At 56.1% G+C, this 56,462-nt stretch carries 54 protein-coding genes (2 of these 54 running past the window's edge); 35 read left to right on the top strand and 19 right to left on the bottom strand.

Annotated elements, in window-relative coordinates:
* Nucleotides 1-195: the 3' portion of a DUF4291 family protein gene (locus B145_RS29170; protein ID WP_211209900.1), read on the top strand. 204 nt of this gene lie to the left of the window's left edge; 195 of the gene's 399 nt are visible here — the last part of the coding sequence; the start codon falls outside the window, past its left edge; it ends in the stop codon at nt 193-195.
* Here the strand turns inward: B145_RS29170 and B145_RS0122245 are convergent.
* Complete coding sequence (locus tag B145_RS0122245) at nt 192-887, bottom strand: substrate-binding periplasmic protein (protein ID WP_026259388.1); 696 nt, start codon at nt 885-887, stop codon at nt 192-194. The genes B145_RS29170 and B145_RS0122245 overlap by 4 nt on opposite strands.
* A 142-nt stretch (nt 888-1,029) precedes the next feature.
* Entirely contained in the window at nt 1,030-3,240 is a 2,211-nt protein-coding gene (locus B145_RS0122240; protein WP_018610355.1) for a UvrD-helicase domain-containing protein, read from the bottom strand.
* Nucleotides 3,241-3,435: 195 nt separating this feature from the next.
* On the opposite strand from B145_RS0122240, the gene B145_RS0122235 reads away from it, so the two are divergent.
* The 5 genes from B145_RS0122235 (at nt 3,436) to cydX (ending at nt 7,141) form a co-directional block, all read left to right on the top strand.
* Nucleotides 3,436-3,819 (top strand): DUF2946 family protein, encoded by a 384-nt coding sequence (locus B145_RS0122235; RefSeq protein WP_018610353.1) that lies wholly within the window; start codon nt 3,436-3,438, stop codon nt 3,817-3,819.
* A gap of 207 nt (nt 3,820-4,026) precedes the next feature.
* Nucleotides 4,027-4,269, top strand: coding sequence for a cytochrome oxidase putative small subunit CydP (gene cydP, locus B145_RS0122230; protein WP_018610351.1), 243 nt, complete (start codon nt 4,027-4,029; stop codon nt 4,267-4,269).
* A 6-nt stretch (nt 4,270-4,275) separates the two neighbouring features.
* Nucleotides 4,276-5,883 (top strand): cytochrome ubiquinol oxidase subunit I, encoded by a 1,608-nt coding sequence (locus tag B145_RS0122225; RefSeq protein WP_018610349.1) that lies wholly within the window; start codon nt 4,276-4,278, stop codon nt 5,881-5,883.
* A gap of 1 nt (nt 5,884) precedes the next feature.
* Complete coding sequence (cydB, locus tag B145_RS0122220) at nt 5,885-7,021, top strand: cytochrome d ubiquinol oxidase subunit II (RefSeq protein ID WP_018610348.1); 1,137 nt, start codon at nt 5,885-5,887, stop codon at nt 7,019-7,021.
* An 18-nt stretch (nt 7,022-7,039) separates the two neighbouring features.
* On the top strand, nt 7,040-7,141 hold the full coding sequence (gene cydX / locus B145_RS28355; RefSeq protein WP_018610346.1) for a cytochrome bd-I oxidase subunit CydX: 102 nt from the start codon (nt 7,040-7,042) through the stop codon (nt 7,139-7,141).
* A gap of 81 nt (nt 7,142-7,222) precedes the next feature.
* Here cydX and B145_RS0122210 read toward each other — a convergent pair whose 3' ends face one another.
* Genes B145_RS0122210 through B145_RS0122195 form a run of 4 tightly spaced genes read right to left on the bottom strand, consistent with a single transcriptional unit; the run spans nt 7,223 to nt 8,397 of the window.
* A complete protein-coding gene (locus B145_RS0122210) occupies nt 7,223-7,468 on the bottom strand; it encodes a hypothetical protein (RefSeq protein WP_018610344.1) in 246 nt (81 codons plus the stop codon).
* A 55-nt stretch (nt 7,469-7,523) separates the two neighbouring features.
* A complete protein-coding gene (locus B145_RS26720) occupies nt 7,524-7,778 on the bottom strand; it encodes a hypothetical protein (protein WP_018610343.1) in 255 nt (84 codons plus the stop codon).
* Nucleotides 7,779-7,833: 55 nt separating this feature from the next.
* Nucleotides 7,834-8,088 (bottom strand): hypothetical protein, encoded by a 255-nt coding sequence (locus tag B145_RS0122200; protein ID WP_018610341.1) that lies wholly within the window; start codon nt 8,086-8,088, stop codon nt 7,834-7,836.
* Between the two features lie 54 nt (nt 8,089-8,142).
* Complete coding sequence (locus B145_RS0122195) at nt 8,143-8,397, bottom strand: hypothetical protein (protein WP_018610339.1); 255 nt, start codon at nt 8,395-8,397, stop codon at nt 8,143-8,145.
* A 167-nt stretch (nt 8,398-8,564) separates the two neighbouring features.
* On the opposite strand from B145_RS0122195, the gene B145_RS0122185 reads away from it, so the two are divergent.
* The gene (locus B145_RS0122185; RefSeq protein ID WP_018610336.1) at nt 8,565-9,167 is read left to right on the top strand and encodes a hypothetical protein; all 603 of its coding nucleotides are present in this window, start codon (nt 8,565-8,567) and stop codon (nt 9,165-9,167) included.
* A 17-nt stretch (nt 9,168-9,184) separates the two neighbouring features.
* Here B145_RS0122185 and B145_RS0122180 read toward each other — a convergent pair whose 3' ends face one another.
* A complete protein-coding gene (locus tag B145_RS0122180) occupies nt 9,185-10,552 on the bottom strand; it encodes a hypothetical protein (protein ID WP_018610333.1) in 1,368 nt (455 codons plus the stop codon).
* A gap of 63 nt (nt 10,553-10,615) precedes the next feature.
* Nucleotides 10,616-11,848, bottom strand: a complete 1,233-nt coding sequence (locus B145_RS0122175; protein WP_018610331.1) for a DUF1444 family protein — start codon at nt 11,846-11,848, stop codon at nt 10,616-10,618.
* 182 nt (nt 11,849-12,030) lie between these two features.
* Between B145_RS0122175 and B145_RS0122170 the strand changes: the two genes are divergently transcribed.
* Both B145_RS0122170 and map read left to right on the top strand, forming a co-directional pair.
* Complete coding sequence (locus B145_RS0122170; protein ID WP_018610329.1) at nt 12,031-12,270, top strand: ParD-like family protein; 240 nt, start codon at nt 12,031-12,033, stop codon at nt 12,268-12,270.
* On the top strand, nt 12,267-13,073 hold the full coding sequence (map, locus tag B145_RS0122165; RefSeq protein ID WP_018610327.1) for a type I methionyl aminopeptidase: 807 nt from the start codon (nt 12,267-12,269) through the stop codon (nt 13,071-13,073). The genes B145_RS0122170 and map overlap by 4 nt, the downstream gene beginning before the upstream one ends.
* A gap of 56 nt (nt 13,074-13,129) precedes the next feature.
* Here the strand turns inward: map and B145_RS0122160 are convergent, their stop codons facing one another.
* Complete coding sequence (locus B145_RS0122160; protein WP_026259387.1) at nt 13,130-14,053, bottom strand: DMT family transporter; 924 nt, start codon at nt 14,051-14,053, stop codon at nt 13,130-13,132.
* Between the two features lie 222 nt (nt 14,054-14,275).
* On the opposite strand from B145_RS0122160, the gene B145_RS0122155 reads away from it, so the two are divergent.
* The gene (locus tag B145_RS0122155) at nt 14,276-14,584 is read left to right on the top strand and encodes a hypothetical protein (protein ID WP_018610324.1); all 309 of its coding nucleotides are present in this window, start codon (nt 14,276-14,278) and stop codon (nt 14,582-14,584) included.
* Between the two features lie 193 nt (nt 14,585-14,777).
* Here B145_RS0122155 and B145_RS29715 read toward each other — a convergent pair whose 3' ends face one another.
* Complete coding sequence (locus B145_RS29715; protein WP_083917854.1) at nt 14,778-15,062, bottom strand: NUDIX domain-containing protein; 285 nt, start codon at nt 15,060-15,062, stop codon at nt 14,778-14,780.
* Between the two features lie 304 nt (nt 15,063-15,366).
* Between B145_RS29715 and B145_RS27890 the strand changes: the two genes are divergently transcribed.
* From B145_RS27890 to B145_RS0122130, 4 genes are all read left to right on the top strand, one after another.
* Complete coding sequence (locus B145_RS27890) at nt 15,367-18,261, top strand: PAS domain-containing hybrid sensor histidine kinase/response regulator (RefSeq protein WP_018610322.1); 2,895 nt, start codon at nt 15,367-15,369, stop codon at nt 18,259-18,261.
* A gap of 181 nt (nt 18,262-18,442) precedes the next feature.
* The gene (gene leuS, locus B145_RS0122140; RefSeq protein ID WP_026259386.1) at nt 18,443-21,070 is read left to right on the top strand and encodes a leucine--tRNA ligase; all 2,628 of its coding nucleotides are present in this window, start codon (nt 18,443-18,445) and stop codon (nt 21,068-21,070) included.
* 752 nt (nt 21,071-21,822) lie between these two features.
* Complete coding sequence (locus B145_RS27885; RefSeq protein WP_157288584.1) at nt 21,823-22,950, top strand: M35 family metallo-endopeptidase; 1,128 nt, start codon at nt 21,823-21,825, stop codon at nt 22,948-22,950.
* A 97-nt stretch (nt 22,951-23,047) separates the two neighbouring features.
* Complete coding sequence (locus B145_RS0122130; RefSeq protein WP_018610317.1) at nt 23,048-23,392, top strand: hypothetical protein; 345 nt, start codon at nt 23,048-23,050, stop codon at nt 23,390-23,392.
* Between the two features lie 279 nt (nt 23,393-23,671).
* On the opposite strand, the gene B145_RS0122125 is transcribed toward B145_RS0122130, so the two are convergent.
* Nucleotides 23,672-24,520: a carcinine hydrolase/isopenicillin-N N-acyltransferase family protein gene (locus tag B145_RS0122125; RefSeq protein WP_018610316.1), complete on the bottom strand. Its 849-nt coding sequence runs from the start codon at nt 24,518-24,520 to the stop codon at nt 23,672-23,674.
* Between the two features lie 418 nt (nt 24,521-24,938).
* Between B145_RS0122125 and B145_RS0122120 the strand changes: the two genes are divergently transcribed.
* From B145_RS0122120 to B145_RS0122110, 3 genes are all read left to right on the top strand, one after another.
* A complete protein-coding gene (locus tag B145_RS0122120) occupies nt 24,939-25,580 on the top strand; it encodes an RpiB/LacA/LacB family sugar-phosphate isomerase (protein WP_018610314.1) in 642 nt (213 codons plus the stop codon).
* Between the two features lie 448 nt (nt 25,581-26,028).
* Nucleotides 26,029-26,907 carry a type 2 periplasmic-binding domain-containing protein gene (locus tag B145_RS0122115; RefSeq protein ID WP_018610313.1) on the top strand — a complete coding sequence of 293 codons (879 nt, stop codon included), beginning with the start codon at nt 26,029-26,031 and terminating at the stop codon, nt 26,905-26,907.
* 274 nt (nt 26,908-27,181) lie between these two features.
* Complete coding sequence (locus B145_RS0122110; RefSeq protein WP_157288583.1) at nt 27,182-27,649, top strand: hypothetical protein; 468 nt, start codon at nt 27,182-27,184, stop codon at nt 27,647-27,649.
* Between the two features lie 101 nt (nt 27,650-27,750).
* On the opposite strand, the gene htpG is transcribed toward B145_RS0122110, so the two are convergent.
* Nucleotides 27,751-29,670, bottom strand: a complete 1,920-nt coding sequence (gene htpG / locus B145_RS0122105) for a molecular chaperone HtpG (RefSeq protein WP_018610311.1) — start codon at nt 29,668-29,670, stop codon at nt 27,751-27,753.
* A gap of 118 nt (nt 29,671-29,788) precedes the next feature.
* Here htpG and B145_RS28345 point away from each other — a divergent pair, with 118 nt between their 5' ends.
* The gene (locus B145_RS28345) at nt 29,789-31,606 is read left to right on the top strand and encodes a sensor histidine kinase (protein ID WP_169558566.1); all 1,818 of its coding nucleotides are present in this window, start codon (nt 29,789-29,791) and stop codon (nt 31,604-31,606) included.
* On the opposite strand, the gene greB is transcribed toward B145_RS28345, so the two are convergent.
* Together greB and B145_RS0122090 are read right to left on the bottom strand one after the other, a co-directional pair.
* Complete coding sequence (greB, locus tag B145_RS0122095) at nt 31,584-32,132, bottom strand: transcription elongation factor GreB (protein ID WP_018610309.1); 549 nt, start codon at nt 32,130-32,132, stop codon at nt 31,584-31,586. The two genes, B145_RS28345 and greB, sit on opposite strands and share 23 nt — an antisense overlap.
* Before the next feature lie 197 nt (nt 32,133-32,329).
* Nucleotides 32,330-32,575 carry a DUF3567 family protein gene (locus B145_RS0122090; protein WP_018610307.1) on the bottom strand — a complete coding sequence of 82 codons (246 nt, stop codon included), beginning with the start codon at nt 32,573-32,575 and terminating at the stop codon, nt 32,330-32,332.
* A 248-nt stretch (nt 32,576-32,823) separates the two neighbouring features.
* Between B145_RS0122090 and B145_RS0122085 the strand changes: the two genes are divergently transcribed.
* The 6 genes from B145_RS0122085 (at nt 32,824) to B145_RS0122060 (ending at nt 37,877) form a co-directional block, all read left to right on the top strand.
* Nucleotides 32,824-33,036: a YdcH family protein gene (locus tag B145_RS0122085; protein ID WP_018610305.1), complete on the top strand. Its 213-nt coding sequence runs from the start codon at nt 32,824-32,826 to the stop codon at nt 33,034-33,036.
* Between the two features lie 342 nt (nt 33,037-33,378).
* Complete coding sequence (locus B145_RS0122080; protein ID WP_018610303.1) at nt 33,379-34,980, top strand: hypothetical protein; 1,602 nt, start codon at nt 33,379-33,381, stop codon at nt 34,978-34,980.
* Between the two features lie 96 nt (nt 34,981-35,076).
* Nucleotides 35,077-35,919: an HDOD domain-containing protein gene (locus B145_RS26700; RefSeq protein ID WP_018610301.1), complete on the top strand. Its 843-nt coding sequence runs from the start codon at nt 35,077-35,079 to the stop codon at nt 35,917-35,919.
* A gap of 46 nt (nt 35,920-35,965) precedes the next feature.
* The gene (locus tag B145_RS0122070; protein ID WP_026259385.1) at nt 35,966-36,403 is read left to right on the top strand and encodes a DUF1841 family protein; all 438 of its coding nucleotides are present in this window, start codon (nt 35,966-35,968) and stop codon (nt 36,401-36,403) included.
* 96 nt (nt 36,404-36,499) lie between these two features.
* Nucleotides 36,500-36,895 (top strand): NfeD family protein, encoded by a 396-nt coding sequence (locus tag B145_RS27880; protein ID WP_018610298.1) that lies wholly within the window; start codon nt 36,500-36,502, stop codon nt 36,893-36,895.
* A gap of 55 nt (nt 36,896-36,950) precedes the next feature.
* Nucleotides 36,951-37,877, top strand: coding sequence for an SPFH domain-containing protein (locus tag B145_RS0122060; protein WP_018610297.1), 927 nt, complete (start codon nt 36,951-36,953; stop codon nt 37,875-37,877).
* A gap of 46 nt (nt 37,878-37,923) precedes the next feature.
* Here the strand turns inward: B145_RS0122060 and dut are convergent, their stop codons facing one another.
* The gene (dut, locus tag B145_RS0122055) at nt 37,924-38,373 is read right to left on the bottom strand and encodes a dUTP diphosphatase (protein ID WP_018610296.1); all 450 of its coding nucleotides are present in this window, start codon (nt 38,371-38,373) and stop codon (nt 37,924-37,926) included.
* A 472-nt stretch (nt 38,374-38,845) separates the two neighbouring features.
* Between dut and B145_RS0122045 the strand changes: the two genes are divergently transcribed.
* The 3 genes from B145_RS0122045 to holA all read left to right on the top strand — a co-directional run bounded on the left by B145_RS0122045 (nt 38,846) and on the right by holA (nt 41,310).
* Nucleotides 38,846-39,673 carry a MerR family transcriptional regulator gene (locus B145_RS0122045; protein ID WP_018610292.1) on the top strand — a complete coding sequence of 276 codons (828 nt, stop codon included), beginning with the start codon at nt 38,846-38,848 and terminating at the stop codon, nt 39,671-39,673.
* A 99-nt stretch (nt 39,674-39,772) separates the two neighbouring features.
* A complete protein-coding gene (locus B145_RS0122040) occupies nt 39,773-40,282 on the top strand; it encodes an LPS-assembly lipoprotein LptE (protein ID WP_018610290.1) in 510 nt (169 codons plus the stop codon).
* Nucleotides 40,283-40,296: 14 nt separating this feature from the next.
* Nucleotides 40,297-41,310, top strand: coding sequence for a DNA polymerase III subunit delta (holA, locus tag B145_RS0122035; RefSeq protein ID WP_018610288.1), 1,014 nt, complete (start codon nt 40,297-40,299; stop codon nt 41,308-41,310).
* A gap of 14 nt (nt 41,311-41,324) precedes the next feature.
* On the opposite strand, the gene B145_RS0122030 is transcribed toward holA, so the two are convergent.
* Nucleotides 41,325-42,179, bottom strand: coding sequence for an EamA family transporter (locus B145_RS0122030; RefSeq protein WP_018610286.1), 855 nt, complete (start codon nt 42,177-42,179; stop codon nt 41,325-41,327).
* Between the two features lie 109 nt (nt 42,180-42,288).
* On the opposite strand from B145_RS0122030, the gene B145_RS26690 reads away from it, so the two are divergent.
* Complete coding sequence (locus B145_RS26690) at nt 42,289-42,816, top strand: MarR family winged helix-turn-helix transcriptional regulator (protein WP_018610284.1); 528 nt, start codon at nt 42,289-42,291, stop codon at nt 42,814-42,816.
* Nucleotides 42,817-42,904: 88 nt separating this feature from the next.
* Here B145_RS26690 and B145_RS0122020 read toward each other — a convergent pair whose 3' ends face one another.
* Nucleotides 42,905-43,666: a substrate-binding periplasmic protein gene (locus B145_RS0122020; protein WP_026259383.1), complete on the bottom strand. Its 762-nt coding sequence runs from the start codon at nt 43,664-43,666 to the stop codon at nt 42,905-42,907.
* A gap of 262 nt (nt 43,667-43,928) precedes the next feature.
* On the opposite strand from B145_RS0122020, the gene B145_RS0122015 reads away from it, so the two are divergent.
* Both B145_RS0122015 and B145_RS0122010 read left to right on the top strand, forming a co-directional pair.
* Nucleotides 43,929-44,981, top strand: coding sequence for an extracellular solute-binding protein (locus tag B145_RS0122015; protein WP_018610280.1), 1,053 nt, complete (start codon nt 43,929-43,931; stop codon nt 44,979-44,981).
* Between the two features lie 119 nt (nt 44,982-45,100).
* Entirely contained in the window at nt 45,101-45,934 is an 834-nt protein-coding gene (locus B145_RS0122010) for a GH12 family glycosyl hydrolase domain-containing protein (protein ID WP_018610279.1), read from the top strand.
* Nucleotides 45,935-46,065: 131 nt separating this feature from the next.
* On the opposite strand, the gene B145_RS27875 is transcribed toward B145_RS0122010, so the two are convergent.
* Both B145_RS27875 and B145_RS0122000 read right to left on the bottom strand, forming a co-directional pair.
* Nucleotides 46,066-46,908, bottom strand: a complete 843-nt coding sequence (locus B145_RS27875) for a GGDEF domain-containing protein (RefSeq protein ID WP_018610278.1) — start codon at nt 46,906-46,908, stop codon at nt 46,066-46,068.
* Between the two features lie 84 nt (nt 46,909-46,992).
* Nucleotides 46,993-48,024, bottom strand: coding sequence for a LacI family DNA-binding transcriptional regulator (locus B145_RS0122000; protein WP_018610276.1), 1,032 nt, complete (start codon nt 48,022-48,024; stop codon nt 46,993-46,995).
* Nucleotides 48,025-48,494: 470 nt separating this feature from the next.
* On the opposite strand from B145_RS0122000, the gene B145_RS0121995 reads away from it, so the two are divergent.
* The 5 genes from B145_RS0121995 to B145_RS0121975 all read left to right on the top strand — a co-directional run.
* Nucleotides 48,495-49,757, top strand: a complete 1,263-nt coding sequence (locus B145_RS0121995; RefSeq protein WP_018610274.1) for an ABC transporter substrate-binding protein — start codon at nt 48,495-48,497, stop codon at nt 49,755-49,757.
* Between the two features lie 91 nt (nt 49,758-49,848).
* Nucleotides 49,849-51,315, top strand: coding sequence for a xylulokinase (gene xylB / locus B145_RS0121990; protein ID WP_018610272.1), 1,467 nt, complete (start codon nt 49,849-49,851; stop codon nt 51,313-51,315).
* 41 nt (nt 51,316-51,356) lie between these two features.
* A complete protein-coding gene (gene xylA, locus B145_RS0121985; RefSeq protein WP_018610270.1) occupies nt 51,357-52,670 on the top strand; it encodes a xylose isomerase in 1,314 nt (437 codons plus the stop codon).
* A gap of 258 nt (nt 52,671-52,928) precedes the next feature.
* Complete coding sequence (locus B145_RS0121980; RefSeq protein WP_026259380.1) at nt 52,929-55,310, top strand: glycoside hydrolase family 3 N-terminal domain-containing protein; 2,382 nt, start codon at nt 52,929-52,931, stop codon at nt 55,308-55,310.
* Between the two features lie 58 nt (nt 55,311-55,368).
* A protein-coding gene (locus B145_RS0121975) for an endo-1,4-beta-xylanase (protein ID WP_018610266.1) crosses the window boundary here: on the top strand, nt 55,369-56,462 show its 5' portion. 7 nt of this gene lie beyond the right edge of the window; only the first 1,094 of its 1,101 coding nucleotides appear in the window; its start codon is at nt 55,369-55,371; its stop codon lies beyond the right edge, outside the window.

Here is a 56,462-nt window from a genome sequence, read left to right as displayed (position 1 = left end):
CAGCTGCTGCGCGAGTATGGTACAGAGCAGATCATCAGCATCGAAGATCTTAGCGATTTTGTCCATACTCAACGCCGACATATATCAGCGGATAAGCTCGCCGCACTGCTCACACCACAAGAGCGCATCTACCAACCCGCAGATGCCAGCACCGCGAATGCGGCAGGGGTCGAACGCCCTCCCGACTCCATCTAATATGCCTTTAGAATCTTATCCATCACCCCTTCAGACTTCATTGCTTTCAGAGCTTCACCCAGCTTCTTGATATCGGCATCCGGCACGGCCAGATTGCAAGCCAAGTAGAGCGGCGCCTCTTTAAATGTAAACAGGAGCTTGACTGCAACCCCTGCCTTTTTAGCCTGACCGGGAATGGTCTGAGCACTCCCGCCCCACAACTCCATGCGTCCCGCAGCAAGTTTGCGGGCGTTCTGCTCGTCGTTGTTCCCTTCTTCTACCTGAATGCCTTGTTCCTTCAGATAGATAGCAGTGGCATCCCCCCGGTAGCCCCCCACCTTGTATTGCTTGATTTCATCCAGGGATTTCGCATTGATCGGACTATCTGCCTTTGCAAATATGGCCCAGCTATTCACCGCAATCGGCCCCACCCACTTGAAGACCTTTTCCCGCGCGTCTGTACGTGAAGTGGAATACACGCAAGTATCCTTATCCACCGTGGCGGTCTGATAAGCGCGTTCCCAAGGCATCAAGCTGATTTTCAGCGGCAGATCGGCACGCTTGAACATTTCCCGCACGATCTCTGTCGATATACCAGAAATCGTTTTGCCCCCATCGCCACTAAAATTGTAAGGGGGGAATTCCTCCGTGGTAAGGTTGAGCGCCACAGCAGGCAGGCTGACAAGCCCCACAAGCAATAAGAAAAATTTCATACCCACCTCCTTGAGACATGACAAAATCAAGCAATCATGTTCGATCATAGATGGGGTCAATCAAGTGGCAAGGCCAACCAGACCAAAAGGCGTATCAGGCAATATCATGTTCCTTGTTGCATAGCGTACCGGCAAGAACAATCTACACCGGCTCCAGCTTGGCAACACTCATAGCAAGCCATTTCATGCCCGCTGAGCCGAAGTTGATTTGCAGCTTGGCATCGCTGCCACTGCCTTCGGCAGAAACGATGATGCCTTCGCCAAAGCGGGCATGGCGCACCGATTGGCCGATGCGCCATCCCCCCAGGTCACGCTGGGTCTGGTGCGGGTAGCTGCTGGCAGGCGCGATGGCGTGAGCTGGGGCATAGCTACTGGCACGTGCAGCCCCCTGGTTGCCGCGTGGGGTGAGCCATTTGAGCAATGCCTCTGGGATTTCGTCGATGAAGCGACTCTTGAAAGAGTAGCGCGTCTGGCCGTGAAGCATACGGCTTTGGGCGAAGCTGATATTCAGGCGCTTGCGGGCGCGGGTGATGGCGACGTACATGAGGCGGCGCTCTTCCTCCAGCCCATCATCAATGCTTATAGCATTCTCATGAGGAAAGAGCCCCTCTTCCAGCCCGGTGAGGCAGACCACATCAAACTCAAGGCCTTTGGCGGCGTGCACGGTCATCAGTTGCACGGCATCCTGCCCAGCATCGGCCTGATAGTCACCCGCCTCAAGCGAGGCGTGGGCAAGAAAATCGGCCAGCACAGTTTCGGAAACAACCACCTCGCCCGTGCCTGCATCGATTTGGGCTGCAGCGTTGTTTTCAGCCGCAAAGTTGGTGCCAGCGCTGATGAGTTCCTTGAGGTTGTCGAGCCGGTCCTGCCCGTCCTTTTCGCTCTCATAATGCTTGAGCAAGCCACTGGCATGCAGCACATGTTCGATGACTTCAGGCAGGGGCAGACCATTGGTGGATTGGCGCATGCTCTCAATGAGCCGGACGAAGCTGCCGATACTCTGCGCGGGCTTGCCCGCCAGATGCGGTACCGTGGCATACAGGCTGGTGTTGTAGAGCCGGGCGGCGTCTTGCAGGGCTTCTACCGAGCGCTGACCAATACCTCGGGTGGGAAAATTAACCACGCGGGTAAAGGCCGTATCGTCATCCGAATTGGCGATCAGGCGCAGATAGGCCAGCGCATGCTTGATTTCCTGACGTTCAAAAAAACGCAAACCACCATAGACACGGTAAGGTATGCCATTTGAGAAGAGTTGATGCTCCAGCAGGCGCGATTGCGCATTGCTGCGGTAGAGCAAGGCAATGTCGCTACGCGAGGTGCCGTCACGCACTAAAGCCTTGATCTCCTCGACAACCCAACGGGCTTCGTCCATATCGGTAACGGCTTCGAACACGCGGATCGGTTCGCCACTGCCTGCCTCAGTCCACAGATTCTTGCCCAGGCGCTTGGTGTTATTGGCAATCAGCGCATTAGCCGCGTCAAGAATATTGCCATGGGAGCGGTAGTTTTGCTCAAGACGAATGACATTGGCAACACGAAATTCGCGCTCAAAATCCCGCATATTACCCACCTCTGCCCCCCGGAAGGCGTAGATGCTTTGGTCATCATCCCCCACGGCAAACACGGCAGCCTGATCCGGGGTGCCATAGCCCGCTAGGAGCTTGAGCCACCGGTATTGAAGGCGGTTGGTATCCTGGAACTCATCGACCAACACATGACGGAAGCGCGATTGATAGTGGTGGCGAATTGGTTCGTTGCGTTCGAGCAGTTCGTAACAGCGCAACAGCAGTTCGGCAAAATCGACCACGCCTTCGCGCTGGCATTGGGCGTCGTATTCGGTGTATAGCTCCTGCTTTTTGCGGGTAAAGGCATCCCAGGCCTCCACCGCCTGCGGGCGCAAACCGGCTTCCTTGTTGGCGTTGATGAAGTGTTGCAATTCACGCGCCGGGTACTTTTCGTCATCCACATTCAAAGCTTTGAGCAGGCGCTTGATGGCGGCAAGCTGATCTGCAGTATCCAAAATCTGGAAGAGCTGCGGCAAGCCTGCTTCACGATAATGGGCGCGAAGCATGCGGTTGCACAGACCGTGAAAGGTACCGACCCACATGCCCCGGGTGTTGATGGGGAGCATGGAGGAAAGCCGTGTGAGCATCTCCTTGGCGGCCTTGTTGGTGAAGGTTACCCCCAGGATGCCGTGCTGCCCGACCACGCCATTCTGGATCAACCATGCGATGCGCGTGGTGAGCACCCGTGTCTTGCCCGAGCCAGCACCTGCCAAAATCAGCGCAGGCTGCGGCGGCAAAGTAACAGCAGCGAGTTGTTCGGGGTTGAGGTTTTCGAGCAGCTTGGACATGGCAGGCAGGGCGCTTCAAACAGTAACCGGGCATTTTACTCCGATTTCCATTACCACCTGGACCTAGATCGCTGCTAACACAAATCACCGGGAAAATCTTGATGCACTGCAAACACACAATGCGTGCAAGGTCTTTTTATTCAAGTTATGATATAGATCATTCCTCCAAATTGATTTTTGTCAGTAGCCATTTAGATGCGCTTCAAGCACAGCCTTGGATTACTGCGGATCGTCCTGTGTGCTGCGCTGCTCTCGGCGCTGGCGCCAGCGGCGGCCCAAGCATTTGCGACCTTGCGCAACCAACAGGTGGTGGAGCTGTGCACCTCTTTTGGCTTCAAGAAGGTGGTGTTGCCACAACCGGTGGAAGAAGGCCAGGATAACGCCTCGCACCACGACGGCCCCTTCTGCGGCTTCTGCCTAGGCAGCCATGCACCGGACGTGCTGACCGCCCTGCGTGTCTCGAACACCTTCCCGACCCCCTTGGCGCATGTGGGCAGCATGGTGGAGGCACAGCACTTCATCTCGCAGTTCGTCTGGCCCGCTGCGCAACCGCGCGCCCCACCCCTGGCTACAGCGTAAGACCCCCTTAGCCTCATCCCTTTTGGATTCTCCAAAGGGCATGGAGCGCAACACATAATCACACGCAGGCATACAGTCTTGGCGACTGGCGCGTTTTGAACGCATCGCATGCCAAGAAGGTATTCGCCCACCTGGCCCATTGGCATACAGCTTACGGCGGCCACGCTGCAAGCATCCGGCAGCCAGGTTTTGCGAAGGAAAAATAGCATGCAACCATCCAGCCCAAGTCTGCCTTTGCCCCAGCAAGGCAAACGCCGCCCGAATCTGAAGCGCGAGATTGTGCTGGTTCTGCTGCTCAAACTGGCGCTGATCATGATCATCAAGCAGGTATTTTTCAGCCATCCGCTCAGCAAGGCTGATGCGGCCGCGCACCTGCAGGCGATGATCGATGCGCCTGTTGCTGCGGCAAGCCAACCGAATTCTTCCATTACCTCATCGAACAGGGAGTAGTTACCCATGATTGAAGATTCTGTAGTACATCTGTCGCGGCTGCAGTTTGCAGCCACGGCGTTCTATCACTTTTTATTCGTGCCACTCACGCTTGGCATGTCCTTCCTGCTGGCCATCATGGAAACGGTCTATGTGATGACCGGCAAACAGGTCTATCGGGACATGACAAAGTTCTGGGGCAAGCTCTTTGGCATCAACTTCGCCCTAGGTGTCACCACCGGGCTGACCATGGAATTCCAGTTCGGCACCAACTGGGCATACTACTCGCATTATGTAGGCGACATTTTCGGCGCACCGCTCGCCATTGAAGGGTTGGTCGCCTTTTTCCTGGAATCCACCATGGTTGGGCTGTTCTTCTTTGGCTGGGATCGCCTGAGCAAAGTGGGCCATTTGGCCGTCACCTACCTCACCGCCATCGGTTCGAACCTCTCTGCGGTGTTGATCCTGATTGCCAACGGTTGGATGCAGAACCCGATCGGCGCTGAATTCAACCCGGTGACGATGCGCATGGAGATGACCAGCTTCTTCGATCTCGTATTCAACCCGGTGGCGCAAGCCAAGTTTGTGCACACCATCAGCGCGGGTTATGTGACGGGCTCAGCCTTCGTGCTCGGCATCAGTGCGTGGTATCTGCTCAAGGGGCGCGACGTGGAATTTGCCCGCCGCTCTTTCCGTATTGCAGCGGCATTTGGTTTGGCCTCTGCACTGTCGGTCATAGTGCTGGGGGACGAATCCGGCTACACCGCTGCAGAAACCCAGGAAACCAAGATGGCAGCCATGGAAGCCATGTGGAAGACTGAACCTGCTCCGGCCAGCCTGACCGTTTTCGGCTTCCCTGACGAGAAGAACCGCACCACCCACATGGAGATCAAGATCCCCTATGTACTGGGACTGATCGGCACCCGCAGCACCGACAAGGTGATCCCCGGCATTGATGAATTGGAAAAGCGTATTGCGCATCGCATCGATACCGGCGTCATCGCCGTGAAAAAGCTTGAAGAGCTGCGCCGCGATCCGCACAACGCAAATCTGCTGGCCGAATTCAACAAGGTCAAGGCTGATCTGGGCTACGGTTTGCTGCTCAAGCGCTACAGCGCCGACGTAAGTCAGGCCACCCCTGAAATGAAGGCCAAGGCCGTGGATGACGCAATTCCTGCCGTAGCGCCACTATTCTGGGGCTTCCGCGTGATGGTGGGCCTATCCATCTGTTTCCTCGCTCTGTTTGTGTTGAGTTTCTACTTTGCTGCACGCAATAGCTTCATCCACCGCAAGTGGCTGCTCAAGTGGGCCGTATGGGGCATTCCGCTGCCCTGGATTGCTTGTGAGATGGGGTGGTTTGTGGCCGAATATGGTCGCCAACCCTGGACCATCCACGGCGTGCTGCCGACCGCGATGTCCACCTCCACGTTATCCGCAGGCAGCCTGTGGTTCTCGCTCTCCGGCTTCGTGCTGTTCTACACGATCCTGCTGATCGCGGAGCTGTTCCTGATGTTCAAATACGCCCGCCTCGGCCCGTCGTCCTTGGGCACCGGCAACTATCACGATGAACACAACGCAGGCAGCACCGCGCCTCTGAAGTCCCCTGCCGCCCCTGTGTCTGCCAAGGAGATCTGAGATGATTGATTACGAAGTCCTGAAAGTGATCTGGTGGCTGCTCGTTGGCGTGCTGCTGCTAGGCTTCGCCGTCATGGACGGCCATGACATGGGCGTAGGCACCCTGCTCCCCTTCGTAGGCCGCAACGACGACGAACGCCGCGTGGTGATCAACACCGTCGGCCCCCACTGGGACGGCAACCAGGTGTGGTTCATCACCGCAGGCGGGGCAATCTTCGCCGCTTGGCCGCTGGTGTATGCCGCAGCCTTCTCCGGCTTCTACTTCGCCATGCTTGCGGTATTGTGGGCACTGTTCTTCCGCCCGGTAGGGTTTGATTACCGCAGCAAAATGCCCTCACCTACATGGCGTAAGGCTTGGGACTGGGGCATCTTTACAGGCAGCATGGTGCCCGCACTGGTGTTCGGTGTGGCTTTCGGCAACGTCATCCAGGGTGTGCCGTTCCACTTCGACGAAATCATGATGACCTACTACACCGGCAGTTTCTGGGCCTTGTTCAACCCATTCGCTTTGGTGTGTGGGGTGGTGAGCCTGAGCATGCTGGTGGCACACGGCGCCAACTATCTGGCAATCCGCACCGAAGGCCCGATCTTCGAACGCGTGCGCAAGGCTTCCCTTGGCGCAATGTCAATCACATTGATTGGCTTTGCCATAGGTGGCGTGATGGTGGCCAAGATGCCGGGCTATGTGATTACATCTCCCGTTGAACCGGGTGCGGCACTCAACGTGCTGGCCAAGACTGTTACCCAGCAGCCCGGCGCATGGCTTGCCAACTACAAGGCCATGCCACTGACCATGTTGATCCCCGCCATCGGATTTATCGGTGGCTTGATCAGCCTGATCGCCATCGCGCGTCGCAACGGCACGGCAGCCTTCATCGGCAGCGTACTCACCGAACTTGGAGTGATCTTCACAGCAGGGATTTCCATCTTCCCGTTCGTGCTGCCCTCCAGTTCGGTTCCCAACAGTAGCCTCACGGTATGGGATTGCGTATCCAGCCACCGCACGTTGGGCATCATGTTCTGGGTCGCGCTGATCATGACGCCGATCATCATCGCCTACACCAGTTGGGCCTATCGCGTGATGCGCGGCAAGGTCACCGTTGAGCACATCCGCGCCAATGATCGCGGCAGCTATTGAGCCTAAAGGAGAATCGATATGTGGTATTTTGCCTGGATTTTGGGCACCGGCTTTGCCGTGCTGCTCGCCGTAGTCAATGCAATGTGGCTGGAATCACACGAAGACCGCAAGCCGGACTGATCTAATCAGCCCGTAAACGGAAAGTGCCGCCCGCATCGCGCAGGCGGCATTTTTTATTACAGGAACACCATCACAACCACTTCACTTCTTGACAGCCGGGGCGGACGTAGAGGTCGCCGGAGCTTCAGTCTTCACCGCCTTGGCAGGTGTCTTCTTTACAGCTTTCTTTGGCGCAGCCTTTTCATGCTTCGGTGCTTGGGTCGCATGCTTGGCCTGGGCCGGAGTCGTGGCCGATGCAGCCGTGGAGGCAGGCGCTTCAGCAGCGAACACGGAGGTCGCAGCCACAGCAGAAATCAGGGTAACAATCAGGGTTTTGGCGATGGTCATGGTGCCTCTCCTTCTATTACGCGTATGGGATTGTCTTTACAGCCGTTGAGATCGATTACTTCTTGGTAACAGGAGCCGAAGCAGTGGCAGCAGGGGCTTCGGTCTTCATGGCCTTGGCCGGAGCCTTCTTCGCGTGCTTCACACTCTTCTTGGGCGCGGCCTTGGTGTGCTTTTGTGTCTTTGTTGCGTGTTCAACCTTGGTCGGGGTTGCTGCCGGTGCAGAGCTGGCGGCAGGGGCTTCAGCAGCGAACACAGAGGTCGCAGCCACAGCAGAAATCAGGGTAACAATCAGGGTTTTGGCGATGGTCATGGTGTCTCTCCTTCTATTACGCGTATAGGATTGTCTTTACAGCCGTTGAGATCAATTACTTCTTGGTAGCAGGAGCCGAAGCAGTGGCAGCAGGGGCTTCGGTCTTCACGGCCTTGGCCGGAGCCTTCTTCGCGTGCTTCACGCTCTTCTTGGGCGCAGCCTTGGTATGCTTTTGAGCTTTTGTTGCATGTTCAACCTTGGCCGGTGCAGCAGCTGGTGCGGAGCTAGCGGCAGGGGCTTCAGCAGCGAACACGGAAGTCGCAGCCACAGCAGAAATCAGGGTAACAATCAGGGTCTTGGCGATGGTCATGGTGTCTCTCCTTTATTACGCGTATGGGATTTTTTTTACAGCCGTTGAGATCGATTACTTCTTGGTAACAGGAGCCGAAGCAGCGGCAGCCGGGGCTTCGGTCTTCACGGCCTTGGCCGGAGCCTTCTTCTCGTGCTTCACGCTCTTCTTGGGCGCAGCCTTGGTATGCTTTTGAGCTTTTGTTGCATGTTCAACCTTGGCCGGTGCAGCAGCTGGTGCGGAGCTGGCGGCAGGGGCTTCAGCAGCGAACACAGAGGTCGCAGCCACAGCAGAAATCAGGGTAACAATCAGGGTTTTGGCGATGGTCATGGTACAACTCCGTTTCGGTTTATGTTTGGAGCCGGAATCTGTTTCCTTGCTCGACGGTTCCATCTTATATGCGCAGTCTGAATTCATCCTGTTGGCAAGCTGACTGAAATCTGACACACCAATTCGCGCTATCATGGCGCCAAGAACATTCCAGAAAGTCCCCTTCCATGACATCCCTAACGCTCCTTGCCGGCAGCCTGCTCACCGCCATGCTCCTGGCGCTCAACCCTGCTCATGCGGATTCCACCATTGTTATTCTGCGCCACGGCGAAAAACCCGCCGCCGGGCTCGGGCAACTTGATTGCCAAGGGCTGAACCGCTCGCTGGCACTCGCTCCGGTGCTGCAACAACGCTATGGCACGCCCACCGCCCTCTACGCCCCAAACCCTGCCCAATTGAAAAAAGACCACGGCATCGAATACGCCTACATCCGCCCGCTTGCCACCATCGAGCCTTACGCCATACGCATAGGTCAGCCGGTAAACCTGCACTGGGGGATGGAAGACGTTGACGGACTGGCCGATCACCTGAAGAAAGTGCAAGGTACCCACATTGTGGCCTGGGAACACCACATGGCGGCAAAACTTGCCCGCAAGCTCGTCAAGGAACTCGGCGGCGATGACAAGGGTGTGCCAAAATGGACGGACGACGACTTCGATAGCCTGTATGTCATCCGGGTCAAGGAAGATTCAACAAGGAAAGCGGAATTCAGCCACGAACAAGAAGGGCTGAACAACCTGCCACAAGTTTGCCCAGCGGGTGCGAACTGACGCAGGCTCTCTGGATTTTAGGCGTTCAGCTCACGCGCCTCGCGCACCAATTCGGCCGCATCATCATCCGCATCGTATTGATATTCATCCAACACATGGGGTTGTATGGAACCTGTTTTGATCAGCCAAGCTACGGCCCCTCTTCTGCAGATCGTACAGGGGCAGGTCTGGTAAATCCAATTCGCAATTACCTGAAGATTGGTAGAACGATTGCTTTCACAAACATCTAATGCGCACAAGGCAAGTTGGTGCGCAATATCCTCATCAACACACGCATCAAGCAAAGCACTAATCATCAGGTTTTCGTCACCAAGCTGATAATTTTTGATAAACAACTTAATCAGCGCAGGGTTATCTGCCAGAGATTTGCTGTCTTTAAGTTGGGCACGACCAAGCGCCCCCACTTCAGCATCGCAAAAATTCGCAAGGAGTTCGGTCGCTGCACACTGCAACCGTTTATCAGGATGCTGCGCCAAGAGCCAGACACGACCTGGAATATAAGAAGGATTAGCCTTTCTGAAAACCCACATAAGCCGCAAAGAGATTTCCAGATCAACTTCATCCTCAAGACGCTTCAATATCAACTCCAGGTCTTTATCTTCAGCATAGCGCCCAAATTTATTGTAGAACCACTTTGTCTGCTCAGCGCTGCCGGCCGAAGACAGCACCTTTTCAACCGTGCATTCACGTAAAAATCGTTCCCGATATTCCTGATAGCGAACATTACGCTGTTCAAGCGTAATGTTCGCCTCCATTTCCCGTTCAGCAATCTTCTTCACTACGTTTTCAACAAAAGCGGCAATATCAGCGTCACGCTTTGATAACTCTTGTAGCGACATCAGACTCTTGTCCAGGTTTCCTGCATCTTCAATAAGGTCGTCCAAAGACCACCAAAATGAAGAAATTTCGCCGCTTTTTAAAGCACTGCCTGTACGACGCGCTATTTCAACGACAGCCTCAAGGCCATCCACCATACAAATTGCATGGGCGCCATCCGGCAACTGCTCTGTCACAAAATTCTGGTTCCAAACAAATTGACGCAATGCAGATTCCGCTTTGACATCTCCATCACCTGCCATACGTGCAGCAATTTCACAAATCTGGTCAAGATAATGCTCATCAGAAGCTATCTGAAGAGCTTTGACAATGCGATTTGAAAAGTACGCATATCGAGATGATTGCTTCAAAATGCGATAGAGCCAATCCGCACGATGCCCTTCGCACTGTGGGTCAAAAGACAGATTATTCAAACAAGCGTTCAGAACAAGGTCTTCAAACCCCTCAATACTATGATGCAAAGCATGCTGCAGTGCTGCTCCACGCCCACTCTCAAGTGCAATAGAAAACTGTTCACGGGCCAGAGGTGTCTGTTCAGGCGTATTCATATGAATTTATTAATTATTTTTCACTTAACAAATCAAGCCGCCAATGTAGTCCATACAAAATAATCATAAAACGTATTGATCATTGAGCGTTGCCTTTATCTTTTTCAGTTCCTCCCCACTCGGAAAACCATTCACCCGATAACGGGGCAGGATGTAGGGCAGCTTTTCAAAGAGATGTCCGCATGCATCCATCGCAGTCTGCCAGGGCACGAACAAAGGTTCTGATTCATCTTGTTTTTGCAGGGCCAATAGATCGGTTTGCGGCAGCCAGCTCAGCACACCTTCGGTCCATATGGCGATACTTTCAATCTTCTCGCTGCCCTGCATGCGGATAAGTTTGTAGGTGGCAACGAAAACGTCTTCCTTCTTGCGCTCGAGATCTTTAGTCAAACTTTCCTGTTGCGTGCTGTAGTCAGCCGCGAGCATATTGCGCTGGATGTTGTTGAGCCTGGTTGCCAAAGGTTCAGGCGGACACCATGGTTTCCAGGTCTTTTCATCCAAGCGGAACAGTTGGGATGAGAGCGGGCGAGATTGCTCGGTGAGCACCTTGTCGGCGAGTTCCAGCATCAGCCCAAGTGCAGCCTCATCCTTATCCCCTGCCACAAACAGACAGCTGCGGTTGGGGATCATTGCTACGGGGGTGCCTTTCAGGCGAAGCTGCCAAGCGAGTTCTGGCAACAGAATGCGAGCTGCATCATAGTAATCGTTGTACCCGGACACATAGAACCCGGAGGCGTATTCGGAAAAGCGCGGTGCAGCCTTGGCGCGCAGATTGTCGATGGCAATGCTCAGTGCTTCGTCATAAGAAACGTGCCACTCTTCTAGGGTTTTGGCACTGAGTTGTTGCACAGCACGCTCCGTGTCGTAGGCGATCATCACACCAAGTTCTGCGCCCAAGGGTTGCATGGGCCAAGCGCCATAAATTGCTTGCTCAGACTGGTATTCGCCAGACTCAATCATCATGGATTCCAAGCCATACAGGGCGCGGATGGCAGGCAGAAGGTCTTTGCGTGCGTCCTCAAACTGGCTGGGCGCTTCCTTTGGCATCACGACACCAGCGAGGAACTCTTCCATGATCTGCTTGCGCCCCACCTTGTCGGCCCGGCAATAATCCAGGTAGACGTTGGCGAGGTTGATCAGGTGGCCGTTGCTGCCACGAACCAGAAACTGCGCAGCATCAAACTCGAATTGTGCCTCAGGCATGGTGCGTTGCAGTTCTTTCATGAACATGGCTGCAAACTGCTCACGCGTGGGCGTCTGACTGCCAAAAAGACGCTTGAGGAAATCCAGAATCATGGGAGAGTGCCCGACAAGGAGATGAGACGGAGGGGAGGAAGCTGCATTCTAGTTATTCTTTATCATCACCCCCCCACCTACAAGTGCCTCTGGTCATATCCCGGCACCAACGCAGCAGCGGGCTAGCCACCCTTGCCAACGAGTGGTAATATACGTTTCATATACACAACATATACAAGATCATGGGTATCGTAAAAATCTCCGAGCAGATGCATGAGGCACTGCGGCGGACCAGCGGAGCCTTGAGCCGCTCAATCAATTCGCAAGCTGAGCATTGGCTGCGCGTAGGCATGCTGGCTGAGCTGAATCCAGGTCTGGATTATGCAGGTATCTGCCATCTGCTGATCCAGCAGGCGGCTAAGGTTGAGGCGGCAGGCGACTTGATGATTGATGAAGCCGGTCCGGCAGGGTTGGCAGCATGAAGCGGGAAAAAATCGTCCTGCACGGAGCTGAAGAGATTGCCATGTCCCGCCGCGCCGGGATGCTGGCTGCCCAGGTGCTCCACATGATCGCCGCACACGTGCGCCCAGGCGTGACTACTGAAGAACTGGATCGGCTGTGCCATGACTACATCGTCAACACACTCCAGGCCGTGCCTGCCAACATCGGCTATCACGGTTACCCCAAGACGATCTGCGCCTCGGTCAACCACGTCATCTGCCACGGTATTCCTTCGGCCAAACGACTCAAGAACGGCGATATCCTGAATATTGATGTGGCGCTCATCAAGGATGGCTGGTTTGGTGACACAAGCCGGATGTACTTTATTGGCGAACCCAGCATTCTGGCCAAACGCCTAGTGCGCACCACTTACGAGGCAATGGTCGCAGGCATCCGCGAAGTGCGCCCTGGCGCACGGCTGGGCGACATCGGCCACGCTATTCAGAGCGTAGCCCGCCGTGAGGGCTTCAGCGTGGTGCAGGAATACTGCGGCCATGGCATCGGGCAGGTGTATCACGATGATCCCCAGGTGCTGCACTACGGGCGTCGTGGGGATGGCATACAGCTTGAGCGTGGAATGATCTTCACCATCGAACCCATGATCAATGCGGGCAAGGCGGACACCACAACGCTGCCCGATGGCTGGACGGTGGTGACCAAGGATCGATCGCTCTCCGCCCAATGGGAACATATGGTGGTGGTGACGGATACCGGCTTTGAAGTACTCACCCCCTGGCCGGATGCCGATGTTGCGGGCTATCCGCCGATCATACCATTGGCATAGCATGCCTGGATGTATCCGGGGCGATCAGCAGCACGCCCTGGTTACATCATCTTGAATCACTTTACGCTGGACGCCTGTTTCATGCGCGCCACCTGCCACACCCCCGCCAGCACCAGCACACCACCCAGTATCTGCACGGCGGCCAGTTGCTCCCCCAGAAAGAGCCAGCCAAAGAAAATGGTCAGCACCGGGCCGATGGTGCCGATCATGGCGGCAGGCCCGGCACCGATGCGACGCATTGCCTGGGCGACAAACCAGATCGGCAGCACAGTGGAAACCAGGGCCATCGCCACGGCCCAGCCGTGCACCGGCAGGGGTTGCGCCAAGGCGGCTACCGGGCGCATGACGAAGAACTGGGCCAAGGCCAGCACACAGGCTACGCAAGTCGCCCAGGATGAAACCCTGCTCGCCCCCAACCGCTTGATTGCTTCCGCACTCCACATCAGATAGAGCGCGTAAGACAAGGCGCTGCCGCCTACCAGCATGCTCCCCAGTACGACCTGCTTGCCCAAGTCACCGGTCCGCATATCCCCTGACACTGCCAGCGCAATGCCCGCATAGCAGATCAGCATGGGCATGATGGCCGCACGAGGAATGGGCTTGCCCAGCAGCACGGCAGAGAGCAAGAGCACCATGGTGGGGTAGGAGAACAGAATCAGCCGCTCCAACGCCGCCGAGATATAGCGCAGACCCAAGAAATCCAGATAGCTCGACAGGTAATAGCCGCATAGCCCCAATGCAGCCAGCAGTGCCCAGTCCCGCAGACTCAAGCGCTCGCCCTGCCCGCCCGCCATCAGCCCCATCACCAGAAAACATGGCAGGGCGTAGCCCATGCGCAAGGCCAGTAAGGTTTCCGCATCAACACCGTAGCGATAAGCCAGTTTGACAAAGATGGCCTTGAGTGAAAAACACCCAGCACCCAGCAATGCCAATAGCACGCCACTCCGGTAGGCTGCAGTTGAAGATGTGGGTGAGGCCATGAGATCGGTCTGAGTCAGGAGGATTGGGGGATGCTAGTGCGCCCCACGGGTACTGACAAGGCAAGTGGCAATACTGGTATCTGCACTACCCGCCACAAATCAGCCCATTACATTTGGTAACAGTTTGCCAGATGACTATAAGTTTCCCCTAAGTCAGGCCCACTATGCTGACATACATCGACAGGCACCCCCGCCTGATCATCATAAAAAAGGAGTTTAAAAATGAATGCACGTACATCCGTTTCTGCTTTGATCGTCGCCATCAGTCTGGCCGCATTGCCGGGCTTTGCCAGCGCCTCCATGCTGCGTGGTCATGAAGTCAACGCGCAGCAAATCGACGCCATCAAGACCGGTGAAACACTGGATGCATTGGTCAAGACCGTTGGCCAACCGGAAAGCATCACCACCTGGGCAGATGGCAGCCGTTCTGCTGTCTACACCACTTCCGATAGTCTGGTAGGTGCTCAACGTGTATATGTTGATCTGGACAGCAGCAACCATGTCAAGCAAGTAGAAGTCATTGCAGAATAATGTGCCTGGGGCACCCTTGCCCCTTCACATTTTCATCGTCTGACGACAACGGCCCCAACGCCCCCTGGGGCCGTTGTCGTTGTCAGATCGCGCCTTTTACACCATATCCTCACAGCAGTAACCCAACTGACACAAAATGGGCACGACTCTTTTGTGATCTATGATGGGCCGAGTTGAAGCATGCATTCCGGCCTCACCCAGGCATGGGCCTGACACTCATTGATTTTGAGACACACCTCGCCCGCCTCCACCTTACAGTGGAAGAAATACTGATCTGCGCAGCTTGCCAGCAGATCCAGCACCTGGCGCACAAACCCACCTCCTCGGCCACTTCGCGCGCACAAGCGGCTTCAGCACCTTCCCCCGCATGTATTCCGCCCCCTGGCCGACGCCATTGACCCGGGCGACGGGTTCGTTCACTGCGCTGCACCAGCAGGATATGTTGCCGGTCTTCAATCACTGCCCATACCGATGCCATGATGGAGTATCCAAGAGGCGGCCCAGCCTGTCAGCTTGGCAGGAGCCGCCCTCATTTCTGCCACACCACTGAAGAATACGTCCCATATTCCCATCAATACTGTTTTTGCCACTGACTTGGCCGATGTATGATCCGCGTAAGCCATCGCAATACCCTGGCGGCTTCACGCTTACCTGCCCTTGAGGGCCATTTGAGACCCGCCAATACAGAAGGTGTCGTAGCGGTGCATTATTCTGGAAATAACAGTACGGCTGTTTGGCCCTTTGCAGAGGTATAGGCTATTGAATAAAACTGGGCAGCATCCATGAATCGAGACACCTTGTTCATCCTTCTTGCGGCATTGCTGGCCCCCTTGGCCGGCTGGCTGGGCTTTATCGCGGGCTTGCCTGTGCCTGTATGCCTGATGCTGGTGGCCGTATGCTGTGTGGTATTGCCTGCCCGACGTACCCACGCACTGCACAAGCGCGCGCAGAATCATGCTACACGTACGCATGCCTTCATCCAGCGCCTCATCGATGGCATCCCCGACCCTGTCTATATCAAAGGGGCCGATAGTTGCTACATGATGGTCAATGACGCCTTTGCCCGGGAACACCGTTTCAGTAAGGCCGCCATCATCGGCATGAGTTATATTGATCTGACTGCAGATGTGCCCACCGGCACGGTCTCGGCACAAGAAGACCGGGACGTGATTGCAGGCAATGACCTGGAAAAAGAGCAGCACACCACACTGCCCAGCACAGGGGAAGAGTGTTTCCGGATCGTCACCAAAAGGCGCTCTGTCTGGATGGATGGCTCCCCGGTGGTAGTGGGGGCACATTTCTACATCACTCGTTGGAAAATTGCCGAACGTGAATTGCAGCAAGCCCTGCAACGTGAGGTGGAGCGCCGTGAGCGTACGCAGTCCTTCATCCAGCGCCTGATTGATGTGATTCCGCAGCCGGTATATGTGCGCGATGCACAAAGCCGCTTCCTGATGGTCAATGAAGCGTTCTTGCAAGAGCGCCAGATCGCGGCTACAGACCTGATCGGCAACACGCCTGTCATGATTGCTCCCTCGCCCGAAATTGCCAGCCTGGTATTGGAGGAAGACCGCGATGTACTGGCAGGCAAGGTGATACTCAAGGAAGAACGCACCACGCACCCTGTCAGTGGTGAAGAACGTTTCCGCCTGATCTCCAAAGGCAGTTGCCTGGACGCGGAAGGCAACAAGGTCATCGTCGGAGCCAACTTCAACATCACCAGCTGGCGCAGGGCTGAACGCGAAGCAAGACTGGCCTTGCAGGCACAGTCGCGACTGCGGGATTTTCTGCAACGCATCTTTGATGCGCTACCCACACCGCTTTTCGTGGAAGACCTCTCCACCAGGAAACTACTGATGGCCAACTCGGCGCTGGCCACCCTCGCGGGCGCCCCCCACACAAGTCTGCTGGGCAAGCGCATGGACGAATTGCCCCGCCACGATCTGGCACAGGGGCTGCAAACAAGGAACCCAATCGATCTGCCTGAAGGCCAGGTGCGTGAATGTGAAATGACACTCAGCACCGGCACGCCACAACCGCGCAGCTTCATCATGCGCGAAGTCGTCTCCAGCGGCCTGGAGCAACAACCCGTGCGCATTGGCGTGCTGACCGATATCACTTCGCTGCGTGAGGCAGAATTGCGCTGGCAACAGGCCAGCACGGCAAAATCCCTGTTCCTGGCCAGCATGAGCCACGAAATCCGCACACCGCTCAATGGCGTACTGGGTACATTGCGGCTGGCACTCAACGAGACCAGCCTGAACGGCGAAGCCCGCACCTATGTTGAAACCAGTCTCTCCAGCGCTGAGCTGCTGCTGGCCATCATCAGTGACATTCTCGACTTCTCCAAGATTGAAGCAGGAGAACTCAAGCTTGAGCGCATCGACTTCTCGCTGCGCCGTCTGCTAGAAGACACCCTGCCCATGTTCCGCGACCACGCCTCGCAGAAAGGGCTGCGTTTTGAAGTATCGATTGCCGAAGACCTCCCCCCCTACCAAGTAGGTGACCCGATCCGCATTCGCCAGGTTCTCACCAATCTGGTCAGCAATGCCATCAAATTCACACCTACCGGGCATATCCACGTCGAACTCAAATACCTCTCGGATGGCAACACCCAATTGCGGGTGCAAGACACCGGAATCGGTATTGCGGCAGAAGCCATCCCCCGCCTGTTTCAAAAATTCCAGCAGGCCGACAGTTCCACCACCCGGCGTTTTGGGGGCACCGGGCTGGGACTGGCCATCTGCCGTGAGCTGGTTGAAGCGATGGGGGGCAGCATTGCCGTGCGTAGCGAAGAAAGCCAGGGCGCATGCTTTGAAGTATTGCTGCCACTCAAACTTGGCAACAAACCCCCGGAAGAAAAACCCAATGTCCTGCCTCCGCACTCCCACTGCCTGCGCGTACTATGCGCCGAAGACGTAACAGTCAACCAGATGATTGTGCGTGCCCAGTTGCGCAATATGGGCCATGAGGTCAAGATCGTCGACAACGGGTTGGCTGCACTGGAAGCCTTGGCAACAGCCGATTATGACTTGGTCCTGATGGACGGGCATATGCCAAAAATGGATGGGCGCGAGGCCACCCAATGCATCCGCGCCGGGGGCAACGAAACCTGGCAGGTACGCAATCCAAATATTCGGATCGTCGCCCTGACGGCTGACGCCAGTACCGACAACAAGGAATACTACCTGGATGCTGGCATGGATGAGTTCCTCACCAAACCCGTGCAAGAGAACCAGCTCCATGCAGCACTGACCCGCACCATCGAAGTGCTGCTTGCACAAGGCATAGCGCTACAACCCAACCCGAACTGCAGCCATGCCAATGCACACTGCGTCCCCATTACCGCCGCCAAGGCCACGGCTGCCATGGTATTGGCCCCGAAACTCAACGTGGACGACCCGGAACTTGCTGCCGAGATGACCCCGATGATGGTGGAGACCTTCCGCAGCGCACTCGCCAGTATTGACGAAGCGCTCAAAACGCAAGACTTCCACACCCTTTCCGAAGAACTGCACAGCATCAAAGGCTCAACCGGCTACTTTGCCGACCAGAAACTGCACCACATGGCCCAGACGCTGGAAGCCGCTGCCCGCCACCACCAGACGCTCCCCATGGAAGAACAGTGGCCCACCCTGCGCGCGGGGCTGGAAGCCTTCATCACCATGCATACCTGATCCTGGCTGCACCCATTCCGCCCCCCCTTCCTGCACCTGTTTTTCACGCGTTTCGCGCCCCCTTTTGACACAAAACCCAAGGAGAACTGCGGCCAATGCTGCGTAGCCTGCTAAAATGGCGGATTCTGGAACAAGAACCGTAACGAGTCCGTCCATGTCGCAGCCCACTACACAGCCAGCCATGCAGGAAAAGTACAACCATATCGCCATTGAAAAGGCCGCCCAGCAACACTGGGAAACCACCGCCGCCTTCAAGGCCGTGGAAGACGCCACCCGCCCCAAGTACTACTGCCTGTCGATGTTCCCCTACCCCTCGGGCAAGCTGCACATGGGCCACGTGCGCAACTACACGATTGGCGACGTGCTGACCCGTTTCCACAAGATGCGCGGCTACAATGTGATGCAGCCCATGGGCTGGGACGCCTTCGGCCTGCCTGCCGAGAACGCGGCCATTGCCAACAAGGTACCGCCCGCCAAGTGGACCTACGACAACATCGAATACATGAAGGGCCAGCTCAAATCGCTGGGCTTTGCCATTGACTGGAGCCGAGAGCTAGCCACCTGCAAGCCGGACTACTACAAGTGGAACCAGTGGCTCTTCCTGCGCATGCTGGAAAAAGGCATCGCCTACAAGAAGACCCAGGTGGTGAACTGGGACCCGGTCGACCAGACCGTGCTGGCCAACGAACAGGTGATCGACGGGCGCGGCTGGCGTACCGGCGCCGTGGTGGAAAAGCGCGAGATTCCCGGCTACTACCTTGGGATCACCCAATACGCCGAAGAACTGCTGGGCGATCTGGATACGTTGGACAACTGGCCCGAGCGCGTCAAGCTCATGCAGGCCAACTGGATCGGCAAGAGCACCGGGGTGCGCTTTGCCTTCCCGCATGAGATCAAGGATGAAGCCGGTGCGCTCATCAACGATGGCAAGCTGTGGGTGTTTACCACCCGCGCCGACACCATCATGGGGGTGACCTTCTGCGCCGTGGCCGCCGAGCACCCGCTCGCCACCCACGCCGCCAAGAACAAGCCGGAACTGGCCACCTTCATTGAGAAATGCAAGCACGGCTCGGTGATGGAAGCCGACATGGCGACCATGGAAAAAGAAGGCATGCCCACCGGGCTCTTTGTCACCCATCCGCTCACGGGCGAATCGGTCGAAGTATGGGTCGGTAACTACGTGCTGATGACATACGGCGATGGCGCTGTAATGGCCGTGCCCTCACACGACGAGCGTGATTTTGCCTTCGCCAAAAAATACAAGCTGCCGATCAAGCAAGTCATCAAGCAAGGCGAGGCAACCTTCTCCACCGATGCATGGCAAGAGTGGTACGGTACCAAAGAAGGCATCTGTGTAAATTCCGGCAAGTACGATGGCATGGACTACACAGCAGCGATTGACGCCATCTCTGCCGACCTCAAAGCCAAGAACCTAGGCGACAAGAAGCTGCAATGGCGCCTGCGTGACTGGGGCATCTCCCGCCAGCGCTACTGGGGCTGTCCGATTCCCATCATCCACTGCGACTGCTGTGGTTCAGTGCCTGTGCCAGACGAACAACTGCCCGTTGTGCTGCCCGAAGACTGCGTGCCGGATGGCGCAGGGAACCCGCTCAACCGTCGCCCAGATTTCCTCAACGTTCCCTGCCCCAAGTGCGGCAAGCCCGCACGGCGTGAGACGGACACGATGGACACCTTTGTGGACTCATCCTGGTACTACGCCCGCTTTGCCACACCGGGTAACGACAAGGCCATGGTCGACGAGCGTGCCGACTACTGGATGCCGGTGGATCAGTACATCGGCGGCATCGAACACGCCATCCTCCACCTGCTCTACTCGCGTTTCTGGAGCAAGGTGATGCGCGACATGGGCTTGGTGAGCTACCGCGAACCGTTCTCGCGCCTCCTCACCCAAGGCATGGTGCTCAACCACCTGTTCTCGCGCCGCTCGGATAAAACCGGCATTGAGTGGTTTGCCCCCGAAGAAGTCCACCTCAGCAAGGACGAAGCAGGCCGCGTCACTGGTGCCACTGCCGTACGAGACGGCAACCCCGTGGATTATGGCGGCTTTGGCACCATGAGCAAGAGCAAGCGCAACGGCGTCGACCCCAATGCCATGATTGAGCAATACGGTGCCGACACTGCCCGCTTCTTCATGATGTTCACCGCCCCCCCGGAACAGACCCTGGAGTGGAGCGATGCAGGCATTGAAGGTTCCAACCGCTTCCTCAAGCGCGTGTGGACCTTCGGCTACACCTATGCCACGCAGATCAAGCCGCAACTGCCTGCCGCCTCCACACTTGCCAGCGCCAAGCTGCCCGAGAATCTGGCTACGCTGCGCCGCGAAATCCATCTACTGCTCAAGCAGGCCAATTATGACTTGGGCAAGCAGCAGTTCAACACCGTGGCTTCGGCCACGATGAAGATGCTCAACGCATTGGAAAAAGCCCCACGCAATTCGGCTCAGGCTGCCGAAGTGGTATCAGAGGGCTTTGCCATCCTGCTGCGCGTACTCTCCCCGATCACGCCGCACATCACCCATGCGCTATGGGCCGAGTTGGGATATGGCGCTGACATCCTCCAGGCCACTTGGCCCGAACCGCTGGAAGCCGCCTTGGTCCAGGACGAAATCGAACTCGTGCTGCAAGTGTTGGGCAAGACCCGTGGCTCGGTAAAGGTGCCTGCCACCGCCGACAAGGCCGCCATCGAAGCGCTGGCGATTGCGTCCGAAACCGCCCAGAAATTCATGGACGGCAAACCTGCAAAGAAGGTGATTGTGGTGCCGGGCCGTCTGGTCAACATCGTGGTGTGATCTGCATTGATCTGAGCAAAAAAGGAGCCTTCGGGCTCCTTTTTTATTCCTCCCGCCCCGCAAAATCAAACCGCGCACAGTCGCCTGAACAACGGGCCATTTCAGCATCCCCAAAGAGGGCTATGAGGCGCCCGACACAAGCCCCCTATTGACCAAGGTCTACGTGATCCTGCTCGTCCTAGGCTCCGACTGGATACCCGAGGCTACCCACGTCTACATGGTCGCCTGCACCCAGCACGCCGGGCGGATCGGGCTATCCACCAAACCGGGCCGCTTCGCATACAACCATCCAAGCCCACCCACAACACGCTACGCACCTGGGTTATGCCACCTTCGCCCCACGGCTGGCATAGAGATTGGCATCAAGGCCCGGCCTTGCACACACCTCACACACAGCCCGTTCATTACCCAACACGCCCGCCCCAACCTTGATCTGATCAAAATCCGATCAAATATCAATACAAACTTCATATGCCTTCTTTCTACGCCATCCGGAAGAATGGCACACATGACATCAAAACCTTCATGGGCTACGCCTGTCGGCTAAAATCCCAAACCCCCAGATAAAAAACCCAAAAATTTCATATGTTTACTATACATCGAACATTTTTTATGATTTTAGAACGAATTCATACGTTGACTAAAATTGACAAGCACATATAGAGTCAACACAAAATTCGCAATCAGCATCATTCTATTTGCTTACGAATTTTTCATAAAGCACACAAACACATGAAGGAAAAATGAAAATCATGCGTTCCATATTTAGACTTGGGGTCAAATCCTCACAAAGTTGTGTCATAGCACTATTGATTGCAGGTGCCGGGTTTGCACAGGCAGCTACGCCAAACACCTCACTCAACGCATCTGTAGCCTTCACGTTTGACAAGCAGAAAAGCACTGCGCCACTGGCAAAGTTCACCCTGACAAACGTCAGCACCCATTCTGTATGGGTACTGAAACGGGAACTCCCCAATAGCCAGTACCTGACAAACAACCAGTTCCGTGTTACACGTGACGGACAGGAATTGTCATACCACGGCATTATGGTCAAGTACGTTGCGCCAACCGCCAGCGACTATGTGGAAATCAAGGCAGGCTCTGCTTATACGGCAAACATCGACATCGCCAAGTTCTATGACATGGAGCGTGGCGGAGACTTCTCCATCAATTTCCGCGCCAACCAGTTGAGTGTGCTCGACAGCGCCCCTGCCTCCCAAGGAGTTGTACGCGCGCGCACCAGAACCGGCATCAATCTGGACGACAGCAAGCATCTGTCCTTCACCGGCGCGCCGGGCACCCTCCAGTTCAAGACTACAGCCACCGCACAATCTGCAATTGCAGCCAGCGCCGTCGTCAAGGCATCTGGCATGACCCTGCAGTTCACCAGTTGCTCCACCTCACGTCAGGCCACCCTCAAAACCGCCATCACCAACGCCACCACCTACAACAACAAGGCAGTTGCGTGGATTAAGGCCAATCCAAAGGGCGGCACACTCTACAACACCTGGTTTGGTGCATACACCGCAACCCGCTTTGCCACCGTCAAGGCGCATTTCGACGGCATCGCCAAAGAATTCGCCAGTCAGACAATCCGCCTGGAATGCGACGACACCAGCGAATACAGCAGCAACATGGCATATGTGCAGCAGAACGACCCCTATCACATCTACATCGGGCGCGGATACTGGGGCGCGGCCGCCACGGGCTATGACTCCAAGGCAGGTACGCTCATCCACGAATCCAGTCACTTCTTCATCAACGGTGGAACAGAAGATTACGTATACGGCCTGCAAGAAGGCAAGGACCTGGCCATCAGCAGCCCGGACAACGCTGTCCAGAATGCCGACAACGTCGAACATTTCGCAGAAAGCCTGTAAGCTTCAGACTTGACGGACACGCACCACTGCAAGCCAAGCTTGCAGTGGTTTTTCCATTTCACATCTGCAGACGTTTTTGTTTGCAAGAGAGAAAATCATGATACGCAAGAGCCTTCAACCCATCATGTTCGGAGCATTGTTGATGTCTGCAGTCGTACAGGCCAAAGTCGCCGACCCCAAGCCTGTGATGGATCATGGCGTGGAATACCGTAGCCACGCCAATTACGTGGAAGCCCGCGTGGTAAAAACCGATCGAGTACTCTGGAAACAGGTCGTCTTTGAACAAGCGTCGGCAGATCAATCCACACCCAATCTCGAACAAGATGTGCAATGGACGATCATCAACGCCCTGAAGCTGCAAAAAGGAAAAATCCGCGTGGAGAACAACAAGGGGCAAGTGTTTTTTCTGGACAAGAAAACAGGGAAATTGCTACCGAAATAGTTGCACCAAACAGGCACCACCGTTTGCAAGCAATCCTGCATGCCATTTGCTGACGACGCCATGCTACGCGGGTTGATGCCCCCCTCCTCCCCTATGGACGGTCAGTGCGGTAGGTTGGGAAAGCCGAAGGCGTCTCCCAACGCTTTTGTCGTAAAATCCACCACATGAAAATTATAGATATGATGAACATATTTGCGGGTGACGCAAATAATGTGTTGTCACAATTTTAGTGCTTGGTTGGCAAGACGGTCTCTACATTTCTCAAGGCATTTCACATGACTACGGATTATCGTTTTTTTGCCAGAATGCCTCATCCAGTGTGAATTCCTGAATGCTTTCGTCCTGACCAGGGTTGTTGAGAACGACGCGCAGGTGAGGGGCGCTGTTTTTAGGGTGGCTGATGATCCAGGAGGCGAGCGTGTGTTCGCGGCCGTTGCGCCAGAGGCTGTTGTTGGGGCCATCATGATGGTCGCGGCTGATCTGGGCGAATTGCTCGGCGGTCAGCGGGCGTGGGGCTTGGGCGAGGAGTTCATTGACACGCGCGAGCCGGGTGGCGCTGCTGCGCCCCGGTTGGTCTTCAAACTGGCCTGCCAGGGCGTCGTCCAGATAGTGGTTGGTGTGGGCAGTGGCACCCTGATCAACGACCTTGTAGCGGAAGCGGCCATCCAGGCCGATTTCGGCAACGAGCAGTTTGTGCGCGTCGGCAATCATGAAAAAGTTGGCGTAGGAGGCCGCGAATATGCGGTCGGCTTGCGGCAGCAGTGCGTCAATGCTGGCAAAGCGGCGCAGAATGTCGATCATGATGCCATGTTTGCCGGACTGGCGCTGACGCGATGCGTTGGGAATATTGCTGGAAGCGGAAACGATGGAGAGCCCCTTCTCATTCACACCCGCCTTGAGCCCCGGTTCGTCGTTACCCTCTGCGTACAGGCCAAAATAGGCATAGCCCTGTGCGGGGCGGACGAGCTTGAGGCTTTGCTGGTGATCGGGCTTCCAGTCCCGGTTCTTGGAGAGGATGGTGCCATCGGCAGCATCGGCCCCGGCAGCCCCCCACAGGGTGCAGGCTTGCGCGTGCAAGGGAAGACTCACCACCAGCACAACAAGGCTCAGGCGAAGTATGGCAGACATGATAATTCCTCCAGCAGACCGATAGAGTGCACGGGGCTTGGCCGCGCCATGCCCGGGCTTTGAGCGCATCGTACCGGAATTCCTTATTGGCGGGCACTGTGCGGTCAGCCACTCCTACAGCCCGCTCCAGCCCCCCGAGAAACAGACATTTCGCCCGAATCTGGCTGCGGCGGCTGCTTTTCCCTCTTCCCGGATGATAACGATCACAAAACAGCAACTTCAACGTAAAAAGTTCAGTCCTGAGCTTGGGCTTAGGATCAATTTGTGTTTATACTGATACAGGTTTACCCTTGGGGTTTTGATGGGCTTGGTGTCTGTTTGTTTTCCTGGCAGCGCCTGAGGCCCGCAGATCCGCAATAACAACATTTTTCAACGTGAGACGCAACGCGTCATCTTCGAGACAAAAGGTACGATTTTCATGAAAATTGCTCTGATCAACGAAAACAGCCAAGCCGCCAAGAACGCCGTGATCGTCAACGCGCTCAAGACTGTTGTCGAACCGCTGGGCCACACCGTGTTCAACTACGGGATGTACGCCGCTGAAGACAAGGCTCAACTCACCTACGTGATGAACGGCCTGCTCGCTGGCATTCTGCTCAACTCCAAAGCTGCTGATTTCGTGGTGACCGGCTGTGGCACCGGGATGGGCGCCATGCTGGCCTGCAACGCCATGCCCGGCGTGTTCTGCGGTCTAGTGATCGACCCCACCGACGCTTTCCTGTTCGGCCAGATCAACGACGGCAACGCCATCTCCATGCCCTACGCCAAGGGCTTCGGCTGGGCCGCTGAACTGAACCTGCAAGACGTGTATCGCAAGCTGTTCGAAGGCGAACGCGGCCTGGGCTACCCCAAGGAACGCGCTGCCATCATGGCCAAGAACCGTGGCATCCTGAAGGATGTGAAGGCCGCATCCTGCAAGGACATGCTGACCGTGCTGAAGGAAGTCGACCAAGACCTGCTCAAGGCCGCCATCGCCGGTGAGAAGTTCCAGGAATACTTCTTCGCCAACTGCCAGGACGACGCCATCGCCGCCTACCTGAAGGGCGTGCTCGCTGCCTGATCCATCCGCTCCGCGCGTTTGATCACATTACAAAGCCCGCAGATGCGGGCTTTGTTGTTTTCGGCGCCTGCTTATCTGCACTGACTTGGTAGAACAGGAATCATCGAGGGGACGCCTTCAGCATCCCACAATGCCCCCCAAACGCGTGCGCAGCAAATTACCCCCTCGGCTACAAGTGATGCGCCTTAAGCGTTGAATCAAGCCTCCTGCTGCAAATCCGCTACCGGATAGAGAAGGCGCCACACCACGCGCCGGATTCAAGCGCCCGTTCAGAATCAATAGCTAGAATCGACAAGCCCTCGCCCCGGAAAACCCCGTACCCTCGCACAGAAACAGCCGGGATGCCTGATCAGCACGTCCGCTGGTTTACCACTAATTACCCAATCTTATTCTTTCATTTAAATTGAAAATGCTAAGATAAATCCATGCACTGATCACAGGAACCAACATGTTCGCAGTTTTTTTCAGGTCTTTGCTTGCAGCTGCATTGCTTTGCAATGCCTGCTGGGCTGGCACAGAAAAGCTGATCGTGACTTTGACCGCTCCGGAAAGCCAAAGCGATCCGCGCCAAGCCTATAACTTCAAACTCATCAAGCTGGCACTCGACGCTACCGCTACCGGTGACGATTATGAAATACGGGTATCTCCGCCCATGAATACAGCGCGGGCCTTGGTCGAAACTTCAAAAAATTCACTTCCCAATCTTTTAGTCATGACGACTTTTACAAATGATTTTCTCGACAAGGGAATTGATTATGTGCATGTTCCAATTGATTTTGGCGTCACCGGGTATCGCATATGTTTTGTATCACCCTTGGCAAGAAAAGCGTTCAGTCAGGTTAATACACTTGATGATCTCAAAGCATTCAACATCGGCCAGGGCGTTGGCTGGGCAGATGTCACGATCTTGCGCTACAACGGCTTGAAAGTCACAGAAGTGGCTAGCTACGAAAGCCTTTTCAACATGGTGGCGGCCAGCCGGATCGACCTGTTCTGCAGGGGCATCAACGAACTTGAACCGGAATTCAAAAAGCATCAAAAAATACGCAATCTGGATTACGATACCCATATCGCTGTGGCTTACGCCCTGCCGCGCTTTTTCTTTTCCAACAAAAGCAATAGCGAAGCCCTACGCAGAATTGAAGCAGGCATGCAGATTGCCTACAAAAACGGAACGATGAAGAAACTCTGGCTTGACGAGTTTCGTGAAGCCCTGGTGTTCGCCAATCTCTCCAAGCGTAAAATCCTATACCTAAGCACCCCAAATATTGATCGAATCGATTTCGACTACAAGCAATACTATCTCAACCCCAAAGAGGTCTATTGACATAGCATTGCGCCCCGCGCACGCAAAGCAGATGAACCAAAAGTACCATCCGATGCAGGCTATCGTTTCAAGTAGTCGCCACGCGTCAGAGGGTGCTACGCTTTTTCAGCCTGCTCCGGGTTACGGCCTTAACTCTGGAGACGGTCGGTCCTCCGCTATTCCGAGATCTTCGCCAGAGATTTTTAACCCCTACACGCGGGCAAACCCCGAATGCCCATCACGATCTAGCTCCTATACTTAAGTAGAGTCCCCTTCTGGTGTCCGGGAGGACAGCATGCGTTTCTCGCAACATGGAGCTCACGTCGTGTACTGGCAGGACCAGATCTGCGTGGTCATCATGCACGGCCCTTTCAACCGTCAAGGCATTCACGATGCTGTGGCCTCAGTCCAGAACGCCTGGCGGCAAGCAGGCAGCCCCATCCGTTGGGCACTGCTGTACGAATTACGCCAGTGGCGGGGAAGCACACCGGAAGGGCTTGAGGAAGCCCAGCAGTTTACAGAATGGGCAGGGCAGCATGGCGTCGTAGCAGTTGCCAAACTGGTCCCGGATCAGTTCATTGTGCGCCTACTCAACGGACAAAGCCTAGAGTATCGCCGAGACACCGCGATTGGCAATTTCTATGATAACCAGAGTGCGCTTGACTGGTTGTCTATGCAGGGATTCGTCACCGAGCACATCTCCGCCCTGCTCCCGGCAGTTCAGGCTACAACACCGACACCAGAGCGGGACGAAAAATTGTAAATCGGATCACCTCGTACGGCGCAGTTCGCTGCGCTCAATGCGCCCTACATCTGTGGGAAAAAAGGCCGCTTGCGCGGCCTTTTTAACAACTCACAACTATATTACTTCGCCATATCCAGCATCAGTTGGTTCATGCGTTTAATGAAGGTGGCGGGGTCGTCCAGGGTGCCGCCTTCGGCGAGCAAGGCTTGGTCGAAGAGGACGTTGGCCCAGTCGTCGAACTTGGCGTCTTCGAGCTTAAGCCGTGTCACCACCGGGTGCCCAGGGTTGATTTCCAGGATCGGGGCGCTTATTGGCACCTCTTGCCCAGCGGCCTTGAGCATGCGGGCGAGATTGGCGCCCATGTCGTTTTCTTCTACCACGAGGCAGGCGGGGCTGTCGGTGAGGCGGTGTGTGACGCGCACTTCTTTCACGCGTTCGCCCAGCGCAGTCTTGACCTTTTCGAGGAACGGCTTGAACTCTTCGGCCTGCTCGGCGACCTTTTTCTTTTCCTCTTCGTCTTCGAGCTTGCCTAGATCGAGGTCGCCCTTGGCAACGGAGACGATCTGCTTGCCTTCGAATTCGGTGAGGTAGCCCACGGCCCATTCATCAATGCGGTCGGCGAGCAACAGCACTTCGATGCCTTTCTTGCGGAAGACTTCGAGGTGGGGGCTGTTCTTGGCAGCATTGAAGCTCTCAGCGGTCACGTAGTAGATCTTTTCCTGACCTTCCTTCATGCGGCCGATGTAGTCCTTGAGCGAGACGCCTTCATCCGCCGTGTCGGTATGGGTGGAGGCAAAACGCATCAGGCCGGCGAGCTTGTCCTTGTTGGCGAAGTCTTCGCCCAAGCCTTCCTTCAACACGCGGCCAAATTCGCGCCAGAAGGCGGCGTAGTCTTCCTTGCGGTTTTCTGCGAGGTCTTCGAGCAGCCCGAGTACGCGCTTGGCGCAGCCACCACGGATGGTGTCGACGTCTTTGCTCTCTTGCAGGATTTCACGCGAGACGTTCAGCGGCAGGTCGTTGGAGTCGATCACCCCACGCACGAAGCGCAGGTAGTGTGGCAACAGTTTTTCCGCATCATCCATGATGAAGACGCGACGCACATAGAGCTTGAGGCCGTGGCGCGGATTGCGGTCCCACAGGTCGAAAGGAGCGCGCTTGGGGATGTAGAGCAGCTGGGTGTATTCGTGGCGGCCTTCCACCTTGGCGTGCGACCAGGCGATGGGGTCATCATAGTCGTGGGAAACGTGCTTGAAGAAGGCCTTGTACTCGTCCTCGGTCACGTCGCTCTTGCTACGCGTCCACAGGGCATTGGCCTGGTTGATGGTTTCTTCTTCATCACTCAGGATGTTTTCGGCTTTTTCCTGATTCCATTCTTCCTTTTGCATCAGGATAGGCTGGATGATGTGATCGGAATACTTGCGGATAACTGAGCGCAGCTTGTAGCCGGAGATCAGGTCGTCTTCACCTTCGCGCAGGTGCAGGATGATGTCGGTACCGCGTATCGCCTTGATGTAGGGTTCGATGGCGTATTCGCCCGCTTCGTCGCCGACCATCGAGCATTCCCACTTCACCCCGGCTTCGGCGCCCTCGCCCGCACGGCGGGTCATGACCGTGACTTTGTCCGCCACGATGAAAGCGGAATAGAAACCGACGCCGAACTGGCCGATGAGGTTGGCGTCCTTCTGCTGGTCACCCGAGAGGCGGGAGAAAAATTCCTTGGTGCCAGACTTGGCGATGGTGCCGAGGTTGGCGATCACTTCGTCACGGCTCATCCCGATCCCGTTGTCGGAAATCGTGATGGTGCGCGTGGTTTTGTCGAAGCGCACGCGGATCTTCAGCTCAGAATCCGTCTCATAGAGCGCGCTGTTGTCCAGGGCCTCAAAGCGTAGTTTGTCACAGGCATCGGACGCGTTGGAAATCAACTCGCGCAAAAAAATCTCGCGGTTCGAGTACAGCGAGTGGATCATCAGGTGAAGCAACTGCTTCACTTCAGCTTGAAAGCCACGCTTCTCGGCGGTGAATTCTGCCCGTTCAGTCATGCGATGTATCCTCCGGTTAGGCACTTTGTTAACATCGGCTCATATGGAGGCTCCCGTTCAAGATTTCAACCCCCTTGCGACACACCGTGCCCAACATGACTCCCGACAAACTTACAACATGAGCACAAGCGCTGCTGCAGGCACACTTGAAACGGGTGGCCCAGCCTCGCGTGAAGAAGCGCACGGAGCCCCTGGCAGTTACACGCACCTGACCTTGTACGTGTTTGGCGCCTTCTTCCTGCTCTCCACCCTCATCGCCATGGGGGTCAGCACCTTGATTCAGCAAGACCGCCTGCGCCAGCGCCACATGCAGGATACGCAGCTTGCCAGCCTGACTCGCGTGTTGCAGGAATACGTTTCACGCACGCTGGATGAGAGTACCCAGTCACTCAAGATGCTGCGCATTGCAGCCGAAACCTTGAACGGGCAGGCCCAGGAACGCCAACGCAAAGGGCTGCAGGAATTGGCAACCCATTCGGTTGCCCAGCATCCGGAAATCGCTGTTTTGGCAATCTATGACCGTGGGCAGAACCATCCGATCATTGCGCGTCGTGCCGAGTTTACCGTGCAGGAACTGCCTTCTCAGCCCAGCGCGCTGGAAATCCCCGGAGGACAGCCATTCCAGGTGCAGCGCCCGATGCAGGACGCCCGTGGCAAGCGCCTTTTGCCTGTCTATCAATTCTGGTCAGGCGCCGGACACAATGAATCCTGGGAGGGGGCCATCGCGCTGATCGATCTGGATTACATCGAATCTTTTTACCAGGATGTGCGCCTGAGCAGCGACGATCGGGTCCATCTGCTCGACAACCAGGGAGGATGCCTGATCAGCTTCCCCTTGCAAGGGGGCCGCCTGGACATTATGCAGCCCATCACAAATCGATCCCTCCACCCTCACCCGGATTTGCCCGGCATCTATCAGGCGAGCTTTGATTTTGAGGGGAAAACACATATCGGTAACTTCAGCCGGATGCAAAACTTTCCATTGATCGTCGGTACATCACGTGCCCAGGCGGTGATGGATGCGGAATTCCTGGAGATGCGCCGCCGTCTGATCTGGGCGGCCAGTGCCTTGTTGGTGGTGCTCGGGGTAATCGCCCTGCTCATCCACTTTGATATGCGCCGCCGCGAACGCTCTCGCCAGACCTTGGGCGAGGTGAATACATCGCTGGAGGAGCGGGTGCAACAGCGCACAGCAGAACTGGAACAATCCAACCGGGAACTGATGGCCTTCAGCTATTCGGTCTCCCACGATCTACGCGCCCCACTTCGGGCGATCAATGGCTTTGCACATGCCTTGAAAGAGGACAACGAAGAACAGCTCGACACCCAGGGCCGGGAGTACCTGGATCGTATCTATCGCGCCAGTGTGCGCATGGGGGAGTTGATCGACGAGTTGCTCAGTCTGGCCAATGTCTCGCGGGCGCCACTCAAATATCAGGCACTGGATCTGGCCGATATCGCCCGTGAAATCGTGGATGATCTGCGCATGGCACACCCGGAACGGCAGGTTGAATTCCAGGCCCCTGAACATCTACCCACCGAGGGAGACGAAGCACTGCTACGCAACGCACTCTCCAACCTTCTTCATAACGCCTGGAAATTCACCCATACCCGCACACCCGCAATGATCAGCCTGAGCGTACAAGAGGATAACGAGGTAATCCGCTACACCCTGGAAGACAATGGGATCGGTTTCGACATGGCCCACGCCAAACGGTTGTTTCAACCTTTCCAGCAACTGCATGCCCACCAGGGGTTTGGCGGCACCGGCATTGGGCTGGCGTCTGTGCGCAGAATCATTGAGCGCCACAATGGCAGCATCCGTGCCGAGGCGCAGCCGGACGCGGGAGCGCGCTTCATCTTCGAACTCCCCCGGCATGCCCGCGTATTGCGTAGGCGCATACGGACGGGCGCTACTCGTAGCGAATATCGATGATGTCCAGTTCGCGCGGCCCGCTCGGGCTCATGAAACGCACCGTATCCCCCAACCGGGCCTTGAACAGCGCCTTGGCCAGTGGAGAGATCCAGCTGATACGCCCTTCGGAAGCATTGGCCTCATCCACCCCCACGATCTGGTAGCTGGCCTCCTCGCCCTCGATATCGCATACCGTGACCGTGGCACCAAAGAAAACCTGCTCCAGATTCTCCTGATCCTTGGGGTCGACAACCGTGGCGGATTCGAGCCGCTTGATCAAAAAGCGGATGCGCCGGTCGATCTCACGCAAACGGCGCTTGCCATAAATGTAGTCACCGTTTTCCGAACGGTCCCCGTTGGAGGCCGCCCAGGAAACAACCGACACCACCTCGGGCCGCTCCACGCGCACCAGACGGTCGAGTTCTTCCTTCAGGACCAGAAAGCCCCGACGGGTGATGTAATACTTGGTTCCAGCCGGGATGGCAGGCGCTTGCACCTGATCGTCGTCGTCCTCGGCATCATCGTCTTTTACAAAAGCCTTGTTCATGCTTCCAAGCATGCCACAGACCGCGCCTGGTGCAAACAGCCCAAGCCTCGGCATTCGGGCATGGAATCTGTTTGTGCTCTACTGGAAAAGACCTCGGCAGCGTGAAGAGAAATCCAAAAAAACGAAAAGCATCCCAGCAGCGCTAGAACACTGATCATGCCCGCACAGCAAGGGCATGATCAGTTTCCAGGGCTGATTTATTGATAGATCGCAGGTTGGGTCATCAGGGCTGAAAAGTGGTCCAGGCACACATCAACATCTGCATCATTGCCCTCTTCATCTTCCGACTGACTCATGACATCGGCCAATTCCTTGCGAAAACGGGCAGCGGTATCCCCGGCAAAAAGCGCACCACGTGCATTGCGCTTGTCAATCACTTCAATTGCATCTACCGAGGGGTAATCAACCACGTACAAAACAGGGGTATTAAGTACGATATGCATGATAGATCTCCGTCAGGTCAGGTCACTCATGTACACACCTCGGACACGGAGTTTTGATCACCCTCTGTTTATCGCCCTTAACTTTGATATCGGGCCGAAACACTTTTTTCTCAAGCCCTAGAGTGTCAGGAGTTGTAACGATTGCTTCGGGCGCCTACGATAAAACCAAGGCTTTCTGTTCCTGCGCAACGCAGAGCAGCACGCTTGAATAACAGATGCTATTCCAACAGGTTCGCTGGAGGCACCCGATGAACGAGATACTAGAAAGTGCAATGAGCCTGCACCAACGCCTGAAAAATCTGCATGCAGAGCATCAAGAGTTGGAGAAAACGATTAATCAACTCTACAAACTCCAGCAGGACGACGATCTAACCCTTCGTCGCCTCAAAAAACGCAAACTCATTGTCAAAGATCGGATCAATCTGATCGAACGCATGATTCAACCGGAGACACTTGCCTGAGACCCTGTTCAAAATCTGTCGCGAGAGGCCGTCAACGGTGTGAAGAACAGCGCATGAGCCCCGATCACGGCCTCGCCGTAAGATTATGAACAGGTTCTGAGTGATACCCACAGCGCTCTGCTACCGCGCCAGCCTTGCAACATGGCAAGAGGCGTTCGTCTGCCATTTGCATGCGGTGGGGCAATGAAATCGCCGTCGTGCATGGCAAGGTGATAAAATTGGAATCAGTTTTTTACATGCAATGATTCTATAATCTTGTGCGGCTACCCTGCCGAAAGTCCAAGCTCTTGCTGGTTTGCCGGGTGAATCTGGCATAACCGGTTTTCATCGTGGCACTCATTCGTGGATAAAGACAGCAAGTTGACTGCACCGTCACCGGGTAAGAATTTAATCGGCTCGCTACGTGGCCTGCTCACTCAGCAGGAGGGCGAAGCCGACGCACAATTGGGCGGACTTTCCGCCTGGGTACAGAGTGTATCGATGGAGCCGCCAGAGCATCTGGTCAAGGGCTTCATCCAGCAGATTACGGCAATTCGTCAGCAGAAACAAAACGTTCGCGCACAACTGCGCCAACTGGAAATCCTGCTCAAAGGTGCAGAGCCGCACCTGTGCGACCTCGAAACCCAACTCAACCAGAGTGTGCTGCCACTGACCACGGAGAGCCGTAACATCGCCACAGCGCTGGACAGCCTGCTCAAAGCGTTCAGCCAAGCCTACCACGAGCTGGCCGAAACACTTTCCAGCAAGTGGTTCCGCGTGCTGCATGCCCGCCAGCAACCTTTGGCAGCGCTGTATACCGCACAGTTGATCCACCGCCGGGCACTGATTGCCTACCGGGTATATTCAAGCGGCTCGGCACAACGCTGGAAACAGTTCCGCAGCTTGTTGCTGATGAATGAAGAAGCGCGCCACGAAAGCCGGGACGAAGCCGTCACCAACTACATCAACGCGCTCGACAAGGTTGTAGCGCAAAGCTGCCTAATGGCGTTGTCAGATCCTTCTACACTCGGGGAGAACGATATCGCCCAGGTGCGCCTCTATACCGAGCGTTACGCGCATCTGGTCAAAATCAGCACCATAGTCCCCACTTTTGAAGCGGACACCACCGGCATTTTTGCGTTTTCCGATAGCGCACGTGGCCCACAACGCCTCAAGCAAGAGCACATCAACAACACACGCTATCATTTTGTAGACACCCGTCCCTTGCTCGCAAAACTGGCCGAGCAGATTCAGGGCCTGCAAGCAGGGCAGCTCCCCTCACGCCTGGGGCTTCCTGGCACAGCCAATGATCCGTCTTACCTGGCCCTGCTCATCCGTTGCCATGAACAATGGTCGGAACCCCGCAAACGCCGCCACTCTCGCAATGGAGTGCGGCCACGCGCCGATCTGGTCTCCGGCTTTGCTGCCGTCTTCCAGTTCGTGGCCCAAAATGCCATGACCCGACGTCGCTCCGATGAAACAACAAACGCCCCTGTGCAGGCACCAACCAGTGAATGGGCCATCATTGATCAAAGCGAAGGTGGCTATGGGCTGCGATTCCTGGCCGGGCAGGCCGGGGTCATCTGTGTAGGTGAAATTGTTGCCCTGCGTTTCAAGGAACGAGCATCGGTTGCCATCTGCATCACCCGCCGGGCACGCAGCATCAGTAGTTCGGAATTTGAAATCGGGCTCGAACTGCTGGCTGAGCGTGCCTTGGCCACTACCCTGCCCGCACATGCCGGAGTGGCTGCGAACAAACCTGCCCCGGTCAGCCCGGCCATCCTGTTACCGCGCATCAACTGCGGACACAAGACGCCAGCCATCGTGGTGCCTTCGGGCCGATCCCGCCAGCCCATCGAAGTGATGGTTCGCAGCAACGGCTCCGCCGTGCGACTATGCTCCAGCAAGGCTTTGGAGCACCTGCATAGTTGTGAGCTGGTCGCCATGCAATTGGCGCCGACCTAAACGCCATATATCCGCGCCATTTTTCACAGGACAGGCATCAGGCTTCGGAGTACCATTCCCGCTCGGTGAAAACGATCACAAAGCGTAAGAGGACTTATGGGCATTGCAGAAGAACTGGTGTCAAACCAACGCGCACTGGCAAGTCTTCCTACCCTCTACTACAAAGTGCGTAGTGCGCTAGCAGACCCTGAGGTCGTCATCCAGGCCTTATCGGACCTGATCAGTACAGACCCCTCGCTTGCCGCTGCGGTTCTGCGCATTGCCAACAGCGCCTTTTACGGTTTCCCGCGCAAGATCGAAACCCTGAGCCGGGCCATCGGCCTGATCGGGCTCAATCAGTTGGGTGACATTGTGCTGGCAAGTACCCTGGCAAGCACCTTCCAGGGTATCCGCCCCCAGAAGATGGATATGGCGCGCTTCTGGCGTGGCAGCATCCGGCGGGCCTTGCTCTGCCGCAGCATGGCACGGCATCTGGGAGAGCGCGACCCGGAGCGCTTTTTCATCCTCGGGTTGCTCTCGGACATGGGGCATCTGGTGCTCTACCAGACGCAACCAGACCTAGCCGCCATCATCCTGGATATGGCCTCGTACTCGCTGAGCGATATTGCCCAAAAGGAACGCGACATGCTGGGCTGCGATTTTGCCGAAGTCGGCGCAGCGCTCATCCTGAAATGGCAATTGCCGGAATCCTTCGCCTGCGTTGTACGTCATCAGCTCAAACCCATCGAGGCTGGCGAACAGGCTGCCGAAGCCGCCCGCCTCAATCTGGCCATCTCGATTGCCGAAGCCCTGGAACGTGGCGAACAGATCAACGCGGCCTGCGCCCCGCTCTGCCCGGATTCGCCAGAACTTTCCGGTGTAGACCTGACGCTGCTTGCCGTGTTCGCAGAAGAGTGCGAATCGCAGTTAGAATCGGTGGTCAGCTCACTCGGATTGTAATTTGCACGCAGCCAACGCCCTCGTGGTGGCTGCGTCTGACCCCATTATGTTCAACCCCAGCCGCGATCAAGCACGCCAATTCTTCATCGAATCCTGGCGCAAGCACCTTGCCCATGAAGCCCTCAGCGCAATGGAATCCATTGCCGCCGAACTGATTGGTCAGCATCCTGAATACCATGCCCTGCTAGGCGACGCCGAGGCTGCGCTCAGGGATTTCCGCCCCGAAGACGGACAGGTCAATCCCTTCCTGCACCTGTCACTGCATCTGGCCATCCACGAGCAGCTCTCGATCAACCAACCTCCCGGCATCCGTGAGGCGTATGACGCCTGCCTGCTCCACCATCAAGGGGACCGTCATGCCGCTTTGCACGATGTGCTGGAAGCCTTGGGTGAGACGATCTGGGAAACCCAACGCAACGGCACGCCGCTGGATGCACTGGCCTACGTGGAACGGGTACGCCAGCGCGCGGGGCGCCACAACTAAATACTTGATGTTGATCTTGCCCTTGCGGCAAAACAGCCCCGAGAAGCCATTTTCTTGGCATACTATTCGTGCCATTACCAAAAGGAGAATGACGCCATGACGATTGCCTGGGCCATCCTCGCCGCAGCCTGTCTGGTCGTCGAACTACTGACCGGCACGCTTTATCTTCTGGTACTTTGCGCAGCGTTCGCCGTGGCCTGTGCGCTGTCCGCGCTGGATATCAACATCCCCGTCCAACTCACGGTTGCCACCGTGGCAGGCATGTCAGGTCTTCTGGTTGTCCACCGTTGGCGCACGCGCAACGCCAAGCACCCGCCCATGCCCATCATTGAACGCCCACAAGCCACCATCGTCACCACCCACGGCCCCGGCTACCGTGTCCGCTGGCGCGGTACGGAATGGGATGCCACCGGGCCACAAGGGCTGGCAGACAACACCTCTGTCACCATCACCGGGCAGACTGGCAACACCCTGCACATCACGCCCCGCTGAAATCCAGACCTCCACAAACCGTCACCCCAAATTTATCCGATTAAGGAGAAGTCTCGTGTCCGCATACTTCATCCCACTGGCTCTGTTGATTTGCGCCATCGTCTTTATCGCCCGAACGGTACGCATCGTGCCGCAACAAAGCGTTTTCATCATCGAACGCCTGGGCCGTTATCACGACCAATACCACGCCGGGCTGCGCATTCTCGTCCCCTTCATCGATCGCGTGGCTTACCGTCACACCCTCAAGGAAGTCCCAATGGACGTGGCCCCGCAAGTCTGCATCACCAAGGACAACACCCAGGTGGAGATCGACGGCATCCTCTACTATCAGGTGCAAGACCCGCGTCTGGCCTCCTATGGCACCGAGAATTTCGAGTTCGCCATCGAACAGCTCGCCAAGACCACCCTGCGCTCGGAAACCGGCAAACTTGAACTGGACAAGCTCTTGCAGGCCCGCGACGAGCTAAACAAAGCAGTCGTCAGTGCCCTGGATGAAGCCTCAGAATCCTGGGGTGTGAAGGTGCTGCGCTATGAGGTCAAGGACATTGTGCCGCCCCAGAGCATCCTCAACGCCATGCAGTTGCAGATCACGGCCGAGCGTGAAAAACGCGCCCGTATCGCCCAATCGGAAGGGAAACGGCAAGAAGAAATCAACCTTGCCGAAGGTTCGCAAAAATCTGCCGTGATGCGCTCAGAAGGCGACCGAGAAGCCGCCATCAACCGTGCCAAGGGTGAAGCCCAGTCCGTATTGCTGGTGGCCGAAGCCACCGCTGCAGCCATCACCCGCGTCGCCGAAGCCATCAACCAGCAAGGAGGCGACAAGGCCGTACAACTCAAGGTCGCTGAGCAAGCTGTCGCCGCCTATGGGAACCTCGCCAAGAGCAGCACCACCCTGGTGGTGCCCTCCGACTTATCCAATGTAGCCGGGCTGATCAGCTCCGCAATGAGCGTACTCAACACCTCCCGCCCGAAGGTAGGCTAGGCGATAGATGCGGGGCCGCTCAGGCGGCCCCAGCGTACAAGGCGCTTTATTGACGACCCGTACTGCCAAAACCGCCACTACCGCGCTCGCTGGCTTCGAAATCCGTCACCACATTCAACGCCATCTGTACCACCGGCACCACGACCAGTTGGGCGATGCGGTCCATCGGCTGAATCGTGAAAGGCTCCTTGCCCCGATTCCAGGTCGACACAAACACCTGCCCCTGGTAATCCGAATCAATCAACCCGACCAGATTGCCCATCACGATGCCGTGCTTGTGGCCTAGGCCCGAGCGTGGCAGGATCAGGGCGGCAAGCCCTGGATCAGCCAAATGGATCGCCATCCCGGATGGAATCAGGTGTGTATCCCCAGGGTTGAGCGTCAGAGGAGCATCAATGCACGCCCGCAAGTCCAACCCGGCCGCACCGGCTGTACCGTATTGGGGCATGGCGTCCTGAAGGCGGGGGTCAAGAATCTTGATGTCGAGCGTTTGCATGTTGAACTCACCAGAAAGAGAAAAAAGAAAGCGCAAATTTTGTGCCGTGCGCGAGTGTACACGGCAAAGGCATCCGCGCAAACTCCCCGTGACAGGCGATCCGCTGCCAAACCCGACACAAGGTGATCAAACAGTTTCAATATGCGAACGCAGCAACACCACAGCTTGCTTCATAGAAAAGAACCAATCAGCAAAGACCATCTCAATTACATAAACAAATATCATAACAATCCACACACCACCATGCCAAAATCATCACACCGGCAATATCTGTTCGCTCAGCTCGTGCTAACAATGTGGATGGGTTTCAAATTGAATTGGATACCAATACCCAAGGTCTCCTAGTAGCATAGAACCTGTTCGTAGAGCCTCATCCCCCACTACAGGTTTCCGCCTTATCCAAAAAAGTGCTTGACCTTGACGCAACGGCAAAGCCGAAGATGAGTGTGAGCATACATGGAGCATGTGACGAATGATCCCGATTGGCCAGCTTGCCCGTCTGCTGGGCATTACCACGCGTACCTTGAGGCATTACGATGCGATTGGCCTGTTTGCCCCGGCGTGGGTAGCCCCGGATACGGGCTACCGCTTCTACAGCGCGGAACAAATCGCCCAACTGGAGCACATACTGCATCTGCGACGCTTGGCAGTACCGCTGGAGCAGATCCAGTCCTTGCGTGAGCAAGGCGCGCTGGATCACCCACAGGACTTCGCCGCCTTCCTGCGACAGCACCAGAACACGCTACGTGCCGAGATCGCGGAACGCTCCCGTCTGCTCGATGAGTTGGAACACTTCATTCTTCACATCGAGAAAGGGTCTGTCATGAATCTGCCATACACCATCGTCGATCTCCCCGCATTTGACCTCATCGGCATGTCTGTCATATGCGAAGATCCCTCCCCCATCCCGGCTCTGTGGGATCGGCTCAATCCACGCTGCAGCGAGATCATCGGCCAAACACCCGGCGGAGCATGGTACGGCGTCTGTGAGCGCATCGACAGCGAGCGCTTCCGCTACTACGCGGGATGCGCCACCGTAGCCGGTGCACCCATCCCCACGGGCATGGAGCGCACCACGATCCCGGCACAGCGCTATGTGTGCGTCACCCATGTAGGGCCGGTGCAAGAAATCAGCGAAACCTTCCGGCAGGCTTGGCAATTGCTGGAGACGACCTGGAAACTCACCCCCACCCATGGCCCGGACTTGGAGCGCTATGGTGAGCGCTACACCGGACCTCAGGATGCAAAATCCGAGACGGATCTGTTCATCCCTGTACGGGAGGAATCTGCCCAGGCATGATGCCGCACACCCCACGCAGCCAGGATGGGCTGCGTGGGCGTTGGCCAACGATCCGGGTTAGAATACCAACCTGATTCTCTGACTCTTGCCCCAGCCCCAATGACTGCCAAACATTTCTTCAAAGCGCTGCTGCCTGCACTCTGTTGCCTGCTGCTTGTGGCTTGCGGCTTCCACCTGCGCGGCTCGATGGATCTGCCCTTCCGCAGCATCTTTCTGGGTATCGACCCGTATTCGGACTTTGCCATCGCCGTCAAACGTGAAATCGGCTACAGCGGCACCACACGTATTGCCTCGCAACCAGACGATGCCGATGTGCGCCTGCAAGTTGTTCATGATTTCAGGGAGAAAGACATTCTGGGCCTGAACTCAGCGGGTGCAGTCAGTGCCTACCAGTTGCGTCAGTACTTTTCCTTCCGTCTGGTGGGGCGCGATGGACGCGAAATCACCCCACTGAGCGAAATCAGCGTCATTCGGGACATCAGCTTTAAAGACGCCCTGGCGCTGGCCAAGGAACAGGAAGAGAAAGTGATTTATGCAGAGATGCAGGAAGACGTTATCCAGCAACTCATACGCCGTCTGGCTGCCACTCGGATGCCCGAGGCCAAATAGGCCTTCGCCCCGCCATGCCCAATCTGCGCCCGGAACAATTGCCGCAACACCTTGAACGTGAGCTGGCGCCGCTTTACGTACTGCACGGCGACGAGCCACTGCTGGTGATTGAAGCGGCCGACCTCATCCGGGCGGCGGCGCGCAAACAGGGCGTCACAGAGCGTGAAGTGCTGGTCGTCACCCAAGGCTTCAAGTGGAACCAGTTCGGGCTGGCTTCCGGCAACCTTTCGCTGTTTGGCGACCTCAAGCTTATAGATCTGCGCATTCCCACCGGCAAGCCCGGACGAGAAGGTGGCGAAGCACTGCAACGCACGGCCAAGGAGCTGGACCCACACGGCGGTGTGATTACCCTGATCAGCCTGCCACAGTTGGATTGGGCTGCTCGCAAACAGGCTTGGTTCGTAGCGATAGCCGAGGCAGGCGTCACCCTGGAATGCAACGCGCCGGACCTGGCCCACCTGCCACAATGGATTGCCGGGCGTCTGGCCCGCCAGGAACAGAGCGCTCCGCGTGAGGCGCTGATTTTCATTGCCGAGCACGTGGAAGGCAACCTGCTTGCAGCCCATCAGGAAATCCAGAAGCTCGCCCTGCTCTTCGGCCCTGGCCCATTAAGCCTAGAACAAGTAGCCGACGCAGTGCTCAATGTAGCCCGATATGACACGGAAAAGCTGCGCACCGCAGTGCTCGAAGGCGATGCCGTGCGCTGCGCCCGTCTGCTCGATGGCCTCAAGGGTGAAGGTGCGGCCCCGCCACTCGTGCTCTGGGCACTCACCAACGAAATCCGCACGCTGACCAACCTGCGCGGAGCAGTGGATTCAGGCCAACCCATTGATGGAGCCATGCGGGCCGAACGCGTCTTCGGCCCACGCCAGGCACTCTGCAAACGCGCCATTCCGCGCCTGAAGGCGGGCGTGCTGCGCGCCGCACTCGTCCATGCAGCCCGCATTGATCGCATGGTCAAGGGGCTGGGCAAAGGTGATATCTGGGACGAGTTCCTGCAACTGGCGCTCCGTGTGCGGGCGCAGTAGCGCTGTAACACGCATCATCCGCGTTGCGTGATACTGCCCCATTGCACAGCGTAAACACTTGCCAATACCGGCGCCAACCCCAGCAGCTGCAAGCCTTGTAGCTGCTGCCCGAGTAGCCACCAGCCCAATATCACCGCCGTAACAGGACTGAGCAGCCCCAAAGCCGCCACGGACACCGACGGCAAACGGCGCACACCGCGAAACCACAGGGCATAGGCGATGAGCGCGCCAAACACGCACAGATAGGCATACCCGGCAAAGTTCCACCCCGTGAGCACAGGCAGACCGGGTTCAGTGAAGATAGCCAGCGGCAGAAGCATGCCACCTCCAAGCAGCAACTGCCAGCCAGTGAGAGACAAGACGGGCAAGCTGCTCCCCCAACGCCGGGTGAGATAAATTCCGCATGCCATCACCACGGCCCCGCATGCGGCGGCGGCAAGCCCGATCATGTCCCACTGCCGATGCGCCACATCCAGCAGCAAAGCTATTCCGCCCACACCAAGCAGTGCCGCAGCCAGTATCAGCGGGCGCGGCGCGCGACGTTCCACCACCCAGACCAAGCCCATCAACACTAAGGGCTGGCAGGCGCCAAGCAACGCTGCAATCCCGCCGGGCAAACGATAGGCTGCGACAAAGAGCAGTGCCTGAAAAGCTCCGATATTCAAGAATGAGAGCAAGAGCAGGCGTAAGCACTCCCCCCGCGCAGGCAGATGGCGCGTCCACAGGATCAATACCAAACCAGCAGGCAATACCCGGATCACCGCAGCCGTCATTGGTAGGCCCGGCGGCAGCAATTGGCTGGTCACGATATAAGTTGTCCCCCATATCACAGGGACGCAGGCAGTCAGAAGAACATCAAAGAAAGACATTTTAGTCGGCATGGATTTATCTCGAATTCAAGATAAATCCAGATTAACTTGACGTTTTCCTCGGGTCAAGGAAAATATCTCGCATCCAAGACAAATCCCCAAAGCCATCATGTCCCCCCTACACAAGCCTGATGCAGTCGATGCGATCCGCCAGCAATGGGCGCAAGAACGCCCTGATCTGGACACTTTTCAGATGGGGCTACTGGGGCGCATGGGGCGTTGTGCAGCCCTCATCCACAAGCACCTGAATGAAGTGTTCGCGCATCATGGGCTCAGTAGTTGGGAATTCGATGTGCTGGCTACGTTGCGCCGCAGTGGCGCCCCCTACTGCCTCGCCCCAACAGCCCTGTTTTCCAGCCTAATGCTCTCCTCTGGCACCATGACCCGGCAGTTGCAGTTACTGGCCGAACGTGGTTTGGTTGAACGCATCCCCAATCCCGACGACGCCCGAAGCCTGCTTGTACGCCTGACCCCCGGCGGCTTCGCCTTGATTGATCAGGCGGTCGTTGCACATGTGACCAATATGGCCGCCATCCTCGCCCCCCTGGATACACACACGGCAGAAGCCCTGGATACAGGCTTGCGCACCTTACTGGCGGCGCTGGATATGACACATGAGCCTTCTGTGCATGAATGATTCACTATGGGTACGAATTTGTAGGCAATCAGCGCCACAACTTACGTAGCACCATCCATTGAATCCAGGCTACAGAAGAAGAATATATTTATCTTGAATACCTCTGCATAATGTCTGCAAACGAACCATCGGCCTTCATTTTTGCCACAATCTGGTCAAATTGCGCGGCCAGTTGCTCAGCCCCAGGTTTGCGGCTGAAGGCCAGATAGGAAACAGTGGTCTCGACAGGGGGACCGCTGACCATTGCCTGATCAGCACCCTGCATGCCAACCAAATATTGCCAGCCAACCAGGCGACTACAGATCACGGCGTCTACCCGGTGGGCGAGCAACATACGGAAGTTGAGTTCGTAACTGCTGGCAGCATCAATCCTGTTAAATACCCCCTGGGCGGCTGCCGTATCGAAACGGCTGCTATAGGAAGTATGCAATACAACACCAATCCGTGCTGTGGCCAAAGACTGAAAATCCCCATTAAATCGGTAAGGGGAATCCTTGCGGATAAAGAATACGTAATCCTGGGCAAGGATTGATTCACGCGGGAAGATCATGTACGCCTCACGTTGTGGCGTGGGCTTGATTGTAAAGATGGCGTCCGCCACCCCAGCTTCAACCAAAGCAGTCGCACGTACCCAAGGGTAAAATTCAATATTGATCTGACGATTCATGCGTGCAAACACTTCACGCACAAGATCAACCACCACCCCCTTGGCACCGTTGGCATCCTGCATGATGTAAGGTGGATAATCGAGCGTCACCAAGCGCAAAGGAGGCTGTTGCTCAGCATTGGCAGCAAAAGGCGCAAACAGACACACCACGGCAAGCTGCATCAACCTACATAACCATGACATGTCTCCCCCCATAGGCTCAGGTGTTTTTATGCAGAAAACTACCCTTTTGACCAGCACACCCACGCCTTGGCACACTTGCATACATGGGCACACTATCCACTGAGAATAGTAGAGAAAGTATGCTTTATCCTCTTTTCAGCATTACCCAAAGCCCAAAGGCATCCTGTAGATCAAACCGACACAGAGGTATCTTTTTGTATCTTGCTACAAAACACCTGGAACATCCTCAATAATTCAAACATACAGCCTTTAGCCGAGTCTTATGCAAACACATCGTCGTTGCCTGCTCAAATACAGTCTCGCCCTGTGGGTCGCGTTGTTGGTTTGCACGGCCGCCGGGGCTACCGAATCTTTACGCATCCTCTCCTGGCCGGGCTACGCCAGCCCGGAGCAGATCAAGGCGTTTGAGAACCAGCATCACGTCAACGTCGAGCTGACCGTGGTAAATTCCGACGATGAACTCTGGGATCTGGCCCGCAAGGATGACGGACGTGCCTTTGACCTGATGGCGGTCAACACAGCCGAGTTGCAACGCTACATTGATGTCGAACTGGTCTCCCCCATCCGCACGCAAAGCATCCCCAACCTGGCCAACCAACTCAGCCGTTTTGCCCAACGCAAAAACATCCCCGGCCTGATGCGTGGGGGCGCAACCTACGCCATCCCCTACACCTACTCGGCCATGGGGCTGATCTACAACCGCAAGCTCGTCAGCCAGCCCCCTACTTCCATGACGGCGATGTGGGAAGCACGCTACAAAGGCAAAGTGCTCATCTTCAACGGCAGCGCCCATAATTTCAGCCTGACGGCACTCACCCTGGGCATCCGTACCCCTTTTGCGCTCAACAATGCACAGTTCAACAAAGTTGTCGAACGCCTCACGGCCCTGCGTGCCAACGTGGCGGGCACCTACAGCTCGCCAGAAGAGGCGGTAGCCCTGTTCAATGACAAACAAATCGCTCTGATCTACGCCAATTACGGCGACCAGCAAATCCGCGCGCTTGACAAAGCCGGAGCGGACATCGGCTACGTCATCCCCCGCGAAGGGGCACTGGCGTGGCTCGACTGTTGGGCTATTTTCAAGCGCACAGCAGACCCCGCCTTGGCCGAAGCCTGGATCAACCACATGCTCACCCCGGCCGCAGGTCGTCAGCTCACGGAAGTACAGGGCCTGTCCAGCACGCTCAAGGAAACAAACCAGCCAAGCATGCGGGAGAGTGACAAACTCATCTGGCTTGAACCGGTGGAAGACGCCCATAAACGCGCCGTATTCTGGGAACGCATCCTCTCCACCATGCCCAGGCCACGGCCTTAACGTCGCCAAAGCCCCTTAAAAAGAAGGCAGCCTTTGTCTATGAGGGAATGCTTGCTTGTCTCTACAGCACCTCAAAGCTCATACTCGGCGCTGAACGATGTTACCGGGGAGGCCCCACCATGCAGTTCAGCCCGCACGTTGCTCTCGCTTTCGTACTCATGGTGCTGTTAACGGCTTGTGCCAACGAAAAAATCAGCAGGAACAATGATGCCACCTTGAATCCGCTGCCTGGCGGGGAAATCGCCAGTTCATGCGCAGATTGGCAGAACCAGAACATCGATACTTACATAGTGGAAAACAATGTCTGGAACGCCAAAGGCATCCGCGGCTACAAGCAATGCGTCGGCATGGCTCGCTCGGCCACAACAGGGATGGACTTTGCGTGGGATTGGAGCTGGCCTACTTCCAATAAAGTCCGCGCTTACCCGGAAATCATCTATGGCCTCAAACCCTGGGCGTCCAAAAGCACCACACCCGACCTGCCCCGGCAAGTCGATGCGCTGCAGTCACTCCAGACCCATTTTAACTACGAGATAACCAGGAACGGCAACGGCAATCTTGCCTTTGACCTCTGGCTCACCAGTACCGCCAGCCGTCCCGAAGGCGCCACCAATACACCACTGCGACATGAACTGATGATCTGGCTTGAGAGCTGGGGCACGTTGCGCCCATTCGGCCAGTACCGCGAAACAGTCCGCATCAACAACATTGATTGGGAACTTTACACGGGCACCGCCACGTGGGGCCCCAAGCCTTGGCAGTACATCGCCTACCGCGCCACCAGTCCAGTACCCCATCAGGTATCACTGGATATCAAACTCTTCCTGGATCACCTACAGGCACGCAAGATCATTGACGGCCAGGACTGGGTGGCCTCGGTGGAACTTGGCAACGAAATTGCATCCGGGCAAGGCAGTACCCGAATCCGAGCGTTCACCATCACGGTGAAATAACGGGCACGCGGCTATTTGGTCAGATACCTGTTTGTCGATCCGCCATACAACGCGGGCCTCACTCTATTCCATTATCACTATGCGGCGCAGGCTTTTGTACCAGCCTATATTCAAAATGGATAAAAATAAGCTCACTCCCGCCGCGCTCGACGCACGCTACGGTTTTCTCCACTAAGGGTGCTGAGTCTGGAGAGTTGAGCAGGCACGGCCAGATTCTGTGCTTTGCCCAGATGGCTGAACACACAGTCGCGCCCGGCTTCTTTGCCCTTGTAAAGATATTGATCCGCCTCGGCAACCAGTGCTTCGGCATCCGGGTGGTCGTCTGGATTGAAATTGGCAACGCCAAAACTCGCGGTGACGTTGCCTGCCTTTTGCATTGCACGGCGTTTGATGGTGCGGCGCATACGGTCTGCAATACGGATGGCACCGGACAGATCAGTCTCCGGGCAGATCAGCAGGAACTCTTCGCCCCCCCAACGACCCAGGTGGTCTGTTGCGCGCATTTTGCGGCGGATGCGGCGCGCGATGGTAACCAGCACTATGTCCCCTACCGGGTGGCCGAAGGTGTCATTAACGAGCTTGAAGTGGTCGACATCAAACATCACCACAGTCAGCGGAATACCATAGCGGCGGCTACGTTCCAGTTCCTGATTGAGTATGCGCTGCGTCTTGCGCCGATTGTAGAGGCCGGTGAGCGCATCCGTGCCAGCGTCAGTAAGCAGGCTGGCGGCTTCGTCCCAGCGTCGCCACGCAAACAGGATGAGGAAGAACCAGGAGAATGCCAGCCCAAGCGAGAGTTCTTCAAGCCGCCAAGCAGGATGGCGGCGCATGAGTTCGAGAAAATACTTGCCAAACCCAGCATACAGGATGAGGCCAAAGCACAGGGCGCAGGCCACCAGCAGGGCAAGCAGGTCATAGACCCCTTTGCCATGTTCCTGGGACCAGATGCGCCAAGCACGCCAGAGCTTCATCATGAGTAGGCCATAGAGATGGAAGGCTGCTGCTAATAGGTTTCAAGCACTTTAGACATAGGAAAAAAGTGATACCACAGCCCCTGGTCAAAGCTTGCTGGTGCGGGGCGGCGCCGTTGATTCGCGTTGTATGAATTGTAACGGTGACAGGCTGACATCGAAAACTTTGCCAGACAGGAGGGCAACCATGGCCTGAGCCGCAAGGCGCCCGCCTTCCACCATAGGCTGACGAACGGTCGTCAGCGGAGGAATCATGAGGCTGGCAGCGGGCAAGTCATCAAATCCCACGAGCGAGACATCATCCGGCACAGCAATGCCACGGCGGTACAGTTCAAGCCGCGCGCCCAGGGCGTTTTCATCGTTCGCAGCAAACAACGCCGTAAAGCGGCTGCCCCGGTCAAGCATGCGGGCCACGGCTCTGGCCCCGCCAGAAGCCAGCATGTCGCCATGTTCGATCAAGTCTTCATCAAAAGGCAGCCCGGCGGCTTGCAATGCCTGCCGGTAACCTTTCAGACGGGCAATCACGTTGGAATGCTTGGGTAGCCCACCCACAAAAGCAATGCGGGTGTGGCCCAACTCAATGAGGTGGCGCGTGGCTTCAGCCGAGATGGCAACGTAATCGTTCATCAGACTGATGCATTGTGGCCCCTTGAGCTTCTGGCCGATCACCACCAAGGGGATGCGCCCAACGTATTCGCTCAAGGCCCGGGGGCTGAGGGCGTGCCCCATTACGATCACGCCATCCACTTGGCGCCCCAGCAGCACATCCATGCAGGCACACTCACTGAACCCCTTGCGCTCCACGCTGGTAATGATGCAGGTGTAGCCTGAAGCACTCAGTTCGTCTTCTGCGCCCTTGACCAGTTCGCCATAGAAGGAACTGGCAATATCCTGCGTCAACACCCCCACGGTAGCCGAGCGCCCACTCGCCAAAGTACGGGCGGCTGTATTGGGCTGGTAGTTGAGCTGGGCAATGGCCGCAGCAATCCGCACGCCACGTTTGTCACTCACGCGCACCTTGCCACTCAGATACCGCGACACCGAGCTGGTGGACACCCCCGCCTGCTCAGCCACATCCTCCAGCGTTACCGCCCCTTTTGAAGGCGCCTGTCCTGTCATGTTTGATTCCTTGCTGCGCGCCCAAAACGCTTCACGATAACATCCTATTCACGATCTTACCGCAAGAACTGGGGAGATCCCGAATACCTTCGAGCACGCGGCTCCCCTATCAGATAGATCATTCTCAAAAATTGCAGATCACCAACTTGACTTCACCAAAAAAACCCTCTAACTTAAGTCCTGCATCCATTAAAAATGGTGAATGTGGAAAAGAAGACGCCGACCAAAACGGCGTAATTTTTTCAACAAAAATGCAAGCGCTTGCAGTTTTATGCCTAAAGGGTGTTTAATGAAAAGAACCGCCCACAAGGGTATGAAAGTTGTCGGCTCTTGATAAAAAATTAATAAAGGATGCCTCTGGCAAAACCAACCCGATATGTTTCAGGGCAGGCTTGGCAGAAAATCCGTACATACCAGAGGAACTCCATCGCACATTGGCGATGGAATACAGAAAAGGCACAGGAGACTCTATGAAAGCAATTCGTTGCATGAAAGCCGTTTTCCGCCCGCTGACAATCGCTTTGGCCCTAGGGGCCGTTGCAGGCGCACAAGCAGCCACCACACTCACAGTCGCATCTTTTCCGAGTTTTGACGACTCGGTCAAGGTTGCAATCCCGCTGTACAAAAAACTCCACCCGGAAATCGAGATCAAACTGGTCAGCCTCGCCTATGGCGACCACCACACGGCCATGACCACTGCGTTGGCCACCGGCTCAGGCTTACCGGATGTGATGGGCGTGGAAATTGCCTACATCGGCAAATTTGCGGAATCCGGCGGGCTGGAAGACCTGAACAAGCCCCCCTACAGCGCACAGCAATATCGCAACCAGTTCCTGCGTTTTACCTATCCGCAAGCCACCAGCCCGTCTGGCAAGCTCGCGGCCCTGCCCGCTGACGTCGGCCCTGGCACCTTGTTCTACCGCAAGGACATCATGGACAAGGCCGGTGTTACGGAAAAAGACCTCACCACCAGTTGGGAATCCTTCATTGAATCGGGCAAAAAGGTCAAAGCAGCCACTGGCGCCTACCTGATTGCAGATGCCTCTGACATGTCCTCGATCTACATCCGCTCCAACCTCAAGGATGGCGAGGGGATCTACTTCGATTCTAAGGGCAGCCCGCTGCTGACCACGCCGCGCTTCAAGAAGGCATTTGAACTGGCACAGGCTGCGCGCAAAGCGGGTATCGACGGCAAGATTGCGGCATGGTCCAACGAATGGAGCGAAGGCTTCAAACGTGGCCAGCTTGCCACGCAAATGACGGGAGCATGGTTAGCAGGTCACCTGGAAAGCTGGCTCGCCCCAGATACCAAAGGCTTGTGGCGTGCAGCACAATTGCCTAACGGTGCCTACGCTTCCTGGGGCGGCTCGTTCTATTCCATCCCAAGCAAGTCCGAGCACAAAAAAGAGGCTTGGGAATTCATCAAGTTCATGTGCATGAACAAGGAAATGCAACTGGCTGCATTCAAGAAGGTCGCGGCCTACCCTGCCTTGATTGGTGCACAGGACAAGGAATTCCTGGCTGAGCCGATCCCCTTCCTGGGCGGGCAACCGGCTCGCAAACTGTGGGAAGTGTCTGCCGCCAAAATCCCGGGACTGCCAGTCGGCAAGTATGACTCGGTGGCACAGGATGTGGTCGGTACCGCTTTGAATGACGTGCTCGAACAAGGCAAGGACATTACTGCAGCCTTGAACGAAGCACAAGACAAGCTCAAAAAGCGTATGCGTCGCTAAAGCTGTATCAAATAAAGGCCCGCCCGGCAGATGGGTGGGCCGAACCGCCCCGGCAAGTTCATCACCCTGGTTGTTTAGTGAGTCAAGACATATGTATATCGGCATCGATCTCGGCACCTCAGAAGTCAAACTCCTGCTCCTGAGCAATACCCACCAACTGGTAGCCACGGTAGGCGAGAAACTTCCCATCTCGCGCCCTGCGCCCCATTGGTCGGAGCAAGACCCCATGGAATGGTGGCATGCCACCACCCGCGCCATGACCAAGCTGCGCGCGATTGCCGCAACAGAATTCTCCCAGGTACGTGCCATCGGCCTCTCTGGCCAGATGCATGGCGCCACCTTGCTCGACAAAGATGACAAAGTCCTGCGCCCCGCAATCCTGTGGAACGACACCCGTTCGGCGCTGGAATGCGAAGAACTCACCGCCCGCCTGCCCACATTGCCGCAGATTGCAGGCAACCTTGCCATGCCCGGCTTCACGGCCCCAAAACTGGTATGGGTTGCCAAGCACGAGCCAGATATCTTCAAGCGTGTGGCCAGTGTGCTACTGCCCAAGGATTATCTGCGCCTCTTAATGACAGGCGAGAAAGTCTCTGAAATGTCCGACGCTGCAGGAACCCTGTGGCTAGATGTTGCTCGCCGCGATTGGTCTGACGAACTGCTCGCCGCCACGGGGCTCACCCGTGCGCACATGCCGCGTTTGGTAGAAGGCAGCGCCATCTCTTCTCGCTTGGTGCCTGAAGTTGCCAAGCAATGGAAATTGCCTACCGAGGTAATCGTAGCCGGTGGTGGCGGAGACAATGCAGCCAGCGCGGTAGGCATTGGCGCAGTCAACCCCGGCGACGGTTTCATCTCGCTGGGTACCAGCGGTGTACTCTTCGTAGTAACCGACAAATTTCGCCCAAACCCAGCATCTGCCGTGCATGCTTTCTGCCATGCCGTACCAGGACGTTGGCATCAGATGAGCGTGATGCTCTCGGCAGCAAGCTGCCTATCCTGGGTGACCAAGCTGGTTGGCGCAGCCAGCGAAGGAGAACTACTCGCCCGCGTCAAAACCCTGAATGACGCTCAGCGTGCAGCCGCACCGTTGTTTTTGCCCTATCTATCAGGCGAACGCACGCCACACAACAACGCTCATGCCAAAGGAGTATTCTTTGGTTTATCACACGATACGGATACAGCTGCACTCGCCTACTCTGTAATCGAAGGCGTAGCCTTTGGCACCATGGACGGGCTTGCCGCCCTGCAAAGCGCTGGCACCACAGTAGGACGCCTCGCCCTGGTTGGTGGTGGGTCACGCAGCCCGGAATGGGCTCAATTGCTCGCATCCATCCTGAATACCGAAATTGTCACGCTGGAAGGCAGCGAAACCGGCGGGGCCCTGGGCGCTGCACGCTTGGCTTGGTTGGCTGATGGAGGCATGGAAGCTGAAGTCTGCAAAGCCCCGGCCATCAAGGCCAGCTACCAACCGCAAGCAGCCCAGCGCGCCATGCTTTTGCCACGTTACCACCGATTTACAGCCCTTTACCCCTGCGTCAAAGCCCAGTTTGAGGCTTGACCAGATCCCCCACACCACACCCAAGCACCAAGGAGATGTACGTGAGTTCCTACTTTGAAGGCATCAGCAAAATTGCATACGAAGGCACCAATAGCGAAAACCCGCTGGCCTTCCGCTGGTATAACAAAGACCAGAAGGTATTCGGCAAGCGCATGGAAGACGTGCTGCGATTCGCCGTATGCTACTGGCACACATTCTGTTGGGAAGGTGGCGACCCCTTCGGCGGCGAAACCTTCCTGCGCCCGTGGAATGCCATCAGTGACGTCAAGCAACAGGCACTGGCCAAGGCTGATGCAGCGTTCGACTTCTTCAGCAAGCTCGGCGCCCCCTACTACTGCTTCCACGATCGCGATGTGATCGGCGAAGGCAAGACCCCGCAAGAGAGCAAGAAGCTGCTGTGGGAAATGTCCGACGTACTTGCCAAGAAGCAGGAAGAAACTGGCGTGAAACTGCTGTGGGGTACGGCCAATGCCTTCAGTGCTCGCCGCTATATGGCAGGTGCCAGTACCAACCCGAATTTTGAAGTATTTGCCTTTGCAGCCGCGCAAATCCGCGAAGTGATGGAAGTCACCAAGAAGCTGGGCGGTGAGAACTATGTGCTATGGGGTGGCCGCGAGGGTTACGAAATGCTCTCCAACACCGATCTCAAGCGTGAAGCCGATCAACTCGGCCGTCTGCTTGCCCTGGTGGTGGAACACAAACACAAGATCGGCTTCAAGGGAACCATCCTGATCGAGCCGAAGCCGCGCGAACCGTCCAAACACCAATATGACTTTGACGTACAGACAGTCTATGGCTTCCTCAAAAGCTACGGGCTGGAAAAGGAAATCAAGGTCAACATCGAAGCCAACCACGCCACACTGGCTGGCCACGCCTTCGAACATGAATTGGCGATGGCTTCCGCCCTCGGCATCCTAGGCTCTGTCGACATGAACAGGGGTGACGCACAATGTGGTTGGGATACAGATCAGTTCCCCAACAGCATCCCGGAAATCGCTATGGCCTACTACTACATCATGCAGAACGGTGGTCTGGGCACAGGCGGTACTAATTTTGATGCCAAGGTTCGCCGCCAATCCATTGATCCGGTGGATTTGTTCTACGGCCACATCGGCGGCATGGATGTCTGCGCACGCGGTCTGTTGATTGCAGAAAAGATGATTGCTGATGGCAAGCTCTCGAAGATTGTTGCCGATCGCTACGCATCCTGGAACACCCCGCTGGCAAAAGATACGCTGGCTGGCAAGGTAAGCCTGGAAGACCTATCGAAGTATGTGCTGGAGAAAAACATCGATCCCGCACCGATTTCCGGCCGTCAAGAATACATCGAAAATCTGCTCAACCGTTACATCTGATGCTCCCAACTGGGCTGTGCTCTTCCAAGGGTACAGCCCTTTTTTGCGTCCGGTTTCATTTCAAAGTCAATCCGCATAAAATACATAGAATTGATTTTGAAATAAAACAGGCAACCTGATCGTCGCTTTCGGCCTCTACACATCCACAATCGCGTTTTTGGGTGTTCACTTAGGCTTCAAACCATCGTTTTGATTCAGCTCAGCGCGGAAAAACCAGTAACAATCCACAGCTGGGAAACACAACGGGATTTCATGTTCATGACCGCGATTTACAAAGACTCAAGCCGTGCCATTGATGTACGTGTAGCGGATCTCCTCTCACGCATGACGCTGGATGAAAAAATCGCCCAGATGCATGCTATGTGGCTCCTGCTCTCTGAAGATGGAAACCACAAACCGCGCTTTGACAGTTTCGCTGGTGCAACCGATAGTAACGCGCTACGCGAACGCCTTGCCAAAGGATTGGGGCAGATCACGCGCCCACTGGGCAGCCATAGTGTTGATCCGCGCAAAGGCGTGCGTGCTTTGAATACCCTGCAAAAATTCCTCTGCGAACAAACTCGCCTGGGCATCCCAACCATGTCGCATGAAGAGTGCCTAGTTGGTCTCATGGTACAAGGCGGCACCCTCTTTCCCTCTGCGCTGGCCTATGGCGCCACATGGAATCCGGCCCTGATCGAAAAGGTCGGACACGCCATTGGCCGCGAAGCACGCAGCATCGGCTGTCATCACGGACTGGCACCTGTTCTGGATGTTTCGCGTGACGTACGGTGGGGCCGCACAGAAGAAACCTTTGGCGAAGATCCTTACCTAATTGGTGTAATGGCCACTCGTTATGTACGCGGGCTGCAAGGAGAAAAGCGTGACCTACTCGCAACACTCAAGCATTTCGTAGGTCACTCCGCAAGCGAAGGTGCACGCAATCACGCCCCAGTCAGTCTCGGGCATCGCGAGTTGAATGACATATTTATGCTGCCATTTGAGATGGCAGTCAAACAGGCTCACGCAGCTTCCGTCATGCCTGCTTATCACGACATTGACAACGAACCATGTCACGCATCCAACCATCTGCTTACCAAGGTGTTGCGTGAGCAGTGGGGATTCGATGGCTTGGTTATAGCAGATTACGTTGGCATCAGTTTGCTCTATCAGCATCATGGTATCACGGCCGATCCAGCCGAAGCAGCCGCTATTGCCTTTAATGCCGGACTCGACATTGAGACGCCAGGTGATGATTGCGCCGCGCATCTCAAACTGGCCGTGGAACGCGAGTTGATCAGCGTCGACAAAATCAACGAAATCGTCTCACGCATTCTGGCTGAAAAATTCCGCCTGGGTTTGTTTGAACATCCCTATGCCAACGAAGATGCCATTGCACTGCGCACCCCAGACACGGTGGCTCTAGCCCGTGAAGTCGCCACCCAGTCTATTGTTGTACTGGAAAACAATGGCATCCTCCCTCTGGCTGCGGCGGCAAACAAGCGCATCGCTGTAATCGGCCCAACTGCAGATGACCCCATGGCCCTGCTCTGTGGTTACAGTTTCCCTGTGCATCTCATCCTCAACAACATAACAGAAAGTACAGATGCCATTGTCACACCACTGGCTGCGCTTCGAGAGGCACTAGGTACTGACAATATCAGCTATGCCAAAGGCTGTGAAATTCTTGGCGAACGCAAGATGGGTTCCCCCGTATTTCCAGGCGACGTAGCAGACAATACAAATCTGGAACGCAAGTCACCTATTCTGCAAGACTCCAGCCTGATCCCTGCCGCCGTAACTTGCGCCAAACAGGCAGATGTTGCGATCGTCTGCGTGGGAGACTTAGCTGGGCTATTCCAGACAGGTACCATCGGGGAAGGATCGGACGCCGATTCACTCAATCTCCCGGGCGTACAGCAGAAACTGCTCGAAGCCGTCATTGCCACCGGCACTCCGACAATAGTTGTTTTGCATAGTGGCCGCCCTTACAATCTGGGCGGACTGGAAGACAAAGCAGCGGCTTACGTGATGGCTTTTGCCAATGGTCAGCAAGGTGGTACAGCACTTGTAGATGTACTCACAGGCAAACGCGAACCTTCAGGGCGGCTCACTCTTTCCGTACCACGTAGCGTTGGCGCGGTTCCCTATGTATACAATCACAAATTCAAAAGTTCCGGCACCCCTGTCGCCTTCCACTTCGGCAGCCGCTATCCTTTTGGGCATGGTTTGCCCTATACCCAGTTTGAATTCAGCGAATTGAGTTGTGCGCAACAGGATGTTTCAATAGACGGAGAATTCAAAATCTCCTTCACCTTACGCAATACTGGCACACGCGCAGGAATCGCCGTCCCCCAACTCTATGTACGAGACATACTCGCTAGCACGGTTCGCCCGGTAAAGGAACTCAAGGCTTTCAGCCGCGTTGAAATTGCGGCAGGCCAATCTGCCCGCGTGCACATCACTCTGCCTGTCGATATGCTCAATTTCAGCACCACTGATGGCCGACGGATCGTAGAACCTGGAGATTTTGAATTGCAGGTGGGGGCATCCAGTGCAAACATCGCCTTGCGAACCACCGTCAAGGTCAGTGGATCTGTACGCCCCCTGGAGCAGAATTGGCGCATGGAAAGCCACGTAAACATCGATCATCTGGCATGATCTGAGGCTAAGGCAGCCAGATGCTGTGCCTGCCCTCACTCTCTAGGAAAATGACTCAATGAATATTTCATTTTTCATTCGCACCCTGATCATAACAAGTCTTGGCTTGCTGCATTTTGCAGCATTCGCAGCCCCGCTGCCTTCACTGGCCAAGGCTTACGAACAGATCTTCCCGATTGGTGCAGCCATCACCCCCGGCGAAGTCATGGTGCCACAAACGGCCAATTTCATCGCTCGGCAGTACAATATTATTGTGGCAGAAAATGCCATGAAACCGCAGTCACTCAACCGCGATGGTTCTGGCCTCTACACGTTTGAAAATGCCGACAAAATTGTAGACTTTGCCCTCGCCCACCAGATCAAAGTGCGTGGTCACGCGCTGGTGTGGCATCAACAGGCAGCAGACTGGATGTTCCGTGGGAGTGGTCCGGATGGATACGCCACGCGAGAGGAGCTCACCGAGCGGCTACACACCTATATCCATGATGTTGTCACTCACTTCAAAGGACGGGTATACGCTTGGGATGTGGTAAACGAAGCCTTCATTCCCGACGAAAAAGGCGCACAGGAAAACGGCTGGCGTACAAGCAATTGGTACCGCATACTTGGTCCAAGCTATATTGAACTTGCTTTCCGCTTCGCCCACGAAGCCGACCCGGATGCTTTGCTCTTCTACAACGACTACAACACAGAGAGCCCCCGCAAGCGGGCAATGATCCTGGAACTCATCCACACGCTACAGGATAAAGGTATTCCCATCCACGGCGTTGGCCATCAATCACACTACAGCATGGCTTACCCGAAAGATTTCTCTGGTTTGGAAACCACAATTGAAGAAGTCAGCAAGCTCGGCCTCACGAATCAAATCACCGAACTTGACATCAGCATTCACCTCGACAGTCGTCGGCCAGATGTAGAAGAGGCTACGCCCGCTCTACTCAAAGACCATGCCGAACGCTATAAGCAATTCTTCGACATGGCACTCCGCCAACGCAAACACATCTCAGCCGTACTAATGTGGGGCCTGCATGACGAAGTATCCTGGCTACGCTACTGGCCCAGCCCACGCTTTGACGCCCCCTTGCTCTTTGACGGCAAACTCCGCCCCAAGCCTGCATTCTGGGCCGTCATCAAGCTCGCCCCCACAATCAA

Source organism: Uliginosibacterium gangwonense DSM 18521 (genome assembly GCF_000373965.1).
Taxonomy (GTDB): Bacteria; Pseudomonadota; Gammaproteobacteria; order Burkholderiales; family Rhodocyclaceae; genus Uliginosibacterium; species Uliginosibacterium gangwonense.
Note: the sequence above shows the minus strand (reverse complement) of the source record. Positions and strands in the feature narration are given on the sequence as shown.

What these genes read in the sequence shown, in the direction of transcription:
- B145_RS0122160 (WP_026259387.1), bottom strand. Translation starts at nt 14,053, where the DNA reads ATGGCCTCACCCACATCTTCAACTGCAGCCTACCGGAGTGGCGTGCTA.
- B145_RS0122015 (WP_018610280.1), top strand. Translation starts at nt 43,929, where the DNA reads ATGCAAACACATCGTCGTTGCCTGCTCAAATACAGTCTCGCCCTGTGG.
- B145_RS0122180 (WP_018610333.1), bottom strand. Translation starts at nt 10,552, where the DNA reads ATGAATACGCCTGAACAGACACCTCTGGCCCGTGAACAGTTTTCTATT.
- B145_RS0122210 (WP_018610344.1), bottom strand. Translation starts at nt 7,468, where the DNA reads ATGACCATCGCCAAAACCCTGATTGTTACCCTGATTTCTGCTGTGGCT.
- B145_RS0122175 (WP_018610331.1), bottom strand. Translation starts at nt 11,848, where the DNA reads ATGATTCTGGATTTCCTCAAGCGTCTTTTTGGCAGTCAGACGCCCACG.
- B145_RS26700 (WP_018610301.1), top strand. Translation starts at nt 35,077, where the DNA reads ATGGGCATTGCAGAAGAACTGGTGTCAAACCAACGCGCACTGGCAAGT.
- B145_RS26720 (WP_018610343.1), bottom strand. Translation starts at nt 7,778, where the DNA reads ATGACCATCGCCAAAACCCTGATTGTTACCCTGATTTCTGCTGTGGCT.
- xylB (WP_018610272.1), top strand. Translation starts at nt 49,849, where the DNA reads ATGTATATCGGCATCGATCTCGGCACCTCAGAAGTCAAACTCCTGCTC.
- B145_RS27875 (WP_018610278.1), bottom strand. Translation starts at nt 46,908, where the DNA reads ATGATGAAGCTCTGGCGTGCTTGGCGCATCTGGTCCCAGGAACATGGC.
- B145_RS0122130 (WP_018610317.1), top strand. Translation starts at nt 23,048, where the DNA reads ATGATACGCAAGAGCCTTCAACCCATCATGTTCGGAGCATTGTTGATG.
- B145_RS0122020 (WP_026259383.1), bottom strand. Translation starts at nt 43,666, where the DNA reads ATGTCATGGTTATGTAGGTTGATGCAGCTTGCCGTGGTGTGTCTGTTT.
- B145_RS27880 (WP_018610298.1), top strand. Translation starts at nt 36,500, where the DNA reads ATGACGATTGCCTGGGCCATCCTCGCCGCAGCCTGTCTGGTCGTCGAA.
- B145_RS0122090 (WP_018610307.1), bottom strand. Translation starts at nt 32,575, where the DNA reads ATGCATATCGTACTTAATACCCCTGTTTTGTACGTGGTTGATTACCCC.
- B145_RS0122045 (WP_018610292.1), top strand. Translation starts at nt 38,846, where the DNA reads ATGATCCCGATTGGCCAGCTTGCCCGTCTGCTGGGCATTACCACGCGT.
- B145_RS0122170 (WP_018610329.1), top strand. Translation starts at nt 12,031, where the DNA reads ATGGGTATCGTAAAAATCTCCGAGCAGATGCATGAGGCACTGCGGCGG.
- B145_RS0122010 (WP_018610279.1), top strand. Translation starts at nt 45,101, where the DNA reads ATGCAGTTCAGCCCGCACGTTGCTCTCGCTTTCGTACTCATGGTGCTG.
- leuS (WP_026259386.1), top strand. Translation starts at nt 18,443, where the DNA reads ATGCAGGAAAAGTACAACCATATCGCCATTGAAAAGGCCGCCCAGCAA.
- greB (WP_018610309.1), bottom strand. Translation starts at nt 32,132, where the DNA reads ATGAACAAGGCTTTTGTAAAAGACGATGATGCCGAGGACGACGACGAT.
- B145_RS0122120 (WP_018610314.1), top strand. Translation starts at nt 24,939, where the DNA reads ATGAAAATTGCTCTGATCAACGAAAACAGCCAAGCCGCCAAGAACGCC.
- B145_RS0122155 (WP_018610324.1), top strand. Translation starts at nt 14,276, where the DNA reads ATGAATGCACGTACATCCGTTTCTGCTTTGATCGTCGCCATCAGTCTG.
- cydP (WP_018610351.1), top strand. Translation starts at nt 4,027, where the DNA reads ATGCAACCATCCAGCCCAAGTCTGCCTTTGCCCCAGCAAGGCAAACGC.
- B145_RS0122125 (WP_018610316.1), bottom strand. Translation starts at nt 24,520, where the DNA reads ATGTCTGCCATACTTCGCCTGAGCCTTGTTGTGCTGGTGGTGAGTCTT.
- holA (WP_018610288.1), top strand. Translation starts at nt 40,297, where the DNA reads ATGCCCAATCTGCGCCCGGAACAATTGCCGCAACACCTTGAACGTGAG.
- B145_RS0122030 (WP_018610286.1), bottom strand. Translation starts at nt 42,179, where the DNA reads ATGTCTTTCTTTGATGTTCTTCTGACTGCCTGCGTCCCTGTGATATGG.
- B145_RS0122235 (WP_018610353.1), top strand. Translation starts at nt 3,436, where the DNA reads ATGCGCTTCAAGCACAGCCTTGGATTACTGCGGATCGTCCTGTGTGCT.
- B145_RS0122115 (WP_018610313.1), top strand. Translation starts at nt 26,029, where the DNA reads ATGTTCGCAGTTTTTTTCAGGTCTTTGCTTGCAGCTGCATTGCTTTGC.
- B145_RS0122000 (WP_018610276.1), bottom strand. Translation starts at nt 48,024, where the DNA reads ATGACAGGACAGGCGCCTTCAAAAGGGGCGGTAACGCTGGAGGATGTG.
- B145_RS0122245 (WP_026259388.1), bottom strand. Translation starts at nt 887, where the DNA reads ATGAAATTTTTCTTATTGCTTGTGGGGCTTGTCAGCCTGCCTGCTGTG.
- B145_RS28345 (WP_169558566.1), top strand. Translation starts at nt 29,789, where the DNA reads ATGAGCACAAGCGCTGCTGCAGGCACACTTGAAACGGGTGGCCCAGCC.
- B145_RS27885 (WP_157288584.1), top strand. Translation starts at nt 21,823, where the DNA reads ATGCGTTCCATATTTAGACTTGGGGTCAAATCCTCACAAAGTTGTGTC.
- B145_RS27890 (WP_018610322.1), top strand. Translation starts at nt 15,367, where the DNA reads ATGAATCGAGACACCTTGTTCATCCTTCTTGCGGCATTGCTGGCCCCC.
- B145_RS0122070 (WP_026259385.1), top strand. Translation starts at nt 35,966, where the DNA reads ATGTTCAACCCCAGCCGCGATCAAGCACGCCAATTCTTCATCGAATCC.
- B145_RS26690 (WP_018610284.1), top strand. Translation starts at nt 42,289, where the DNA reads ATGTCCCCCCTACACAAGCCTGATGCAGTCGATGCGATCCGCCAGCAA.
- B145_RS0122225 (WP_018610349.1), top strand. Translation starts at nt 4,276, where the DNA reads ATGATTGAAGATTCTGTAGTACATCTGTCGCGGCTGCAGTTTGCAGCC.
- B145_RS0122240 (WP_018610355.1), bottom strand. Translation starts at nt 3,240, where the DNA reads ATGTCCAAGCTGCTCGAAAACCTCAACCCCGAACAACTCGCTGCTGTT.
- B145_RS0122110 (WP_157288583.1), top strand. Translation starts at nt 27,182, where the DNA reads ATGCGTTTCTCGCAACATGGAGCTCACGTCGTGTACTGGCAGGACCAG.
- B145_RS0122195 (WP_018610339.1), bottom strand. Translation starts at nt 8,397, where the DNA reads ATGACCATCGCCAAAACCCTGATTGTTACCCTGATTTCTGCTGTGGCT.
- map (WP_018610327.1), top strand. Translation starts at nt 12,267, where the DNA reads ATGAAGCGGGAAAAAATCGTCCTGCACGGAGCTGAAGAGATTGCCATG.
- B145_RS0122200 (WP_018610341.1), bottom strand. Translation starts at nt 8,088, where the DNA reads ATGACCATCGCCAAGACCCTGATTGTTACCCTGATTTCTGCTGTGGCT.
- B145_RS0121995 (WP_018610274.1), top strand. Translation starts at nt 48,495, where the DNA reads ATGAAAGCAATTCGTTGCATGAAAGCCGTTTTCCGCCCGCTGACAATC.
- B145_RS0121980 (WP_026259380.1), top strand. Translation starts at nt 52,929, where the DNA reads ATGACCGCGATTTACAAAGACTCAAGCCGTGCCATTGATGTACGTGTA.
- dut (WP_018610296.1), bottom strand. Translation starts at nt 38,373, where the DNA reads ATGCAAACGCTCGACATCAAGATTCTTGACCCCCGCCTTCAGGACGCC.
- cydB (WP_018610348.1), top strand. Translation starts at nt 5,885, where the DNA reads ATGATTGATTACGAAGTCCTGAAAGTGATCTGGTGGCTGCTCGTTGGC.
- B145_RS0122040 (WP_018610290.1), top strand. Translation starts at nt 39,773, where the DNA reads ATGACTGCCAAACATTTCTTCAAAGCGCTGCTGCCTGCACTCTGTTGC.
- B145_RS0122185 (WP_018610336.1), top strand. Translation starts at nt 8,565, where the DNA reads ATGACATCCCTAACGCTCCTTGCCGGCAGCCTGCTCACCGCCATGCTC.
- B145_RS0122085 (WP_018610305.1), top strand. Translation starts at nt 32,824, where the DNA reads ATGAACGAGATACTAGAAAGTGCAATGAGCCTGCACCAACGCCTGAAA.
- cydX (WP_018610346.1), top strand. Translation starts at nt 7,040, where the DNA reads ATGTGGTATTTTGCCTGGATTTTGGGCACCGGCTTTGCCGTGCTGCTC.
- B145_RS29715 (WP_083917854.1), bottom strand. Translation starts at nt 15,062, where the DNA reads ATGGCATCGGTATGGGCAGTGATTGAAGACCGGCAACATATCCTGCTG.
- htpG (WP_018610311.1), bottom strand. Translation starts at nt 29,670, where the DNA reads ATGACTGAACGGGCAGAATTCACCGCCGAGAAGCGTGGCTTTCAAGCT.